Here is a 57671-nt window from a genome sequence, read left to right as displayed (position 1 = left end):
GGTCAGATACCGCCACATTGTCTGGTCACAACCAAAGCCATGACTCAGGATCACCGTTGGTCCGACATCACCGATAATTTTGATATTGTTACGCAAAAATAAATTCATGATGTTCTTCTTATTTTCAAAAGGGTCAGAATATGAATTTAGCAATTTAAACGACGTTGCCCGACTTTTTTAAGACGCGCACTGTTATCAATTTTTTGTAATGACAACGCGTTATGAGAAAAAGGACGTCTATAGCTGAGCGCCGGGCAGCGTATCTGGAACGATATTTTTATAACGGTCAATGCTGCAACAGCAGTGTAAAGCATCCTTTGAAAAATGCGAATAAGATTATCCATTGGTATAGATTCTTCGAGTTTTGACACTGCCAGATATCTAAATAGCGGAGACACTGCTATTACTTAATCAAGCCCGGGTTGAACGTTTGGTTTACCTGAGTAAGGCAGGAGTAACTGTACATGATCGTCCTCAATATCAGGATAAATGCCTCGCTGGAAACCACCTGGCTGGTTTTAACACAGCCAGCCGCTATTCAGCGCTGGGCTACCAATCCTGGCGGCTGGCGGTGCCTATCCTACACCGGGCACTTTATGGAAGGCGGCAACTTCAAACTGTTATTAAAGGGCGAGGCTGGGAACTGGCATGCCAGTATACAAGGTCACGTCGACCAGATAATACCCTACCGTAAAGTTTCTATTGCCATAAACGGCGGCGAACGAATAACCGTAACATTAATGCCGCAGGGCGAGCAGGTAAGTTGTGAGTGCTGTGTAACAGGTGCGATGGATGACAGTGTGTTTAGCAAAAATATTCACCGACTGATACTGACCCGGCTGAAAGATTATATTGAACAACTAGCGCGCCTGGCGGGGTAAATTGTAAGTCTATGAGGCAGGAAGATAGGGCCACACACCCAGGCGTTATTCTAGCCTGAGTGTGGGCGCCACTGGCTCAGTTATCTAAGCCACGGCGCTTCATCAGCGCATCGACCTGCGGTTTCTGACCGCGAAAGTCGATATAATTTTGCATTAAATCTTCGCTGTTGCCTTTAGACAAAATCTCTTTTCTGAACTCATCACCATTGTCCCGCGACAAGCCGCCTTCACTTTGCATATGGGCAAAAGCATCGGCTGCCAGTACTTCGGTCCAAAGGTAGGCGTAATACCCGGCAGAATAACCACCGGCAAAGGTGTGGCTGAAATAGTTCGACTTGTAGCGTGGTGCAACTGGATCGTAGTCAATACCATGCTTTGCCAACGCCTGCTGCTCAAAACGGCCGACATCTGAGACCTGCTGGTCGGCCTTTAACATGTGCCATTCCATATCAATCAGAGCCGCAGCCAAATATTCAGTGGTGTCGTAACCCTGATTAAATTTAACCGCTTTAAGCAGCTTGTTAAGCAAGGCCTCGGGGATAGGCTCTCCAGTTTTATAATGTTTGGCGTAATTGGCCAGTACTTCAGGCTCAATCGCCCAGTCTTCATGAAACTGTGAGGGAAACTCTACAAAATCCCGGGCCGTGGCGGTGCCTGCCAGGCTCGGGTATTTTACATCTGAAAACAAGCCATGGGCGGCGTGACCAAACTCATGGAATAAGGTGGTCACTTCATCAAAGGACAACAAAGTAGGTTCACCGTCGGCGGGTTTCACTATATTTTGCTCGTTAAACACCACGGGTTTGGTGTTATTCATATGGCTTTGGGTGACAAACTCGCTCATCCACGCGCCGCCCGCTTTGCCTTCACGAGCATAGGGGTCGAAGAAGAACAGCCCAATGGCAGAGCCATCCTGATTAAATACCTCAAATGCCCGGGCATCCTCCACGTATAACGGCAGGTCGGTACGCTCTTTGAACGTAATGCCATAGAGTTTTTTCATGGCAAAAAATAAGCCTTTTTCCAGCACATTATTGAGTTCAAAGTATGGCTTTACCTGCGCATCATTCAGGTCGTATTTTTGCTTACGGACTTTTTCGGCATAATACGCCCAGTCCCAGGGCTTAACCGCACCACTGACGCCATCGTCATGCATAACCTGTTCGATATCGGCGGCTTCACGCTTAGCCTTCGCGACGGCCTTAGGCGCTAAATCATCCAGGATTTCAAAAACATTGGCCGGGGTCTGGGCCATTTGATCATCAATTTGATACGACGCCCAGTTTTCAAATCCTAATAGCTTTGCTTTGCGAGCCCGTAGGTTAGTGAGTTTCAAGATAATGGGCGCATTCACATCCATTGCCCGGGTTGCCGACTGGCGCCAGATTTGCTCGCGCAGTCCCCGGTTTTCCAGGCTGGACAAGATTGGCTGACGGGTGGTATTCACCAGACTAATCAGATAACCATCTTCCCCGGCTTTTTCTGCCGCGGACTTAAGGTTAGCTTTTTCGCTGTCGGACAAGCCTGCAAGACGAGCTTCGTCAGTTACAACAATGGTATCGTTTTTAAACGAAGCCAAAATATTTTGGGAAAACTTTGTTTGCAGATTAGTGATTTCTTTATTCAGTTCTCGCATTGTGGCTTTGTCAGCGTCTGACAAATTGGCACCGGCACGAACAAATTTTTTGAAATAAAATTCGGTCAGTCGCTGGTCAATGGTACTGAGTGACTCACGGTTGTCATAAACCTTTTTCACTCGCTCAAATAATTGTTCATCCAGCAATATGTTGTCAAAGTGGCCGGCCAGCCTGGGTGCCATCGCTGCTTCAATACGCTGAACCTCATCATTAGATTTGATGCTGGAAAGATTGAAAAATACCGATTGGACCCGAGTTAGCCGACTTCCGCTTTTTTCAAACGCCAAAATAGTATTCTCAAATGAAGCCGGTGCTGACTGGTCGGCAATTTCTTGAATTTCTTTGGCGTGCTCGTCCATGCCCAGGGCAAACGCTGGTTCATAGTCGCTTATTTTGATTTTATCAAACTGCGGGGTCTGATAAGGCAGCGGGCTTGCGGTTAGTAACGGGTTCGAAGATTTATCCGGCATGGCTTTAACGGTATCGGTGGAAGGCTCAGGTGCAGCCTTAGATAAAGATTCAGATGTTGCCTGATTGCCGGAACAGCCGGCCAGGACCAGCGCGGTGGTTATCGCGGTGGCAATTAATGTTTTTTGCATAGGTATCTCCGAGGTAGTAAAGGCCAGCAGACATTTTTGCGAGCACTGGGTCACAATGTAACCACAATGTAGCAGTGTCACCCCGGCGGCTCAATTGATTAACGCGCTAAGATACTGAAATAAGGCTCAAATACTACCAGTGCCAGGTATCATACGCGCATTGTCTATGCGCGATGAGCAGGTTGAGTGTTTGTTTTTAGCGGTTCGCGAAGTGGGTGAGGGCATCGCCTGAGAGGCGGTATCCCAGCCATTCTGATTTTGCTACGGCGCCCAACGACTCGTAAAAATCAATGGCAGGCTGATTCCAGTCCAGCACACTCCACTCAAAACGGCCACAATTGTTGTCGATGGCATGCCGGGCCAGATATTTCAGAACTTCAGTGCCGGCGCCCTGACCGCGAAAATCGGGGGTAATATACAAATCTTCCAGGTACAAGCCATTTCTGCCTTGCCAGGTCGAGTAATTGTAAAAGTACACAGCAAACCCCACGGGCTTATCGTCTTTCTCACACAAAATACAATGGGAAGTGGCGGTATCTCCGAACAGGGTGCGCTCGATATCTGTCACCGAAGCTTCTACTTCATCAGCGGCCTTTTCGAAGGTAGCCAGTTCGGTAATAAACTTAAGAATTTGCTCACTGTCAGTGAGCCGGGCGGCGCGTATAGAAAATGCAGACACAAAAAATTCCTTATTGCTAAATAATTGACTTTAACACAGGCTAAAAACCGGCCAACGGACCCTGAAGGCCCTTAGCTGATGCTGTTTTACCTTTGTAAATGCTTTTTGATAATGAATAGGTTACGTTAAATTAATAGTTTAGATTTAACAAATCTGTACTTTTAAGGCGCCGACCACAACGGTATAGTAGGTCTTCGCCGTACTGAAGTTGCAAGGGCAGAGAAACTTCAGCGTATTACTCCTGCCGTTGGGTGTATCCTTGAAAATTATACTATGCTTCCTACTGCTATTGGTATGCATAGCCGGGCAGGCTACAACCATATCGCAGTACGATAAAGCCAGACAAGTGGCTATGTCGACGCAGCACGCCGCTTCCGGTGGGTTGCAAGAATTGCCTGAAATACTGACCAGCCAAACCCCTGTGGCGGACTATTACCGGCTTTCTCTACAATTTGCATCAAAAATTGCTGAGGCAGAACCTGTAACCGATGAGCTGCTTGAGGCTCTTACTCCTTATCCCCGGGTACAGTTAGAAGCGCGGTTACTGCAATGGGCTCAGCACACGCCCACCACCTATCCCAAGCGCAACTTGCAGCTGCAACAGTTACTGGAGGTGGCGAAACAGAACAACTGGCCCCGCCTGGAACGCTGGGGGATTCGGTTGCTGGTTGAACGGGCGATGGTCCATGGTGACTATATGACCGCCATCATGAATATTCAGCGCATTGTGGGTTCAGCCAGTGCCATCCAGCCCTCAGCCGGGGTGTTCGATTACCCCTTATCGCGTGCCTACCTGGATATGGCAGACGCATTTTTCTATCTGGGCGACGCCGGCATGTCGCTGGAGTTTTGTCAGTTTTATAAGCAGTTCTTAACCCACGATGCGCACCAGATGGCGCAGGGCATGAAATGTGAAATCCGGGCCTATACCCATAATGGCGCTTATCGCACGGTATGGCCGCTGCTTAGTGAGTTTAATCAGCATATTGCTGGTTTTGGATTAAGTAAGGAGAGAGTCGAAGCGGCGTTGGCAGCCAGTCGGGTCTATTTGCACAAAGGTGATTATCGGTTAGCCGAAGAGTTTGCCAAAGAAGCGAAGTTTTTGGCCCGCCACAATCAACTTGAGTTTGGACCATGGCGTTACCGCTACGCCCAGCTTCGTCTGGAGGCAGCCCTGGGGCGTAAGCAGGTAAGCCTGGCCCGGGAATTCTGGCAACAGATGCTCAATGCGTACGGCGAAACCACAACCGTTACCTCACCGGCCTATGAACATGTGCGTCAGCTTGAGCTGGAAGCAACCTTACTGGGCCTTGAGCAGAACTATCAACAGGCCAATGCGCTCTACCGGCAAATTCATAGCTTAGAGCACGAACAAAAAAAACAGTTTCGTTTGCTGGAACAATTATCGGCTTTTACCAATGAGATCAGCCGTCAGCAATTATCCTTTTTACAACTACAGGCGCAGCTGAATAAATCTCAGTCGCGTAATATGAAGTATCTGGCAATGGCGGCGGTGCTGACTGCCGTAATTTTATTGCTGATGTTGCTCAGAGTGGTGTATCTGAAACGCAGGATTGAGCAAAATGTGGTTTACGATGGCCTGACGGGGCTGGATGCACGCTGGTTTGCCCTGAGCAAAATTCAGCGAAAACTGACCCGAAGAGCCGAACCTGGCTGTGTGGTATTACTGGATATCGACCACTTTAAGGATATAAACCGGCAACTGGGGCCGTGTAAAGCAGATAAAGTATTGATTGAGCTGGCGCGCTTTTTCAAATATGAAGTGGGTACTAACAATATTATTGGCCGCTATGCCGGCGAACAGTTTGTATTTAATTTATCGAACAGCCTGTTAGACGATGCCATCGGATTTGTCGATAAACTGAAGCAGGCGCTAGCTCAGCATCAGTCCAAAGCCGCCGGGCCACTTAGTCTTGCTAATGTCGGGCCCATACGCTTTTGCGCCGCGGTGGTCGAGGCAGACTGCAAAACCAGTATGGATGACATCATGGAGCTATGTGAACAACAGCTCAAAAAGGCGAAGTCCCGCGGTCGCAATCAAACCCGCAGCGCCTCGCTGGTGTGTCGGGCTAAATGCCAGAATGGCTGAAGCTTCCCCTCCCACAAAAAACTGGCTGGTAGCTTTTTTGGTCACTAGTATAAAGTAAGTGCGGTTATCAGCATGGTGGCAAGGTACCTGTTCTGAGTATGGAGTAGGGCGGCCTGTTGCTTGTCAGGGTGTGCCACCCGGAGCCCTTCCTATGAAAATAAGTATTCGGCGAGCAATAACCTTTATCCATGCGGCTAAACGATGGATGTCACTGTGTGTGCTGGCATTTATGATGATCATCGTGGCCGCCTCTATTGTCGAGCTGGGCATCATTCTGTTTATGGATATTTTTGACCCCCCGACGATGTGCTCTTTCTGGATATCAGCGAACTGCTTAATATCTTTGGCTTCATCTTTTTAATTTTGATTGGTTTCGAACTTATGGAAACGGTCGAGATGTATTTCAAAAAGAATGTAATTCATGCAGAAATAGTGTTGTTGGTGGCGGTTATTGCCGTTGCTCGCAAGGTGATATTGTTAGATCTGGAGAAATACGATCCGCTGGCCATTGTGGGGCTGGGCGGCATCATAGTGGCATTAGGTACCTGTTACTATCTGATTAAACGCAGTCATTAGCTAACTGGCCTGTGGTGGGGGAGGTGACAATTGCGCCGACCGGCGCAGGTAAGCCTGGCGTGTAACCGCAAAGCCGGCACCCAGGCCGGCTGTTTGGTTATTGGTATACGCTATCCGCTGATACGTTGGCACTGGTGTTAGGTTTCAGATTGAACCGGCTCAGGGTCGGAATGCCCGGATGATCGACGAAACAAGCGTTTGATGCGTCGACTCAGAAGGCCAAAACCATGACTGATATCCTGCAATACCATATACAGACAGGGCACCAGAATCAGGGTCACCAGGGTGGCATACAAGACTGCAAAGCCAAGCGCAGCCGCCATCGGTACCACAAAGGCCGCCTGTAAGCTGGTTTCAAACAAAATCGGCAAGACCCCGGCAAAGGTAGTGATTGAGGTCAGGGTAATGGCTCTGAAACGCGCCATGCCGGCTTCCACTACCGCTTCTTTAATGCTGTAGCCTTGTGCCCGTCGCTGATTAACATAATCGGTCATCACCAGTGAGTCGTTTATTACCACGCCCGAGGCGGCAATGATGCCGAAAAATGACATCATGGATAAATCCAGCCCCAGTAGAAAATGGCCCCAAATAGCCCCGGTCATACTAAACGGAATGACGGACATAATGATCAGTGGCTGACCGTAGCTTTTGAGTGGCACTGCCAGCAACACATACACCATGATCATCGCGGCGATAAAGAACAGCTGTTGCTCGCTTTGCTGCGCCTGCTGTTCTTCAATAGCACCACCCAGTTCACTAAGCACCGATGGGTAGGCTTTTTGAAGCTCAGGAATGAGATTCTCGTTCACATTCTCAATGACTTCATTTGGCTCCACCGTTTCCTCATCAATAGAGCCCCACACATAGACACTGCGATAACCCCCTTCGCGGCGAATATAGCTGATGCCGGGCTTTTCACTTAGCAGGGCAACATCGCCCAGCATCACTTCCTGCCCGCTGGCGGTAGTAATGACCGAGTATTTGAGATCCGCAAAACTTTCGCGCGTCAGTTTGGGGTAACGCACCATTACCTTAACTTCTTCACCGTTACGGATAACCCGCTGGGCTTCGCCACCATAAAATCCTGCACCTACCTGACTGGCGATATCCGCCAGACTCAGCCCCAGGTCATAGGCTACCGGGCGTAAGGTCAGCTGCACTTCTTTACTGGCCGGATCAATGGTAGAGCTGACATCAAATAACCCGGGCTCCTGCTGTAACATCTCAATAAACTTGCGGCCTGCCGCATTAAGCTTATCAATATCCGCGCCGAACAATAAGAAGCCAAACTCCCCATCACCGCCGCCGCCGTTCACATCATCATAAATCTGCAACGACTTCATACCGGCAATTTCGGGCAGCTTTTCACGCCAGCGGCGGGCCAGTTCAAAGGTATTGAAGGGACGTAACTTTTCGTCCACCAATGGCACCACTACCCGGCCTTCGGTGCGATTACGATTAAACGCCAGCACGTCACGTACAATTCCCTGGCCTGTTTCTTCGGCAATGCTTTTATCTACCTGCCAGATAACCGCTTCAATCTCTTTTAAGGCGTCGATAACCGCGGTATCTGCCACGTTTTCGTTCATTTCTATTTGAATGCCAGGAAAGTCGTGGGGTACTTTTGGATTGGGCACCGTGCGTACATAATTGGCTACAATCAGCCCTACACTGATGCAAAGCACCGCAAAAAACAGGGCAAACACGGTATAGCGCCAGTTAACCGCACGTTCGACAGTGCGCCGATACGGCCCCCTGATAAAGCCGTTGAAATTTTTATTAAAGCGGGCTCGCCAGGTGTTCTCTTTAACCGGTGGGAATTTGGTATGGGCAATATGGGCAGGCAGGATCAGCTTTGACTCAATCAGGCTGAACACCAGACACAGAATCACCACCACGGAAATGTTGTAGAAAAATGCGCCTTCTGGTCCGCTACTGAGCGTGGAAGGCGCAAATACTGCGATGGTGGTTAATACCCCAAAGGTAGCAGGCGTAGCAACACGTTTGGCACCGCGCACCACATTGTCGATACCGCCACCTTTTTGTTCAACTTCGGTGTAGGCGCTTTCGCCGATGACAATGGCATCGTCCACCACAATCCCCAGCACCATAATAAAGGCGAATAGCGAGAGGATATTAATGGTAACGCCAAATAAGGGCATCATCATAATCGCGCCTAAAAAGCAGATGGGCAGACCCAGCATTACCCAGAAAGCCAGCCTGAAGCGCAAAAATAATGTCAGTAACAGCGCCACCAGTAACGCCCCCTGGGCCAGATTCGACAGCATCATATTCAGCCGGGCATTCAGGTAGTAGGTCATATCGACCAGAATTTCCAGAGAAATTCCCGCCGGCAGGGTTTTATTGCGCGCTTCGATATAATTTTTAACCGTTTCTGCGACCGGGACAGTGTCCTGAGTACGGGTGGCTTTCACCGCAATATAAATAGAGTTTTTGCCTGAGTAATTAAAATACCACTCACCTTCGGTAAACCCATCCCGGATGGTGGCCACATCGGATAACAATACCCGGGCGCCCGAATCGCCCATTTTTACCGGGATCTGCCCAAAGTCAGCACCACTGTAATACTGGTTTTCAACCCGTACCGACACCAGGCCGGCATTGGTTCGCAGCTGGCCGGCAGAAATATTGGCTGAGTACGCGCGGATCGCACTGGTAACCTCGTTGATGGTCAGGTTGTACTTGCGCAGCATATCGGGTTTGATTTCAACTGCAATTTCATCATTGGGGTAGGACACCTCTACCAGGGAAACATTCTCAAGCTGCAGCAGTTCATCTTCAATTTCCCGGGCCAGCGGCTTCAATTGCTCTAAAGGCACATCACCTACCAGCGGCAACTCAATGACCTGTTGCTGGAACTCTTCCTGATAAATCGTCACCGGCTCCATACCAGCGGGGAAGGTTGCAATAGAGTCCACCCTGAGCTTGACCTTATCGAGCACCTCGGCCAGTTCGGCCTTTTTATCTATCTCCAGGGTCACCCGGCCATTATTTCGAAATGCCCGCGATACCACTTGTTCAATCTCGGTAACATCCTTGATGGCTTCTTCAATCTTGATCATGATGCTTTCTTCAATTTCCTGCGGCGAAGCGCCGGGATATTGAGCAGCAATACTGATGTAGTTAAATTCGATATTGGGAAACATCTGACGCTGAATAGTGCTGAAACTGGCTAAACCTACCACCAGAATAAAGCCCATCAACAGGTTGGCCGCCACAGAGTTGCGGGCAAACCACGCAATTAACCCACGATGGGTCTCGTAATCAGTTTTCATAATGGTGTCCTGTTACCGGGCGGGGCGCTGGGCGACTAAATCATCGTGATTGGTTTTTTTCAGCACTTTCACAGCCATACCATTTTGCGGGTATTCAGGCGGGGTCATAACAATTTCCGCCCCGTTGTAGCTGCCTGAAATCAAAAAGTCACCGCCTTCCTGGCGTAATACATTGACTTGCTCAGAATAGAGTTTGCCGTCGCTATCCAGCAGCCACATCTGATTATTGGTGATCAGTTCCTGCGGTACCCGGTATACATCATCCAGCGTTTTACCACTGAACGCGACATTCACATAGGTACCAAATTTTACTTTAGGCGAGTTGGTACGCAGCCCGTAGGGATCGTCAATTCGCAGAATCAAATGGGTCATGCGGGTAGCAGTATCAATAATTCCGGCGTCGCGATTAATGGTGGCAGTAAATTCCTGCTGCTGGCCGTCATCAATGGATACCACCGCCGGATGGTCAGAGAGCTGCGCCGGTAAAAACGCCCGGTCAAACCCAGCTATCGGAAAGGTCACTTCAGCGGTTTCGACATTATTGAGGGTGGCCGTCAGTGTGCCAGCGGTGACATAGTCACCCACACCAATTATCCGTGATACGACTAATGCATCATAAGGGGCGTTAATAACACAGTTTTCTAAATCACGCTGAGCAATCTTTAATTGCGCCTGGGCCGACTTCAACGCCGCCTGGGCGCTGAGCAACTGAGGTTTTCGTAAGTACAGGTCGGAAACGCGGCTCGAGGGTAAATTTTTGGCTTGCTGCTCAGCAACTCTGCTTTGAGCCTGTTCCTGAATTAACTGGGCCTTGGCAGAGGCGAGGGCGGCTTCAGCCTGCAACAACGCGGCTTCATAGGTGTCTTTTTCTATCGAGAACAGGGTATCACCGCGTTTGACCAACCCGCCGGCCACAAAGGCTGGGTTCCAGCTGATCACTTCACCGGTGACCTGTGCGGCCAGGCGGGTGGACTCCAGCGGCGTCACTTCACCGTAAGAGGTGATTTGTACCGTGTAGTTTTGCGATGACATGGTATCAACCGTAACCACCGGCCGGGTATCCAGCTTTTCAGTGATGGTTTCATCTGAAGCTGTGGCGATGACGGCCCAGGCACCCAAACCGCCCAGAGCGATAACCGCCAGCGGTGCTACTAGTTTTATCCATTTCATAAGAGGTTGCTTCTTTAGCCAATTTTTTTCTATTTTATACCTCAATGATAAGACAAACTTTGATTAAATGTAACGTAATGTTTTTCTAATGTAAAAATCTCCGCATAGCGACGGCTGGCTTGTTTCAAGTTATTGATTAGGCATGGTTTTACTTTCTGATGAAGCATCATATTGCGAAACATTTGTGGCAATATCTGCGGCCAGCCCGGCCACCAGTTTGCGCATTTGTACCACTGCGTGAGCAAAGCCATCCTGGTTCAGCGGCCGCCGAAAATCAAAGCGCTTCATCCGCGGCTCGGCCTTACCCGGATACAACCAATAATGGCCCTTAAGAACCACTTCGTTATCGGCGGTGGCGATAAAGTCGTCTACATGCAGGGTTACCGAACTTAAGTCCCGGTTCTGATAGACACCTTCAGGCACCACGTCAATTTGTTGTTCCTGCCACAATGAGGCGTTCAATGACTGTGACAAGCCGCTTGCCAGCGGTTCGGCCCATACATGGGTGGCAGAAAAATACACGGTAGCCGGACCGGTTTGCATGGCCAGCCCCCGCTGCTTCAGATAATTCGGCATGGTAATGCGGTTAAAACGAATATAGCTGCTGGCCGACTGGGGTTTAGCCGCTGCCTGGGTAGGCGAATGCAGCAGATAATAATGTAAATCAGCGGCATTGCTGGCACAGCCGGCTAACAGCAATAGACTCAGGCCGGTAACGAACAAACGAAGCCTCATTGGGGATCTCCTTTAGATTGTGCTTGGGGCTGCAAATCCTGTTTGCGATCGCCTGAAAAAATAAAGCTATTGGGGGTCTGGTTTAGCTGTAGCAACAGCGGTTGCAGATTACGCAGGGTGTCCTGCATCGCATCCACCGTATCTTTTATTTCGGCCGGACTCAGTCCGCCCTCAGAATAATTTTTAAGCAGCGCTGACATATCAGTGAGTACCTGATTCAGATTTTTATTGAGCGCCCGGACATCCACATCCTGCAGGGTTTTATCAAATTCGGTGCTGGTTTGCTCAAGAGACACCGCAGCAGACTGCATATCGGTTACCGCTCCGCGAACATCTGCGACCATGTCGTTTAATGGCAAGCGGTTGATTTTATCCAGAATGGCATCGGCTTTCTGGGTTATTTGGGTGAATTCATTAGACGCGGTGGGGATCACCTCCAGCCCATTTACCGTTTCTACCGGTATTGGTGAGCTATTTTGGGCATGGTGTAAATCAACATACAGGCCGCCGGTTAACACATTGCCCATCCGCAACGTGGCACGCAAATCACGCTCAATCCAAGAGCTGACGGTTTGCTTTACTTTTTGCAAGCCCACCAGATTATCCTGCTGGCGAACCTTGCCCGGATAAATATTGATTAATACCGGGATGGGGTGATCTTCATCCAGAATATTGCCTTCCATCTGATTCACTGCGTTAATTTTGATTACCTCACCAATCTCGATACCACGATATTCCACGGGGGCGCCGACAGTTAATCCACGTACGGTTTCATCAATTAACAACAAATATTCGGCGGATAATTTATAGCGGGCATTAGATGCGGCAGTTTCATCTGAATACACCATAAATGTGGCATCCTCTTTAACCAGCTCTCCCGGTAGAATGCCTTTGGGAATGCCGAAAGTAACGCCGTTGGCCAGTAACGTTTCCAGACTGCCGGTTTCCACTTTTACCCCACTGGAACGAAGCTGTAATTTGACCCCGCTAATATTCCAGAAGCGGGTGTTGTGGGTGATAAGCTTATGGTAGGGGCTTTCAATAAAGGCGCTGTAATACACCACCCGTTCAGCGATGTTGAATTCAGCCTCTTCAAATTCGCCTACTTTGAAGCCTTTGTAAATAATCGGATCCCCTGATTTAAACGCAAACCGGTCATCGCTTTTCAAGGTCAAATGCAGGCCCGGCGTTCCAGGCGGCGTGGCGGGGGGACGTTCCAGCGCCACAAAATTGCGTTTTTCTGCGCCTTCTTCATTGCCCGACATCGCAATATAACTGCCTGACAACAACGTATTCAGGCCGCTGACTTCTGAAAAGCTGATGCGCGGGGCAACTACCCAGAACTGAGTGTTTTCAGTTAACAGCCGCTCGGCGCTGGCCTCCATTCTGGCGGTCACCAGCACCCCGTCCAGGTCTGGTTTCAGTTCGATTTTTTTCACCTGACCCACATCAAAATCACGCACTTTGATGGTGGTTTTATTGGCTTCAATACCACTGGCGGTTTTCAGTTCTATGGTGATGAGCGGCCCCTGATTTTGCCATTGGGTATAGACCATCCAGCCACCCACAATCACCACCAGAATCGGGATGATCCAGATTCTGGAAATACGTCGGGTTGACTTTATCTTTGCACTTTCACTCATCAATATTTTTCCTGTCTATCCATATTAGCCTTGAGTCAAAGGTGATAGCTGCCACCATCGTGACAAACACCACCGCACAAAAGGCCAGTGCCGCGGGGCCCGGGTACACCGATATGGTACTGCCCAACTGAATTAAACCTACCAGAATCGCCACCACGAAAACATCTATCATCGACCAGCGGCCGATGGCTTCTGTAAACCGATAAAATTTTACCCGGGTACGCCGACGCCCCGTAAACCGGTGCTGTACCGTAAAGTTAAGCCAGGCCAGGATGGCGATTTTGGCTACCGGCACCACCACGCTGGCCACCAAAATGACGATGGCGACCGGATAGGATCCTGATTGCCACAACGAAATTACGCCGCCAATAATCGTATTCGGCTCGCTGCGACCAAATAATTCGGTGTGCATAATGGGTAAGGTGTTGGCCGGAATGTACAGCAACGCGGCCACCAACAACAATGCCCAGGTGCGTTGCAGACTGACCGAGGCCCGCGCCCGGCTCAGCGTTTTTGGTTTTGGTAAGTGGCCGCGGTACAACCATAAACCCAGGCGGTTTTTATCATAGTTTACCAGCGCCAGGGTTAGGCAGACGGCAAAGCCGATAAACGCATAAAACGACATGCCATAGCTGACCTCCGCCAGAGAGGTAATCTTGATCAGACTGACCAGGGTGCCCACCATAAATACTTCAGCCATGCTCCAGCGAGCCAGTTGGTTGACGGTGGTATACATCGCCCTGGCGCCCCGCCAGCGGCGGTTGCGAATGCAGAATAAGGAGAGGCTGCCGATCCCGAACATGACAATGGCCGGAATCACCAGAATCGCCAGGGCGGTAATTATCGCCAGCGAAAGATAATCTTTGGCAATCAATACATTCAGGGTATCGGTAATATTGATACTGTGTTGCTGGCCATTGCTTTTAAAAATCAGAAAATTGAACGGCAGGCTGAGTAATAAAAAAAATAACCCGGAGGCGGCAAACGCCAGGCAGTGTTCATGGCCGTTTTTGCGAAAGGTTAACAACTCATGTTCACAGTTGGGGCAAAAGGCTTCCTGGCAATGCTCCAGTGCTGGAATGTCGACCGAGGTGTAGCATTGATCGCAGGTAATATTGATTTGTGGTGCGGTTGCGCTCATAGATTATCGCTGTGTGTCAAACATAAGTACGGCCTGCACAAGAGATTGCGCAATATTCGTCAGAACCATGGTTAAAACGCAAAGATGCCAGCTAAGATCATTCTTTGCTTTTTAAAAAGATTATAAAAAGAATAGCTTAGACCACCTCAAATTGACATAAAAAAAGCCGGTTGAGAAACCGGCTTGTAAGATTAAGGGGAGATCAGAACGAGGCGCTGCCCGGGGTTCTTGGGAATGGGATAACATCACGAACATTTTGCATGCCGGTAACATAGGCCACCAGACGCTCAAAGCCCAGTCCAAAACCAGCATGAGGTACGGTGCCATAGCGACGTAAATCGCGATACCAGGCGTAATCCTCTTTATCCAGATTCATCTGCTCAAGACGCTCATCAAATACATCCAGACGTTCTTCACGCTGTGAACCACCGATGATCTCACCAATACCCGGGCCAGTACGTCCATCGCGGCAACGGTCTTGCCATCTTCGTTTAAGCGCATGTAGAAGGCTTTGATGTCTTTAGGGTAATTTTGCATGATGATCGGCGCGCCCACATGCTCTTCAGCCAGATAACGTTCGTGCTCAGACGATAAATCCACGCCCCATTCCACCGGGAACTCAAACGTTTTGCCACTGTTTTGCAAAATGTCGATGGCATCGGTGTAGTCCATCCGCACAAAGTCAGAGTCCACCAGCTTTTGCAGACGATCAACCGCATCTTTGTTAATACGCTGGGCAAAAAAGGCCATGTCATCGGCACGTTCTTCTAGCACGGCTTTGCACACGTATTTAAGCATGTCTTCAGCCAACTGCGCCACATCGGCCAGTTCAGCAAAGGCCAGTTCCGGTTCAATCATCCAGAACTCTGCCAGATGGCGCGAGGTGTTGCTGTTCTCGGCACGAAAGGTAGGGCCAAAGGTGTACACCTTTGACATCGCGGTACAATAGGTTTCAACATTCAGCTGACCCGATACCGTCAGATAGGTTTCTTTACCGAAAAAATCTTCGCTGTAATCAATATCGCCCTGTTCGGTTTTAGGCAGGTTCATCATATCCAGGGTCGATACCCGAAACATTTCTCCGGCCCCTTCAGTATCACTGGCCGTGATCACAGGCGTGCTTATCCAAAAATAGCCTTTTTCGTGGAAAAAGCGATGTACCGCCTGCGACAGACAGTTACGAACCCGGGTCACGGCACCGATAACATTGGTGCGTGGGCGCAGGTGGGCGTATTCGCGCAGATATTCGATGGAGTGACGCTTTGCCGCCATCGGGTAGGTGTCAGGGTTCTCGACCCAGCCAACCACTTCAATCTGTTCAGCTTCCAGCTCCAATGCCTGGCCCTGGCCCTGAGACTCTTTCACCGTCGCGGTAACCGCCAGTGAACAACCGGTAGTCAGGCGCTGGACATCGGTATAATTAGGCAGAGAATTTAACGCGATCACCTGCACAGCATCAAAACAGCTGCCATCGTGCAAAGCAATAAAAGACAAGCCTGCTTTTGAATCGCGGCGTGTTCTTACCCAACCTTTTACGGTTACCGTTTCGCCAACCGCGTACTTGCCACCAAGCACGTCGACAACGGGCGCATGCGTCATTGTATATTCTCCGTCACAGTTTATTGTAGTCGTTTGAGTGAAGTATCTTCGCACACTCTCTAAAAGCATGCATCTTATCGTAAAACAGGGCGGGCGCGATCAGCAGTAAGCTGACACCTCATGGCGAATTTGCCGGATGAAGTTGCACACCTAAGCCGGGGAGGGGCTCGTGAAAAGCTGCCAGACGGTCCGTTTTTTAGACGAATTGTGGATACTCACGTATTAAGACCCGGTAGTATACTTAAACCATACCGGGATGCCAGAGTTCATTGATGCAAACCTCACCGTCACCAAAACATATGGGTCCGAACCGACGCGACCAGCCCCGTCAGGCGGATACCTGGTACAAAGTTGCCATTATGGTCAATCTGACCGCGTGGCTGGTATTATTCGGGGCGTTGTTGATTTTTCATTATGCCCGGCCAGATTTTATTGCCGGTGTACAGCGGTACTGGCAGGTTCCCGGCGATGGTGGGTGGTCAGCCGAGCTGGTCACCTGGTTGTTTATTTTTGTGCAGGTGGGGATAAGTCTGACGTTACTGGCTATCGGCATGCGCTGGCGCCGAAGCCGGCGCCGCCAGGACGAATTTGGAATCAACCTGTTTGTATTGATGGGCCTTGGGCTGATAAGCCTGCTGGCCCTGGTGGTACACTTTGCTTAGATAAAGGCAGAGTTAATCAGATACCAGGTATAACCAATATAACCCAGTACAAAAACGCCCCCTTCAAGCCGGTTGAGTCGGCCCTGCTTCTTGATCCCGATACAAAACAAGAATAATGCTACCGATACCCCTACCATGATCAGGATATCACGATAGAAAAAGCTGCTGTCGATGGCAGTAGGGTGGATGGTGCCCGCCAGGCCTACCACGGCCAGCGTATTAAACATGTTAGAGCCGATAACATTGCCCAGCGCCAGGTCATGCTCATTTTTGCGCACAGCAATCAACGCCGAGGCCAGCTCCGGCAGGGATGTACCAATGGCAATAATGGTCAGGCCGATAATGGTATCGCTGACGCCAAAGTGAGCAGCCACTTCTACCGCGCCCCACACCAGAATGCGGGAACTGGCGATAAGCAGCACCAGGCCAGCCAGCAGCCACACAATGTTCATTTTCACCGGCGAGGATGAGGATTCAATTTGTTCGGAATACTCGCTGGCCAGACTGTCGCCGCTGCCTTTCATGCCCTGCCAAATGCTCCAGCCCACCAGCAATACAAACAGCCCAAGCAAGGTAAAGGCATCGTCTTTAGACAACACCAGATCCATCAGCTGCCAGGCAGCAATAAAGACGATTGCCAGCATCACTGGCAGTTCACGTTTGATAATTTCACTGCGCACCGCGATAGGGCTTACTACCGCGGTTAAGCCCAGCACCAACGCAATATTGGCAATGTTGGAACCAAATGCATTACCCAATGCAATCCCCGAGTTACCCTCCAGGGCCGCAAAAATAGACACAATAATTTCCGGGGCAGAGGTGCCAAAGCCGATAATCAGCATTCCGATAAGCAGCGGAGAAACGCCGAAATGTTTTGCCACGCCTGCTGAGCCATCAACAAACTTCCCAGCACTCCACAACATTACCGGCAGACCGACGAGAATTGCAATTGTGGGTAAAACCATAAAAACTCCTGAAAAAATCAATTCGGCTATAATACGTTAATTCTGTAATCAGGTACGTTTTTCATCAATAAAAGGTATCGTGACGATGAAAATATACTGTACTGATTTTACTATGCAAATGGCGAACGTGCTCTACACTGTGATGCTTTAGTACCAGCGACTCACACATGGTGTGTGAAAGGCGCAGTCTGTCTTGGCAGAATTTTATTTATGCACAAAACGCTCATTGTAGCCGACACCTTCGGTTTATTTGCTGATACGTCATTAGACGTGATCAGCTTTGATGATTACCTGGCTAACTTTCCTAAAAAGAATGAACCTAAGACCCGGGTTATCAATTTATGCGACACCCAAAAATATCTGTCGAAGGGATATTATTGTTCATTATTGGCCCAGGCGCGCAAACACCAGGTGTTGCCCTCGCTAAAAACCATCAACGATTTGTCCTTGTCGGACGCAACCGTCTCTGCCGCCCGGTTATCGTTACCTTCCTGGTTTGTATGGCCGGCTGCAAAAGCCGTACCTGCTGAGATTTATGTACTGTTCGGGCAAGCGAAGGATCAGCAATTTTCCAGGCTGGCCGATTATGCCTACCGCCATTTCCCAACCCCGGTACTGAAAATCAGAATCGTGTTGGCAGCAGCTGACGTGCCTGACACGACACAGGTAACGGTAGGCGTTATGGAGTGTGTAAGTTGTGGCTTTGAAGCACTTCCCGAGTCGCTACATGAGTGGGCGGTGGGGCGGTTGCAGGATTTTACCGAGACTCAGTGGCGTGAACAGACGCAATTGAAAAAAGCGCGCTGGGACATGGCGATATTAACCGACCCTACCGAGCCCAATGCCCCCAGCGATCCTAAAGCGCTGAAGCATTTTGTAAAAGCCGCTGCGAAGGTGGGAATTAACGCGCAAATAGTGACCTCGTTAGGGCCAGATGAAGTGGCTCACTATGATGCCCTGTTTATCCGGCAGACCACTGCCATTGATCATCCTACGTATCGGCTGGCACGTTCGGCCGAACGGGAAGGGTTGGTGGTTATTGATGATACCCAGTCTATTATCCGGTGTTGTAACAAGGTGTTTTTACATGATGCGTTCAACTATCAGCATGTTCCGGCCCCGAAAAGCCGGCTGGTGGCCAGCGCCAGCCCGGCACAATGTAACAGCCTGATTCAGGAGCTGGGCCTGCCGCTGGTGTTAAAGCTGCCCGAAAGTGCTTTTAGTCTGGGTGTGTACAAGGTTGAAGATGCCGCTACGTTGCAGCAAAAGCTGACCGTGATGCTGGAAGCCTCGGCGCTGGTGTTGGTGCAGGAATACATTTATACCGATTTTGACTGGCGTATCGGTATGCTCGGCGGTAAACCGATATATGCCTGCAAATATTTTATGGCCCGGGATCACTGGCAGATCTACCACCACAAAGATGGCGAAGCCGATTCCGGCGACTTTGTCACCATGGCCACCTTTGAGGTGCCAAAAGCCGTTTTACAGGCCGCCACAAAGGCTGCCAAAGTGGTGGGGACCGGCCTGTACGGCGTGGATATTAAGCAAAGAGGCGAGGCGGTGTTTGTGATTGAGGTGAACGATAACCCCAGTATTGATTCGGGCATTGAGGATGCTTATCTGGGCAGTGCCCTGTATGAGCTTATCATGCAGGAATTTGCTGAGCGTCTGGAGCGTCGGGGACGCTGATGAATCAACAGGCTTCAGCTCCGCTCGCCCCCATCACCACCCGAAGCGCCCGGGCGGAAGATGTGGGGGCGCTGACGGCCCTGGAGAAGCTTTGCTTTTCCAGTGACCGTCTTAGTGCGCGCCGTTTTCGGCACTATATTTGTGCGCCACAGGCTGAATTGGTGGTGGCCTGTGCACAAGATAGACCGATAGGTTATGCATTGCTGCTGGTACGTCGTGCCACCTTACTGACACGTTTGTATTCTATCGCCGTGGCACCCGAGGCCAGGGGCACCGGTACGGCCAGCGTATTGATCGGAGAACTTGAAAAGCGGGCGTTAGCACGGGGAAAACCCTTTATGCGACTGGAGGTAGCCCAGAACAATGCCCAGGCCATTGCCCTGTATCAACGTTTAGGTTTTCAGCCTTTCGGGCTGTATCCGAATTATTATGCCGACCACATCGATGCGTTGCGTATGCAGAAAAGGCTACATCGTAAAACTCAGAACGCGGTGCTCGAAGCGTATCCCTGGTATCGTCAGACCACCGAGTTTACCTGCGGGCCGGCGGCGCTGATGATGGCATTGTGCTATCTGCGATCGGACTTTGCCATGGACCAGCGCCAGGAGCTGGCCATTTGGCGACAGGCTACCACTATTTTCATGACCTCCGGCCATGGCGGTTGTCATCCGGTGGGATTGGCGCTGGCCGCCGTGGATTATGGTTTTGACGCAAAGGTCTGGCTCAACGCACAATTACCATTGTTCATAGAGTCGGTACGAAGCAGCAGCAAAAAAGCGATTATTCGTCAGGTGGAAGCCGATTTTGGCTATCATGCTCAACAGTCTGGCATATCCTTAGAACCGGTAAACTGGAGCATTGAGGATTTGACCGAGGCGCTGGCAGCCGGCAGTGCGGTAGTTTGTCTTATCAGTACCTGGCAGTTGGACCAACGTAAGGCACCACATTGGGTGGTAGTGACCGGCATCGATGCGAACTGCGTCTATATCCATGATCCCGATCCGGGCGATGACGAACATTTGCTTGATTTTCAGCATGTGCCGATTGCACGGGACGACTTTTTAAGACTGGCCTGTTATGGCCGCAAAAAACTGCGGGCAGCAATTATTGTGGGTAGGTCGTAAGCGCCCGCGCACCAGCGCGCGGGCGTGGCGGTTATCAGTGATGACGCTGACTGCCGGCAATGCGCTTATCAAATTCTTTTAAAGAACTGACCAGCCGATTGAGATCGCGAGCACTGCCTGAATACACCGAAGGCTTGGTGAATACCCGGCCTTTTACCGCTCTGTCGAAGGGTTTATTGGCATCAAACACTTCGGTTTGCGCCTGCAAATCACTCCACTCATTCATCATCGAAGAAGGAATAGCGTGGCGTTTGGCGATAAGTTTGTCTCTGATTTGCAACGCCTGACCAATCAATAATGTATTCTCGTCTTTCATAATACAACCTGCTTTCTTACGGTAAATTCGTAAACCTTTCGCGTCAGGTCAATGAGTCTGAATGGCTCACAGGCCAGTTAAAGGTTTAGGCTCAGACAAGATACTGCAAAATAAGTACCGTGTTGGTCAGTAGCCACCGCCAAAAGCCCCGATAAGCCTTGGTTAGCCCGTGGTTTGGCGCTCATGCGTTAGCAGTAATTTAACGCCAGGATTGCAAAAAGGTCATACTTATTTTGTAAAACTAACCCGCTTCACCAGGTGAGTGGTTATTATCGACGGCGGGCCGGCGACGGCGCAAACGTCGGGCGCCTCTGACGCACCAGGCAGGGGTATAAAACAAGGCATTAATCAGCAGCGCCAGTACCACGCTATAGAGCACCGCCACAGGTTGAAGCGGAATTGATGGCGAAAAGTTACTGCCTACCTTTTTTAAGGTGTCAAAGCGTTGCGGGGCCAGCATGTACCAGGTTTGTTCAAAAAAATGACCGGTATTGAGCACCGCCAAACCCGCCTGAAGCTCGTTCAGGCGATGTACGGTAGCCGCTTTGTTCTGCGCATCCTGGCGCACCAGGGGGGCGGAATTTTGCTGTAACTGCTCAATCATTTGCTCAACCGAGGCGTAGCCAAACTGGTCTGCCAGCGCCTGGTATTCATTTACCGTGGTCTGCGTCGCCTCCACATAACCGCTCAGATACTGCCGGTAATGGTCTGCCAGAATCGGAATTTGCAGCGCGGCAATTAACACTATTGCGAACAAAAATTTGTCCAGTAGATTGATAAGCCAATGCATACAAACTCCAGATTAACAGGTCGTTTTCAAAGGTGACCCAGGGCGTGGTAAATAGCCTGCGTCAGCTGCGATAGCTGGTCGGGTTTAATGATATACGGAGGCATAATATACACCAGTTTATTAAAGGGGCGAATCCAGACACCGGCCTCCACAAAGTGTTTTTGTAGCCGGGCCACATCCACCGGTTGATGGGTTTCTACCACCCCGATGGCCCCCAAAACCCGTACATCCTTAACGCACGCCAGTGACCGACACTGAGCCAGTTCCTGATGGAGTTGCTGCTCAATAGTAGATACCTGTTGCTGCCAGTGATTTTCCCGGATGAGCGCCAGGCTTTCGCTGGCCACGGCGCACGCCAGCGGGTTGCCCATATAAGTGGGTCCATGCATGAATACACCCGGCTCACCCTGACATACCCCCAATGCCACATCTTCAGTGCATAGCGTGGCAGCCAGGGTCATATAGCCGCCGGTCAGAGCTTTGCCGACACACATGATATCAGGGCTGATGTGGGCATGATCACAGCCAAACAATTTGCCGGTGCGTCCAAAGCCGGTGGCAATTTCATCACAAATCAACAGCACATCGTAGTTGTCGCATAACTGCCGGCAACGCTTTAGATACTCGGGATGATAAATCCGCATCCCCCCGGCGCCCTGAACCACCGGTTCAATAATCAGGGCCGCCATCTCGTGATGATGTTCAGCAAACAATTGTTCTAATGGCAGTATATCGTCTTCGCTAAAGGTTTGGTCAAAGCGGGTTTGCGGCGCGGGGGCAAAAAGCTGTTTGGTCAGCACCTCAGAAAACAGGCTGTGCATGCCATTGACCGGGTCGCACACCGACATGGCCGCAAAGGTATCACCATGGTAACCATTACGCGGCGTCACAATTTTATGTTTGTCCGGGCGTCCCTGGCACGCCCAGTATTGCAATGCCATTTTCAGGGCGACCTCCACAGCTACCGACCCCGAGTCGGCCAGAAACACCCGTTCCATACCCGCCGGCGCCATCTCAAGCAACGGCTTACAAACCTGCACTGCCGGATCGTGGGTCAATCCACCAAACATCACATGGGAAAACTTATCAATCTGCGCATGTGCGGCCTGGTTTAAACGCGGGTGGTTATACCCATGAATGGCCGCCCACCAGCTGGACATCCCATCTACCAGAGCTTTGCCACTGGCCAGATGAATATACACACCATCAGCGCCACTGACTTCATAACAGGGCAGGGGGTTGGTTGCAGAGGTGTAAGGATGCCAGATATGGCGTTTATCAAATTCAGTATTGTTCAAAATGTGGCCACTGGTAAAGGTTTGTAAATGGTCAGAGTTGACAACTTGTGTCGTGCGCATAGACTAAGCCAGCATTTGATTTTAGTAAAGGACAGGCTATGACTGCCGCACCTCAAATTTCTGCTGCTTCAGAAGCAGTGCGTAATAACTGGACCCATCAAGAAGTTCAGGCGCTATTCGATATGCCTTTTAACGATTTATTGTTCAAAGCACACAGTATTCACCGGCAGCATTTTGATCCCAACGAAGTGCAGGTTTCCACTTTGTTATCAATTAAAACCGGAGCCTGTCCGGAAGATTGTAAGTATTGTCCACAAAGCGCACGCTATGATACCGGCCTGGACAAAGAACGTCTGCTTGAAATTGAAAAAGTTATCGAACGAGCCCGGGAAGCCAAAGCCGCCGGTTCTACCCGGTTTTGTATGGGGGCAGCCTGGCGCAATCCCAAAGCACGTGACATGCCGTACGTCACTCAGCTGGTGTCTGAGGTAAAAAAACTGGGGCTGGAAACCTGTATGACCCTGGGTATGTTAAATCGGGAGCAGGCGCTGGCCCTTAAACAGGCTGGACTTGATTACTACAATCATAACCTGGATACCTCGCCGGAATATTATGGTGATGTTATCACCACCCGCACCTATCAGGATCGTCTGGACACCCTTGAAAATGTGCGCGGCGCGGGCATGAATGTTTGCTCGGGGGGATTGTAGGCATGGGCGAAACCGGCAAGGATCGGGCGGGTCTGTTAATGGCATTGGCCAATCTGCCGCAGCAGCCTGAAAGTGTCCCCATTAATATGCTGGTTAAGGTAAAGGGCACCCCGATGGACAGCGTGGATGATCTGGAACCCTTTGAGTTTATCCGTACTATCGCGGTGGCGCGTATTATGATGCCAAAATCTCATGTGCGGCTGTCGGCCGGACGCGAAGATATGAACGAACAGATGCAGTCGCTGTGCTTTTTTGCCGGCGCGAACTCTATCTTTTATGGCTGTAAATTACTGACCACCTCTAACCCGGATACCAATGAAGATGTGCGGTTATTCCGTAAGCTGGGCATTAATACTGAACGTGGCCGCGCGTATTCTGATGAAGCCCATGAACAAACCCTGCAAGAAGAGATAGCCGACAGTCAAACCAGCACGTTGTTTTACGATGCCACTAAAAAAACTGCTGTGGAGGTCTGATGGCGTTTGACTGGATTGCCGAGCTTTTGCAGCAAAAGCAGAACGAGGGCTACCTACGCCACCGAACACCCATTGAGTATGAAAAAGATGGCATTATTTGTGTCGCAGGTCAGCATTATCTGAATTTTGCCAGCAATGATTATCTGGGTATGCGTCAGCATGAAGGCCTGTTGCAGTGCTGGGTCGAGGGACTGGCACAATTTGGCGGCGGCAGTGGTGCTTCGCCGCTGGTGACTGGTTACTCACAAGCCCATCAGGCCCTTGAAACCTATCTGGCCGAACAGCTCAACCGGGAAGCGGTATTGTTGTTTAACTCTGGTTTTGCCGCCAATCAGGCGATCTGCCAGGCCTTGTTTGCAGACGTAGGGCTGTTTTCCCGCTCAGGGCTGTCCTCCGGCTCAGGGCTGTCCTCCGGCTCAGGGCTGTCTTCCCGCTCAGGGCTGTTGCTCGCCGACAAATACATGCATGCCTCGTTTATTGATGGTGCGCTGGGGTGTGGCGCTCAGCTTAAACGCTTCCGGCACAATGATGTAGCGCATCTTACCCGATTTTTCACAGAGCGGGCTGAAGCCGATAATACGCCCGATACCCTGGTGGCCACCGAAAGTATTTTTAGTATGGATGGCGACTGTGCACCTTTGCCCGAACTGGTGGCATTGTGTAAACAGCATCAAAGCTGGTTAATGGTAGATGATGCTCATGGGTTTGGCGTTTTGGGCGAAACAGGCTTAGGCAGCGCCGAACAGTATCAGCTGTCGCAGGCCGAGGTCCCGGTACTGATGGGCACCTTTGGTAAAGCCATCGGCACCGGCGGCGCGTTTGTCGCCGGCTCGCAGGATCTTATCGACTATCTGTTAAACAGTGCTCGTGAATACATCTATTCCACCGCCATGCCCCCGGCTCAGGCCTTGGCCTCTTTATATTCATTACAGCATATCGCCACCAGCGGGCAACGCCAGACACTGCACCATAATATCGCGGTTTTCAGGCAGCAGGCGGCCGGTCAGGGGCTGGCATTAGGGGCTTCTGAAAGTGCGATTCAACCCATAGTGGCCGGCAGTCCGAAAGCGGCGTTACAAATGAGTGAAGGACTAAAGGCCCGGGGGATCTGGGTCCCGGCAATCCGTTATCCTACGGTACCCAAAGGCACGGATCGCTTACGTATTACCCTGAGTGCGCAGCATACACCGCAGGATATCAGCGCTTTGTGTGATGCGCTGGCGCTGGCCCGGGATGAGGCCCGAGGTGATGACTAGCGCCACCGCCACGGTGGCCCGGCAGTTTAGTCGGGCGGCCAGCGGTTATGACGCTCATGCCGCCATTCAGCAGCGCATCGCAGGGCAGGGGATGGCGCTGCTGCCGCTCTGTCCCGGTACGTTACTGGACATTGGTTGTGGTACCGGGGCCAATACCGCCGCGCTGGCTGCAAAAGGCTATACTACCACCGGCCTGGATCTGGCACCGGGCATGGTAAGTTACGCCGCCCGTGAGTATCCGCATATTGTATTTTGTGAAGGCGATGCCCAGGCTTTGCCTTTTGCCAGTAACCATTTTTTGTATGCGTTTTCCTCTATGGCGCTGCAGTGGTGCGAGCGTCCGCTTACCGCCATGAGCGAGCTTGCCCGGGTACTGCAACCTGGTGGTCAGGCGAGTATTACCATTATGGTAAATAACTCATTCACTGGGCTTGACGCGGCCCGGCAAGCCGTAGGCCTGGCTCCGGCCACGAATCCACTGGCCAGTCACAGTCACTGGCAAACCGCCATTGACGCAGCCGGGTTGCTCACGCATACGGCCCGGACGACCCGCTACACGGATACCTTCAGCGATATTCTGTCATTGCTGCGTTCAATAAAGGCGGTAGGAGCGGGCACGCGTCTTGGGCCGGGCAAAGACAAGCATTTATCGCGGTCCTCGCTTACCGCGTTAAGCAAGGCGTATGCGCGCGATACCAGCAATCTGTTACCCCTGACCTATCAGGTTTCTCACTTCTTACTGGAAAAGTAACTATGCAGTCTTTTTTTATCACCGGCACCGACACCGAAGTGGGCAAGACCTATTTTACCGCCCGTTTAATGCATACCCTGGCCAGCGAAGGACACCAGGTGGCCGGTTACAAGCCGGTGGCTGCAGGATGTGAGTTGATAAACAATGAACCGGTTAACGAAGATGCTCAGGCTATCTATAACGCCTGTACGGTCCCGGCTACTCTGCAACAGGTAAATCCGATAGCGCTGATGCCGCCCATTGCGCCGCACATTGCGGCCACAGAAGCCGGTGTGACCCTGAAATTGTCGCAACTGGTGGCGGGGTATCGGCAACTGGCAGCCTATCAGCCAGATGTATTATTGATGGAAGGCGCGGGGGGCTGGCAACTGCCACTGGGAAATAACTTATGGATGCCCGATGTGGTAAAGCACTTGAAGTTACCTGTGATTATTGTGGTGGGAATGCGCCTGGGGTGTCTTAATCATGCATTACTCACCGCCCGGGCAATTACCCAGGCAGGCTTGTCAATACACGGCTGGGTGGCCAATCAGTTAACGCCCCAGCCAATGCTCTATTATGCTGAGAATCTGGCCACCTTACGAGAGGCTATGCCCGCCCCGTTATTGGCCGAGCTGCCTTTTGAGGCGGATGTTACCAGGCCGCTGGCGACCTTACGCGATATACTGAGATAAGTCTGCGGTAGGTTGCACCGCCGTTTTCTCCGCGCCGCAAAACACAAAGCCTTCTTCATCGCCGACCAGGGTCAACCGCCCTTCAGTAAGACGCAGGGCGGTGCCTTCGGCAATCGCGATGACCGGCGTCTGCGGGTTTAAGATGGTAAACTCTGCCAGGCGCTCGTCCCGGGTTTCGCCGTTATGGCCAGGCGGCGCATAATTACTGTAGTGCGGATTCAGCTGACAGTTAATGACCCCCAGCGCATCAAACGAGGCGGGCTCGACGATGGGCATGTCATTGGTGGTTTTGATACTCTGACCGCAGATATTTGAGCCTGCGCTCCAGCCAATGTACGGCGTGCCCCGGGCAATCGCCTGCTGCATTGGTTCCAGTAACTGTTGCTCGTACAGGGTGTGCAAAAGGTTAAACGTATTGCCGCCACCGACAACAATTGCCTGGCCGTTGTCATAAGCGCAGGCCAGCGCTTTGGCCGGATCGGGTTCGCGATGCAGGCCGGTCACGGTGAACTCTGGCAGCGCCGCAGCTACTTTGTCACAGTAGGCATCCCAGCTCATTGAGACGCCCGCAAACGGCACAAATAACAGCTTGCGGGCGTCGCCCAGATGGGCAAAAATAAATGATTTAGCATGTTCCAGATACTCTTCGCTGCCCTGACGTGAGCTGCTAAGCATTAATACTTGGGGTTTCATATGCCGCTTCCCTGAACAAAATAATAAGCCTACCCTATTTACTTCAGATTATATAGCGCCAGAACCCGCCCAGCGCCTTTTATACAAAGCTTTAACGTTAGCCGGGTAATCTTTAACCTGAGGCAGGTCGTAACAATCAACGTAAAACAGGGCAGGGCTCACCCGCCTTCACTGCCCGGTAGGTACAAACCTATCCCGGAAAACTTAAGGAGCAACTATGAAATTTAAAAGCTTACTGGCAGCTTCACTGCTGTTAACAGCCGGCGCGGTTCAGGCAGAGCAATGCGAAGCTACTATCGACAGTACTGATTCTATGCAGTACGGCAAAAAAGAAATGACCGTGCCAAAAAGTTGTGATGAATTTACCGTGACATTAACTCATAGCGGCACTATGGATAAAAATGTCATGGGCCACAACTGGGTGCTGGCGAAGGAAGGTGATGCGCAGGCTATTGCTACAGATGGTATGACAGCGGGCATGGAAAACAACTATCTGAAGCCTGATGATGAACGTGTAATAGCGGCCACCAAAATTATTGGTGGCGGTGAAGAAACCTCAGTCACTTTCTCAGTAGATGAGCTTTCAGGCGCAGACAAATACACCTTTTTCTGCTCATTTCCTGGTCATCTGAGCATGATGCAAGGCACATTGATGGTTAAATAACCGTATTTTTAAAGAGCCTGCCAGCCGGCAGGCTCTCTATTTGGGCTTCTGCCCCATCTGACTATGGCAACTCACCGCCACGCAAGATAAAATCCCCTGCATTACTGCCGGTTCCCGGCAATGTCTTGCCATTGTTGAGCAAGGCACACTTATATTAAAGGTTTATTGGATGTCGCAAGCAAACACAGCGCCCGCGGTTCTTTTTGTCTGTCTGGGTAATATTTGTCGTTCGCCCACCGCGGAGGCGGTGTTTCGGCACAAGGCCCGGGCGGCCGGCCTCAACGTCACCATTGATTCGGCCGGTACTCATGGTTATCACATCGGTAATCCCCCGGACAAACGCTCACAACAGGCCGGGGTGGCAAAAGGTTATGACTTTGCCGGCCTGGCCTGTCGAAAAGTCGCCCCGGAAGATTTTGAAAAATACGACTATATTCTGGCGATGGATAAAAGCAATTTCGGCAATCTTAAAAAGGTCAGTGATGAAAAATACCATCACAAAATTCACTTATTCTTGTCTTTTGCTCAAAGCGACTATGACGAAGTGCCGGATCCCTACTATGGCGGCCGCAAAGGCTTTGAACTGGTATTAGAGCTTATTGAGCAGGCCAGTGATGGCTTAATCAAGCAACTGAAGCAGGCTCAGTGAAACACCGGGGAGCAAGGGTTTTCGCAGCCCTGACAGGGTCTGTGCTGATATTAAGCACAGCGATTTTGCTTACCGACTGGCAGTGGGGCGGGGAGAATGCATTGTTCTGGCATATCTTGTTGCAGTTACAACTGCCGCTGGTGCTCACCGCAATTTTGGTGGGGGCGGTACTGGTGGTCAGCGCCGGCTCCTTACAGGTAGTCCTGCAAAACCCGCTGGCGGATCCGGGGATTATCGGCATTACCAGCGGGGCCAGCCTGGTCGCAGCAGGTTTGCTGATCTTGCAGCCGGTACAGTCGCTGCTCCCTTCCGTATATCTATTGCCGTTGGGGTGTTTTATCGGCGCCCTGTTATCTACCTGGCTGATATACCGCGTTGCCCGGCGTTTACGCGGGGCCGCCATGGCGGTTATTTTAGCGGGTATTGCCATTTCCACGCTGGCCGGGGCAGTGATGGCCTGGCTGTATGTTATCGCTGATGCGCAGGCGCTTCGAAATCTCACCTTCTGGTTAATGGGCAGCCTGTATCAGGCTGACTGGCTGGTGCTGCTGGTGGCGGGGCCGGTGATGCTGCTAAGTGTGCTATATCAGCTTACCCAGGCCCGCCGGTTAAACTGGCTATATGGGGGCGAGACCATGGCGGCATCAGCAGGGGTGTCACCGCCTCAACTTATCCGTCGCACCTTAGTGGCCAGTGCACTGGGTGTGGGGGCAGCGGTATCCGTAGCCGGTTCCATTGCCTTTATCGGCTTACTGGTACCCCACTTTTTGCGTCAGGTGGTAGGTCATGACAACCGCGTGCTATTACCTGCGTGTGCCTTGTGCGGCGCGGCTATTTTACTGGGGGTGGCCACGTTCAGTGAATATCTGCATCTGGTCACGTTGCCGGTGTCTATGATCACAGCAACCCTGGGCGGGCCACTGTTATTGCTGGCTCTGTATCGCGGGCAATGGAAACAGCATGCTTGAGCTGCAGCATGCGCACGTTGCCGGGCGCCTGGAGGATATTAATCTGGTGGTCACCGGCGGTCAGCACTGGCATGTGTTGGGCGAAAATGGCGCGGGCAAGTCCACCTTGCTCCAGGTTATGGCCGGGCTGCTGGAAACCGGATCGGGCAATTGCTGGCTTAATGAGCACAACACCAGCGATTACACTTTGCCGCATTTGGCCCGTTTTCGGGCTTATCATGCCCAGCAACATGTACTGCCTTTTGATATTCCGGCGCAGCAGTTCATCAGCTTTTACGGCCAGCCGCTAAATACCACGACCCTACCCGGCGCCCTGGAACAAGCCTTAGAGGTGGCAGCCTTATTGTCTAAGCCGTTAACCCGTTTATCCGGCGGCGAGTTACAGCGCATCAATCTGACCCGGGCGTTATGGCAGGTCTGGCCCGCTATAGCCGAAGGGCAGGGACTGTTGGTGCTGGATGAACCGCTGCAGGGCCTGGATATTCGTCATCAGCTGACGTTTATGGCGTTGATCCGGCAACTGGTAGTTAACGGCAACACCGTGGTGCTCAGCTCCCACGATCTTAATATTAGTGCTCGTTTTGCCTCTCATGCAGTGCTACTGAAACATGGCCGGATTGTAGAGCGTGGAAATATTGAACAGGTGTGTACCAAAGCAAATCTGGCCCAGGCCTTCGGCCTGGTATTTGACATATCAAATAACCAAAATGCTTTACAAATTCAGCCGCAATGGCCTCCTGAGGCCCGATAAGTGTGGTAAGCTGAGCGGTCTGAGTCGCTGTATTACTGCTACCTGTACCAGATTTATTTTCGCCGGCATTGATGGCTTTTGAAGGTACGGCCGAAGATTTCACCGTTTATCTTTGGCAAATTTTTGTAGACAGTTAAGCGAGAACTCGTTTATCAACAACGATGTGAATTTCAACAGGAGATTTCGTGGAAAACTGGCAACCTGACAGCTGGAGAAGCAAACCCATTTTGCAGCAACCTGAGTATGATGATGCGGCTCAGGTAACCCATGTGGAACAGACCCTTAGTAAATATCCGCCACTGGTGTTTGCCGCCGAAACCCGCGAGCTTCGTCGCCAGTTAGGTGAGGTCAGCATGGGCAAAGGATTTTTGCTTCAGGGTGGTGATTGCGCGGAATCTTTTGACGAGTTTAATGCCCCCAAAATTCGCGATACGTTTAAAGTCATTCTGCAAATGGCAATTGTCATGACGTTCGCCGGCCGCTGTCCGGTTACCAAAGTGGCGCGGATGGCCGGTCAGTATGCCAAACCTCGTTCTTCCAATTTAGAAACCATTGATGGCGTAACGCTGCCCAGCTACCGGGGCGATATTATCAACAGCTTTGAATTTACCGAAGCAGCCCGGCGTCCGGATCCGAACCGCTTGTTAGATGCGTATCATCGTAGTGCTTCAACCCTTAACCTGCTCCGGGCATTTGCTCAAGGCGGGCTGGCTGATTTGCACGAGGTCAACCGCTGGAACATGGCATTTGTGGAAAATAATCCGCTCAAAGACCGCTATCAGGATATCGCCCGTCGAATCCAGGATACCCTGCAGTTTATGGATACCATTGGTATTAATGCCAGTAATACCCCGGCACTTCATGAAACCTCGTTGTTTACCTCTCATGAAGCGCTGCTGCTTAATTATGAGCAGGCGCTGACCCGTATTGATACCCTCACCGGTAAGCCGTATAACTGTTCGGCGCATATGGTCTGGATTGGTGAGCGCACCCGTCAGCTGGACCATGCCCATGTGGAATTTTTCCGGGGTATTCACAATCCTATTGGCGTAAAAGTGGGCCCGGGCATGGATGAAGATGAGCTGATTCGATTGACCGATGTGCTCAATCCCACTAATGACCCAGGCCGCCTGACCTTTATCACGCGTATGGGCGCCGAGAACCTGGAAAAAAATCTGCCGCGTTTACTGCGCCGGGTAAAACAGGAAGGCCGCAATGTGGTGTGGAGCTCTGATCCTATGCATGGCAATACCATTAAGGCCAGCAATGGTTACAAAACCCGGAACTTTGATGCCATTTTAAGTGAAATCCGCCAGTTCTTTGCGGCGCATAAAGCCGAAGGGACCCATGCGGGTGGGGTGCATCTGGAGATGACCGGCCAGCATGTTACCGAGTGTACCGGCGGCGCGTATCAAATCAGTGATGATGATCTCAAACAGGCTTACAAAACCCAGTGCGACCCACGTCTTAACGCCGATCAGGTACTGGAGATGGCCTTTTTAGTGTCGGACCATTTACGCAACAACTAATACGCTACCTCTAAGCCAGTTCGCTGGCGATGTAAGTCGCCAGCACTGCTTCACGTTCTGCCTCGTTCAACACCCCGCTAAAAATGGTCTTACGCCTTAGTGCATTGGTTCGGCTATCGGTGGCCAGCAATAAGTTTTTGAAAGTTTCGGGGTCGTCCCGGGTTTCTAAAATAGCGTGCCACAGCAGGTAGCTGCCATAACGAATAAAGTTAAGCTCGTGCTTACGTTCCAGATTATCCAGCACCTCATCAAATAAGGCCGGATTTTCTAAACATTTGTCGGCCATGGCCTGGTGCAGATGCAGAATCTGGCGATCAACAATGACCTGTTGGTTTTTCTTGGGTCTGGAAAACATAGCGCCTTTGGATGATGGAAAAAATCGCCAGCCACTTTTCAGCGTGACTGGCAGGGGCGTATTTTATCATCAAATGACTCTGTGGCACTAGGATTGGTATTGCTGCCAGGCCTGCATCGAGCCATCAAAAATATCCACATTGTCGATACCCAGATATCTCAGATAGCTGGCGGCCACGGTGGCACGCATACCGCTACCACACATGCAGGTGTAGTGAATATTCTTATTAAAGTCGGCCGCATGTTGTTTTAAGTGACCCAGGTACATATGAGTACCGCCGGCAAAAGGCATGGTTTCCACCTCGGTGTTTTTTCTTACATCCAGCAACACCCACTCCCCCGGGGCGTTATCCAGGCGTTCTTTTACGGTATCGGCGGTCACGGTGGGAAGGTGTGAAGACGCCTTATCGGTCTGGGTAACCGGGAAAGGAATATCAGTGAGGTATCCGGCTATATTTTGATAGCCCATACGCCACAATTGCTGCGCCCCCTCGAAGGCCTGCTCAGGGCCGGTGCAGACCAGGGCAATAGGTTGATCGTACTCCAGCAACCAGCCGGCATACGCACTGAGCAATGCACCCGGAAAATTCAGGCTGCCAGGAACATGATGTTGCTGAAAAGCGGCGACAGGACGAATATCCAATAAATAGCCAGGGCGGTCATTGGGAGTTAACCAGGCTTGTTTCTGCTTGTTAGTGAGCGGCATACACACACTTGGCGGAAGCGGGGTATCCACGCCTTTTGAATTAGCCTCTTCCATCTGCTCAAAATAGGGAGCGATATAATGTTTCTCAGCCACTTTTGTGCAAATAAAGCTGTCTTTGTCGCCTATCTTTAACACGGGGTTGTTTTTACGTTCAACCCCGATGGTGGTGAATTCTCTTTCAGCCATACCGCCACCACATACCGAGCCGGCGCCGTGAGCAGGGTAGACGATAACTTCATCGCCCAACTGCAATAGCCGCTGTAAACTATCGTATAGCTTGCCGGCCATGGTTTCTTTTTCATCAGGATAAAAGTCGGCCCGGCCAACATCATTGACAAACAGGGTGTCGCCGGTAAAAACCCCGATCGCCCCGTCGGTGGTGGCAGTATCGGTTAATGCCAGACATATACTGTCTTTAGTATGGCCCGGCGTGTGTAGCGCCTCGATCTGCAGCTTTCCTACCATCAGCTTACTTCCATCGCCAAGCTCCTGGGCATAGGCAATGGCGGCATCGGCGTTGGGGCCGTGGAAAATGTTCGCGGAGGTTTTATTACTCAGCGCCAGCGCGCCAGAAATAAAGTCTTCGTTTCTGTGCGTTTCAATAATAGTGGTGATTTTGCAATTATTGGCGTTGGCTATGGCGATATAGTGGTCGGTATCAAGCTGGGGGTCGATGACACACGCTTCGCCCTGGCTTCCAAAAATATAAGAAAGGTGAGCTATACCATCAGTTTTAATTGTTTCTAAAAACATCGTAATCTCCTTTTGTCAGGATGACTAAGTTGCTATCAACTTCAAGACGAGCACAGGTACGTTAATAATAGCTTGCGTGAAATTGATGCATCATACACACAGGTTGGTACTGATAAGCGAGCTCAATAGATTACGCTTTCGCCACAGCGACGGATATATGAAAAATAAGAATGTCTGACGCTCCAGGGGCTGGCTTAAGTATAGAAGTGCTTTTAGTTTTTCTTGCTTATGAATGAGCGGTTAAGCAAAGTATTTTTGGGGTGTTTATCGAGGCACTGGCGTTTTTAACACCCCATCTTCAGGCTAAACATGACATGACCTGTATCAATTGGCGATAGCCAAAACCTTTTAAGGGACATTTGCCGGAGCGCCGGGTGGGCGAGATGCTAAGCCCCCTGAAATCTCAGTCCGGCTCAGCAAGAATATGTCGCGAATGAACAATTTGACGAGGACCTTTGTCCGCACTTTAGGCAACTTGTCCGCGCTTTAGGCAATTTATCGACGCTTTAGGCAATAAGTCCGGCAGTGTGGTGGTGCAGCATAGAGGGGCGATATATAAAGGCAGCAGTACATTGCAGGTAGATGGTGTTGCCGATTCGGGGACCGCCTAGTTGGCCGGGCTTCGCGACAGGATGTGCATCAAAACCGAAGACGGCCAGCCTTTTTGTGCATTGCATTACCTGCTTGAAGTCTCTCGGTTTATTAAGATCCTCCGAGTAAACTCAGACTAGTCAGGTTTTAATAACGGCGCGACCACCTGTTCCAGCCCATTTAATTTTATTTCGTACATCAGGGCCAGTTGTTCTCCCAGTTTACCTGCCGGGAAACCCTGTTGCTTAAACCAAACCAGGTAGGGTTCGGGCAGATGGAATAATCTTCTTCCTGCGTATTTGCCAAAGGGCATAACCGCGTTGACCGCGGCGGTAACCTGCGCTGCATCCATTATCTAATCTATAGCCTCTTGAATTTATCTGGTCTTAAAAAATTTAACATGATTACCAGTGACTCCCATCATACGTCTGCACGATGCTTATGGGTAGGCCGGTTATTGCAAGCCATAAATTTCGTATTGCACTGGGGCAATATAAAATCGGGTAATACCAAACTGGGTAGTACGAAAAATACCGGGCCAGGTCGCCCGCGGGGAAAAAGCGATTGCTGCAATCGTTTATTTTTTCAAATGAATTTGGGTACTAATAAGCCTCATACGCGTATTACTAACAAATTCAAAAAGTAAGCTGATGGTTCGAACCGAACAATGCACCACAATATCGGTTCGGCCATGCTTGCTTCACAAAAGGTAGTCATATGACAGCAAGTCATCCTGGGGCAGGTAAATGTCCTGTCATCCACGGTAGCAATACCCGACAAAATGGTCCCGGCACTCAAAATGATTACTGGTTCCCGGACCAGCTGAACCTTCGGATTCTTCATCAGCACGATACCAAACCTAACCCCCACGATGCCGACTTCAACTATAAAGAAGCCTTTGAAAAGCTGGATTTGGACGCATTAAAAGCTGATCTGCACGGCTTAATGACGGATTCACAATCCTGGTGGCCGGCAGATTACGGGCATTACGGGCCATTTATGATTCGAATGGCCTGGCATTCTGCCGGTACCTATCGCGGCGCAGACGGCCGGGGTGGAGCCTGTAATGGTAACCAGCGCTTCGCACCATTATCCAGCTGGCCGGACAATATCAATCTGGACAAAGCCCGGCGTTTGCTGTGGCCAATCAAGAAAAAATATGGCAATGCCATTTCCTGGGCGGATTTGTATGTTCTGACCGGCAATGTGGCGTTGGAGTCCATGGGTCTGCAAACCGTCGGTTTTGGCGGTGGGCGAGAAGATATCTGGACCCCCGAAGAAGATGTCTACTGGGGCTCAGAAAATCAATGGGAAGGTAACCAGCGTTACTCCGGCGACCGAGACCTGGAGCAGCCACTGGCGGCGACACAGATGGGCTTAATTTATGTTAACCCAGAAGGGCCGGATGGTAATCCTGATCCTGTGGCTTCAGCCAAAGATGTGCGTGAAACCTTCGATCGCATGGGAATGAACGACTATGAAACGGTGGCCCTGTGTGCCGGAGGACATACCTTTGGTAAAGGTCATGGTGCCGGCGACCCGTCCCATGTAGGTCCGGCCCCGGAAGAAGCGCCTTTAGAGCAAATGGGCTTTGGCTGGAAAAACAATTATGGCTCCGGGAAAGGGCGAGACACCATCAGCAATGGTATTGAAGGAGCCTGGACACCCACCCCAACACAGTGGGATGGCAAATATTTTGATGTGTTACTAGGCTACGACTGGGAGCTGGCAAAAAGCCCGGCAGGCGCCTACATCTGGCACGCCAAAGGTCTGGATGAAAAAGATCATGCTCCGGATGTAGAAGATGACGCAGAGCGTGTCAAAATTATGATGACCACTGCTGATATTGGTTTTAAAGTTGATCCTGAATACCGCAAAATTTCGGAACATTTTCGTGATAACCCCGAAGAATTTGCGAAGGCGTTTGCCGACACCTGGTACAAGCTAATGCATCGCGATATGGGACCAAAATCGCGTTACTTGGGTAAAGAAGTCGCCGAAGAAGATTTTATCTGGCAAGACCCGCTACCCGAAGCTGACTATGAATTGGTCAGTGATGATGATATTGCCGGTCTGAAATCATCCATATTAGATGCCGGTATCTCAGTTTCTGATCTTGTGTTTACGGCGTGGGCATCGGCGGCAAACTATCGCGGTTCTGATTTCAGAGGCGGTGCAAATGGTGCGCGGATACGTTTGGAGCCTCAGAAAAACTGGGAAGCAAACGAGCCAGGACGCACAGGTGCGGTATTGATATTATTGCAAGAAATTGTTGATAACTTCAATCAGTCGCAAAGCGGCAATGTTCGTGTGTCACTGGCCGATATCATTGTGTTGGCAGGCAACGCGGGTATTGAAAAAGCAGCCAGAGACGGTGGTTACGATTTTACGGTCCCGTTTAGCCCGGGGCGCACTGACGCAACCCAGGAACAAACCGATATCGAAAACTTTGAGCTGCTTGAGCCTGAAGCAGATGGCTTCAGAAATTACATCAAGACTCGCTTTACCTATACCGCAGAAGAGCTGTTGATTGATAAAGCTCAACAGTTGGGGCTGACGGCCCCGCAAATGACGGTGCTGCTTGGCGGGCTGCGGGTTATCAACACCAACTATCAGCAGTCTGATCTGGGTGTATTGACCACCAGGCCGGGCGTATTGAGTAATGATTATTTTGTGAACCTGACTGATATGAGCCTGAAATGGGGCATCATGTCTGATGACTCAGATCATTATGAAGCCCGTGACCGTGAAACCGGCGAGCTCAAATGGCGTACGTCGCGTGTGGACATGGCCATGGGTTCAAATGGACAATTGCGGGCTCTTGCCGAGCTGTATGCTCAGGATGATGCCAAACAAAAGTTTGCCCGGGATTTTGTCAGCGCCTGGGTCAAGGTTATGGACAACGACCGGTTCGATTTACAATAAACAAAATGTATAGAAAAAGGGCTTTGGCCACCGTAATGTTGCCAGTCTGATGCACGTAAGCTTAACGCAGGCGCAATTAAGGTACTTTGTATTTATTGCGCCTGTTTTCCCCCACCGTTTCACCGCAACATTGCTTTTGCGCTTAGCAAATAATTACAACTATCTTCAGTACGCAAAATCTTTAAAAGCAGCTAAACTTTATCAGTGTAGTTCTTGCTCAAAAATTGCTTTTTCGTGCCACTAGCTGGAGACCCCACGTGAAAATAATATTGCTAGGAATGTTGTTGCTGCTCATCGCAGCGTGTAATCAGGGCGTTGAGTCGCCCAAAGGCTTTAGTCTTCCTAAAGGGGATGCGGGGCAGGGTAAACAAGCCTTCTTAAAATATAAGTGCTTATCCTGTCATGTCGCCGATGGCGTGGAAGATGACACAATTGAACGTCAGATGGAGCCTGTGACATTGGGCGGTGATGTTCATGTAGTTAAAACTTATGCCGATCTGGTTACTTCAGTCATAAACCCATCCCATAGGATTGCGACCCGTTATAAACAAAGTGCTTACGTAGATGACCAGCAGCAGTCTAAAATGACTAATTACAACGATATTATGACGGTCAAAGAGCTTACTGACATAGTCGCATTTTTACAGCCAAAATATGAGCTAAAACCCATTAACCGAACCGAGTATCCCAGATACTTCCCATGATATGAATGGCCTCTCGGGCTATTCGCGCATAGGTATATTTTCCCGGCGGCTACGTCATACCAGTCTTTCGGCTTTAACACAGTAGCGCTGCCGGGGGTAATGCTCACCGACAGGGTGAGCATATGTGGAGGGTATGGGACAGGGCATAAGAGGACAGGCCCAGGCCCCGAGCTTGGGTATTTTTGTAATCTTCTGTAACCGCGCCAACGTAGAAGCCTTTTGACTCAACAGTTAGCGGTTTGCCTGTCTGCATATCTGTGGCATGGTAGGTGCACTGCTACTCAACAGGGTGTTAGCTTGCTAGAAGATAGTTTTGGTCGCCGTTTTCATTATTTACGATTGTCTATTACCGAAGCCTGCAATTTTCGGTGTCAGTACTGTTTGCCTGACGGCTACGACGGGCCGCCCAACAGTGCGTTTTTAAATATCAGCGAGATTGAGACTCTGCTGACCGCCTTTTCTCAAATGGGCACCTCTAAAGTTCGTATTACCGGGGAGAGCCCAGTTTACGCCGCGATTTTTCAGATATTATTGCACTGGCGGCCAATACCCCGGGGATTGAGCGGGTGACCACCACGACCCATGGCGCGCGTCTGGCCAGTGATGCTAAACGCTGGGCTCAGGCGGGCTTACAGCAGGTCAATGTCAGTATCGACAGCCTTGATCCTAATCAGTTTGCACTGATCACTGGCCAGAATAAACTCACCCAGATTCTTAAAGGGTTGGACGTGGCCGTGGCAGAGGGCATCAAGGTAAAAGTGAATACCGTGATGTTACAGGGATTTTCTGAAAATCGGCTGGCGCGTTTTTTAGACTGGATAAAAACCACTCCCATCACCCTGCGTTTTATTGAGCTGATGGAAACCGGTGAACATCATAATTTTTTCTCCGATCAGCATATGTCGGGACTGCCACTGCGAGAAAAGCTACTTGCCGAAGGATGGCAACCGCTGGCAAGAAGAAAAGACGCCGGGCCTGCTCAGGAGTTCTGGCACCCGGATTATGCCGGCAATATCGGGTTAATCATGCCCTACAGCAAAGATTTTTGTGAAACTTGTAATCGACTTCGTATAGCCGCTAGTGGTAAATTACATTTGTGTTTATTTAGTGAACAAGGCTTAGACCTGCGGCATTATTTAAGTGCCGGTAATGTAGAAGGCGTGAAGGCCTTTGTAACTGAGTCGTTGGCCAGCAAACACATTTCACATTATTTGCAACAGGGAAGTACCGGCGCTACCCGGCATCTGGCAATGCTGGGCGGATAAACGCCGCTACCATAATAAGAAAAATTGTATTGAGGTGGAGCATGGAATTCGCTGATACCGACCGTTTAAGGTTTGACTATATTACCGCGCACGATGCCGATTTTTTATGGGAACTGGATCAGGACGAAGAGGTTATGCGCTACCTCAATGGTGGCCATAAAAGTACCCGCGCCGAGATAGACTCTGTATTTTTACCCCGACTGGCGGCCTATTCCAATCAGGCGTTAGGCTGGGGGCTGTGGAAAGTCATTGAAAAAGAATCAGATACCGCCATCGGCTGGATCCTGGTTCGTCCCTTTGGTTTTTTTACCTCTCATCCGGATATCGACAATATCGAACTGGGCTGGCGCTTTAAACGAGCCTACTGGGGCAAAGGATATGCCTCTGAAGCTGCCCGGGCCATTCGCGACGGCCTCGCGTTCACTGGCATCAGTAAGTTTTCTGCCATAGCGGCCCCCAAGAATGCCGGCTCAATTGCAGTTATGCGAAAACTGGGCATGTCTTTCAGCCATACTCAGTTTTACGAAGACAATGTTTATAGTGAAGATGTGGTGGTGTATACCCAGGAGGTATAGCGCTGCCTGGCTTTTATCCTTCCCAGACGTACAGCCTCTTAAGATAAAACGATAAAGAGGCTTATTCCAAACTCGGCGCGTATCTTTGGTTTACGCTTACCTCTGTCCAAATCCGGCCCGAAAAAAAACACCTTCAGTTATTCACGACTATGGTCGCAGAGGCCTCAATGTTCTGCGCTTAATATACTTTTTTGTACCGCTCAGGTGGGGGCCATGCCCGATATTAATAGAGCCAAATATAGACGCTAGTTCTGAGTCAAAACTGGCGGGCAAAATCTTTCCAAAGTTAACCCACCCCCCCTAACAGGCGACGGTTAAAAGTTTTGCCGCTTTAACCCCCCAGGCATAAAAGCCCAGCCACTTCAAACCCTCAGTTGTAAAAGCCCAGAGGGGATCGCTCAACCCATCAGTTCGCTCTGGTGAAATGCCATGGGAATTACCAATACTCAGCCTCAAACCGGGATTTCTGTTATTGCCGAGGAGAACCGGCTAGCAAGTCGTTCGGTTTGGCTTGTGGAATCTGGCAGCTGGAACCGGTTACCTCAAAACCCAACCTTTAAACGAAGCCTTACAGAGAGCTGAGCGGCAACGGTTCAAAAAATCTGCCATTAAACGTTTTAGACGGTATTGTCATGACATCGGTTCTTTCACCGTCCCCGATATTTTCACCTTCATCTACGCTAAGTAGGGGCATACATCGTACTGACCCGCTTTGCACCGGTAATAAACCTCGAGGTCGCGTTTTTCGTACCGACTTTATCAGTAACGGTATGCGTCTCTTTTGCTTTGTCATTCTTCCGTGTAAAACGAATGAAAGAGATCGTTTCTGCTCCTAACAGGGGTTTTATGTACACACTTAAACTAACGGCATCAATTTGCCACCGGACAGCGGCCCGGTATAGCCCGCGAGTAGTAATCCAGGCACCACAGAGGGTCAGCCTCACATGAACTATCCAGTAACGCCCGATGGACGATATATGGTGGTGCGCGGACGTTTGTGGCGCGTTAGCAATCCTCATCTTTCTGAGGATAAGCGTGAGTCTTATGTGAAAAGTCTGATGAGCGCTCGCCGTGAGGTTAAGGCCGCTAAGTCTGCTAATGACGATGCCCGTTTAAAAGCCGCCCGGGACTCTGTGCATGCGGCAAAAGTGGCTTTAGGTGAACGCGGACCAGTGTGGTGGGATGATGGCGCTAAAGATTTTAATCGCTACCTTGCGAAAAACACGCCCTACTGTGAATGGTATCAGCAATTAGGTAAGTCGAAGGAATGACGGACGCTGGCCCGTGAAACCTGAAATTTATAGATATTAAAAAATTACGGATAAGCACTACCCAAAGAAGCTGTTTTTTTTTATAAAAAACCTATCACCAAGGTAAATTTTTAATAAATATCATTCTATTAGCGATCTCACGCTGGAATCGACTACCTGTCAGGAAAGTGAACGTTAGTTATGCTGCTTTTTGTGTGCGATCAGCAAAATATCGCGTGTAAATGCTCAGGGGGTTACGTTTCAAGTTCAGCGCCCGATAATACCACCATCGTTTTTTTGCCGCTTTTTCCCAGAACTATTTTTCAAACGAACCCGTAGCTATCTCGACTCATATCGAACATTTACTGGTCTGCTGACAACGATTTTTAGCCTGTACATTACATTTATCGGTCACGCTCGTCACCAGTACTAACTATAAGGTAGCAACATGACAGATGAACAGCACGTGACACCAAGCCTCTCACTTGCCCTAACACCTGTTATTCTGACACTTATTATACTGGGGACACAGATATTCTATTTTGGTGTATTTGAGCCCCATATTCCTCTCGCCATTGGAGTGGCACTGGCTAGCTTAGTGGGTATTTACCTTGGGCTTACGTGGGAAGATATTCGCAAAGGTATTTTCAAGGTTATCCATGTAGCGTTACCGGCAGTAAGCGTACTGATTGTGGTAGGGATGATTATCGGTATATGGATTGCGAGTGGGACAGTGCCAACCATTATCTACTATGGCTTAAAAACATTATCACCTGAAATCTTTCTGCCAGCGGCCATGGTGATATGCGCCGTGGTCGCAGTTTCGCTAGGCACAAGCTGGGGAAGTGTCGGTACGGTCGGCCTGGCACTAATGGGCATCGGTGGCGGGTTTGAGATTCCCATGTACTGGACTGCCGGCGCGGTTGTGTCGGGCGCGTTTTTTGGTGATAAGGTATCGCCACTTTCTGATACCACAAATCTTGCTCCTGCTGTGACCGGAACGGATGTGTTTTCTCACATTAAAAATATGATGGCCACCACCATTCCCGCCATGTTAATTGCGTTTCTGATTTATCTTGGCGCCGGTTTTTTCGTTATTGATACACAAAGTGTGTCCTTCGAAAAAATAGAAGGTATTACCACCGCGTTACAAGACAATTTTTATATTTCTTTATGGGCGTTGCTACCGGCGCTGGTGGTTATGGCACTGGCTCTCAGAAAGCTTCCTCCACTGCCGTCGCTGTTTGTAGGTGTATTGGTAGGGGCGCATTCGCTATGGTTATGCAGGGGCAAAGCCTGCAGGCGGTGTTTGATTATGCCAACAACGGCTACAGCATCCAAACCAATATCAGCGAGATAGACGAATTGCTTAATCGTGGTGGTGTCCAGTCCATGATGTGGACCATATCGTTAGTCCTTATTGCATTGGCGTTTGGAGGCGCACTGGAAGCCACGGGCTGCTTGAAAAGTATTATTAATTCGATAAAGACTACCGCGACCACATTTCCTCGTACGCAGGTGGCCGCAGTAGGAACCGCGTTTTCAACCAACCTGGTGGCAGGCGACCCATACTTGTCAGTGGCGCTACCAGGCAGAATGTTTTCCCCGGTTTATCGCGGCATGGGCTACTCGACACTGAATTTGTCGCGAGGGGTCGAGGAAGGCGGTACCTTAATGTCTCCCCTGATCCCCTGGAATGCCGGAGGGGCGTTCGTGATATCGGCCCTTGGACTGGGCATTTCTGGCGACAATTTAGAAAACTTATTGTATATCCCCCTGGCGTTTGCATGTTGGACCGCGCCAATTATAGGAATACTTTACGCTTACCTTGATTGGTTCTCACCCAAAGCCACCGATGAGGAGCGCGAGCGGTGGGAGGATGAAAACGCTGATATTGCCAAATTTAATGATGCCGGTAAACCGGTCGAAGAAGAAGTTGAAAATATGAGCACCTAACAACAGGTGCAAAAATAAAGACATCCACAGTTGTCGGCTGGTGGTATAGCCAGCCGACAACTGTGGCATTGCGTGGGCAGCATGGGTTTTTCGGGTTTTTAAAGCGTACCAGCTTAAACCCGAACTGACCGTTGCCCTTATTTAGCTGGCTTGGGGCGGATTAGCTTTGAGTTCACTTCTTCTTTATGTAAATTTGCTTTGCTCAGTGATTATGCTCGCCTTCCAGGGCATTACCATGCTGGTCGTAGAAGCCGCTCGCACCAGCTTCAATAAAGCCCTGCGTGACCATTCTTGTAAGAAATGGGTCGGTATGATCATCACCAATGTCAGCAAAATCTGTTGATTGATAATCAACGCGTTTAGCAAAAAATGTGCTTATATCTGCATCAAAGTCAGCATTTGTGAGTGTCCAGATGCGGTGCATATTGTCTTGCTTAATCTCGAAGCGTTCTATCAATTGGTGCTTTACCCGCCACACCAATTTAAAGAAGCTTGTCGCTGTTTTAAGTTCGTATGTGTTTGTTTGATTGCAATTTTTGTCAGTAGAGCCCACGAGCGTCATCTTATCGATAAAAGTGTCGCTGATAAGCTGATAACGGTAAGAAAAATCAGTCTCTCTTTTTCCATGTATAGTTTCACCCGGCTGATATTCGATGGCGCGCTGGTGGTTGTCGAAGTAACGTACGGGTTTTATCAGCTTATTACGAACCAGTGTGTAAACTTCAGTAATCTGGGTGGCCGGGTACTGGTGCGCCACCTTGTTGTCCATACGCCACAGTGACAACGAGCTGCTGCGCACGTTTTCGCCCGTCGCGGTATGCCAGGTGCTGGTTATTGCATAGTCGGCCTTAACCTGTTGACTGTTTACTGTGCACATTTTGTTGCTATCTGCGGCCTGCAAAGTAAAGGTAAGGCTATAAGCCGTGATAAGAAAGAGTAGTTTTTTCATTTTTGCTCCAAAACGAGAGGAGCGGGCGGCTCCCCTCTGAAAGGTACACTGGCCCTGGCGCTTAAGCTAAGACCAAGAATTTATGGTGATAGCACTTATTCCATTGCGTTTTCTGCTTGTGCTGCAAAATCACCGGCAAAGTCCATAACATGGAAGATAATGCTTTGTTCATTCGTGCCACTTACTAAGAATGCCCCGGGGCCTTTAGCATAAATGCCAACATCTTCGCCTGAGTGTGTTTCTGAACCAAGTGGCACCAATGCTTCTTGATGATAGCCAGGGGTCGTGGTGTCTACATCGTTGATATCTTTACGTCCGGGATCTGTTGCAGTCAGGTAAGCCGCATCTGAGTCAGTCTCATCACCTAAGTTTCTATAGCCAAGCCCATTGGTATAACCAAGCGTAGTGTATGGCATGCCGTCGGCTGCCGTCGCTGCTTCGTCAGACCCTACGTTCACGACTTTTCCCAGAATTGGGTTACCGCGTTTCGGGTAGCCGGCAATCGTAAACACGTGGCCATGGTCGGCGGTAACAATGATAAGCGTGTCTTCATCATTAGTTAGCTCATCCGCGGCAGCAACTGCTTCAGAAAATGCGATAGTATCGTGCAAAGCACCATATGCGTTTCCGGCGTGGTGGGCATGGTCAATACGACCCGACTCAACCATCAGAAAGAAACCTTCCTGGTTGTTATCGAGCACCTTAATGGCAGTGCGTGTCATTTCTGCTATTGAAGGTTCACCGGCAATATCGTTGCCGCGGTCGGCTTCATATTGCATATGGGATTCGTTCAATAATGCAAATACACGTTCAGTGGTTTCTGTGGCTAAACCGTTAAAACCTGATTGGTCAAACACGTATACGCCATTGGTGTACAGGTTTTGCCATTCTGCGGTCAGGTCACGGCCATCGGTGCGGTCGCCTTCTGTGCTGCTGGCCGCATCCGGGCTATTAAACGCGGCATCTTTGGGCAGAAAATGACGACGACCGCCGCCCATTATCACTTCGATACCGTCCACATCTGAACCTGCGAACCTGGCCTCAAGATTGGCCTCAAATTTAACCAGCTGATCAGCAATATCGGTGCAGCCGGCTGTTACCGCTGCTTCAGGCATGTCTGAGATATCTTCCCAGTTACGATCGGCTGATTTTGCATAAGTAGCAGCAGGGGTTGCATGGGTGATGCGCGCGGTTGAGATGATGCCCGTAGATTTCCCCGCCATTTCTGCCAGCTCAAGCGCCGTGACAAGATCATTACCCGCTACTGTGTTGCATTCACCGCGCTCAATATCTTCATCAACCCCGATTACACCTACATCGGTTTTGATACCACTCATCATAGCGGTCATTGTGCCTGCTGAGTCAGGGGTTTGTGCATCCACGTTATAGGTTTTTGATAAACCGGAGAATGGGAAAGCATCAAAGCTTAACTGGTTCTCTTCTCCCGCTAAGCCTTTCCTCTGGCCATCCAGAATACGCGCGGCGGTTACTGTTGAAACGCCCATTCCATCGCCAACAAAAAGAATAACGTTTTTCGCTGTACCGCGAAGGTTTGCAACTATGGCGTTAAGCTCTTGTTTAGAATTAGCTGTCGTCACCCGCACGTTTGACGACGCAGCAGAGGGGCCAGATGGGGCATCAAGCCAGGCCCGTTTATTGTCCTGAACTTCTGCCTGCCCAGCCACAAACCATTCGTTGTTTAAGCTGGTCAGAATTTCACTACTACCCACAGCCTCGACACCCCGTTCACACACAAAGCTGGTAGATGTGATTTCCCCGTCGGCCAGCGAGCCATTGCTGTCGCTATCTAAACCAGAGTCTATGCGCACACCGCTGTTTGGACAGTTGACGTCGCCCACAGGTAAGTCGGTCTGTACAGTAAGGCTGTTTAAACCATTATTACCGTCTGCGCCCGCCGCGCCATCAACACCAGCGGTGCCATCAGCGCCGTCCTGGCCATCATCGCCTTCTAAAGAACAGGCCGATAACCCGGCAATGGCTAATGCAATTATGCTTAACTTAAATACATTCATTTGCTTATCTCCACTTATTCGTTAACAAGGTCAAGGGCTTGATTAATTAAGTGGAAAACAACGCTTTGTTCTACCACGCCTTGTGCAAGTTGGCTGCCGGGCCCTGTGGCATGCAGGGCAATGTCCTCCCCTGAGTGGGTTTCAGAGCCTAACGGAATGAGTGCTTCCTGGTGAAACCCCGGACGTGTTGTGTCGATATTGGTTAAATCAACACGGCCAGCGGCGTTATCCAACGCATAAGTGGCATCTGAGTCGGTCTCGTCGCCTAAATTGCGAAAACCCAGGCCATTGGTGTAGCCCAATGTGGTGTATGGCCTACCGTCTGCTGCAGTGGCGGGCTCCTCTGAGCCTACGTTGACAACTTTCCCCAGAATTGGATTACCACGTTTAGGATAACCGGCAATGGTAAATACGTGGCCATGGTCGGCAGTTACAAGAATGAGCGTTTCTTCTGGGTCGGTATTTTCAACCGCAGTCATAACCGCTTGTTCAAAGGCAAGGGTATCCGTGAGGGCGCCAGCGGCGTTGCCGGCATGGTGAGCATGGTCTATTCGACCCGATTCAACCATTAAGAAGAAGCCTTCATCGTTGTTATCAAGCACATTAATGGCCGCGCGTGTCATTGTTGCTACGGACGGCTCTCCGGCAATATCGTTACCGCGGTCGGCTTCATATTGCATATGCGACTCATTAAACAGGGCGAAGATGCGCTCTGTTGACTCGGTTTCAATAGCATCAAAGCCAGCCTGGTCGAATACGTACACGCCGTTTTCATACTGGTCCTGCCATTCAGCAATAAGGTTACGTGCATCGGTACGATCGCCTTCTACCTCGCTTTGTGCATCCGGGCTGTTAAACGCTGCGTCTTTCGGCAGGAAATGTCGACGACCACCGCCCATGGCGACTTCAATACCGTCAATGTCTACGCCTGTGTAACGGCCCTCGACATAAGACTCGAAGTTGACCAGCTGATCGGCAATATCCACACAGCCGGCGGCTATGGCGGCTTCAGGCATATCTGAATCATCTTCCCAGTTACGGTCAGCCGATTTTGCATAGGTTGCGGCGGGCGTAGCATGAGTGATACGTGCGGTAGAAATAATCCCGGTAGCAAGGCCTTTAATTTCAGCCAGTTCAAGGGCAGTAATAACCTCATTTCCCGCCACGGTAGAACAATCGCCGCGTTCAATGTCTTCATCAACACCAATAACGCCTACATCGGTTTTAAGGCCTGACATCATCGCTGTCATGGTGCCGGCTGAATCGGGTGTTTGTGCATCGACATTGTATGTTTTAACAAGCGCGGTGTAGGGAAAAGATTCGAAGCTTAAATAGCCTTCTTCACCGGGATTGCCGGCTAATTGCCCTTTGTGGATACGAGCAGAGGTCAGGGTAGAAATACCCATACCGTCACCCACAAACAGGATGACGTTCTTAGCTTTGAATTTATTATTCGTGGTCAGTTTCTTAGTCAATTTTGCTTGTGCGTCGGTGTACCATGCGCTGTTTGTTTGATGCTCTGGCAATACTGCAGCTTGTAGCCCGGCCGAGACCGCCATTGCTACTGCTGTGCATGCTATTTTCCAGTTACGATTCATGATTGTTACCTAAACATTTTATTAAAATCGGTTGTGGGTGGGCGTCCTTAAGAGCAAGTAGCTGTTTTCCTTTGGGCTTTTACTCAAACGCACGCTGGAGATTAGGCAGGGTAAGTGACAGATATTTGACAGATTTGTTGCTACATTGTCATATTTCAGAAGAAAAACTGAGCACTCAAACAGGTAATGTGAAATTTGTGTTTGCTTATCAGTGTTTTAATGTTCTTGTCAGCAAAAAATAATTAACCAAAATTTCTTGTCCTGTGGTGGGCTGACCAGTTGGTAAGTGGCAAATAAATATACAACAATTATAAAGGTACGAAAGAAGGGGGCCGTCTGAGGCTTATAACTGCTCGTGAAAGAAACAAACCTGTTGCCAATGCGACGTTGAAATCAACTATTGAAAGGTATTTTATGATAATACTGTTTTGTGCATACATTGATAGTGAAGCGAAGAGCGAACAAGAGATGCCCGGCTATCTCAATAATTTGAATCGATTTTAATTGCTAGCAGACATTCAGAAACTGATTTGAAGCGGCTTTTCAATGTCGCTAGCTTTAAAGTTTTGTTTAGACAAATGCGTGGATAAACTCTATCTTCATCACTATGCAAGAATATCAAAGCTGGCATAACCAAACATCTGATGAAGCGCTATGTGCTCTCGAGTCGACACTTGAAGGTTTAAGTGCAGATGAAGTAATGTTGCGTTTACAAACCTTCGGACCAAACAAACTTCCCGGACCTGCTCAGCGAAGTCAACTACTGCGCTTCTTATCCCATTTCAACAATATCCTGATATACGTCCTTATTGGTGCGGCTAGTATTACAGCGCTACTCGGTCACATGGTCGATACCTTTGTTATTGTTGCTGTAGTAATTATAAACGCAATCATCGGCTATTATCAGGAAGGTAAGGCTGAAAAAGCGATGCAAGCGATTCGTCAGATGCTCGCGTTGCTTGCTTCGGTGAAACGCGATGGTAAACATCAAGTCATAGCGGGAGAGGAGCTGGTGCCCGGTGATATTGTGTACCTGGAAGCTGGTGACAAGTTACCCGCTGATTTACGGCTTTTAAAATCCCATAGTTTACGAATTCAAGAGTCCATACTGACAGGAGAGTCGGTAGCTGTTGAAAAACAGACCACAGCTGTGCCGATGGATGCGCCGCTTGGCGATCGGTTTTGTATCGGATTCAGTGGCACTACGGTCACTAGTGGGCAAGGTATGGGCGTCGTTATCGCGACGGGAGCAAAAACTGAAATCGGTCGAATCGGTGGGTTACTCTACGCAGTTCAAACGCTGGAAACACCTTTAGTATCGCAATTGGGGGTTTTTGCACGGTGGCTTACTTTGTTCATCCTCGCCATTTCAGTACTCATGCTTCTTTTCGGTTATTTCGTTTTACATCACGATTTTACCAGTCTGTTTATGGCTGTTGTTGGCATCGCCGTAGCCGCCATTCCCGAAGGGTTACCTGCGGTGTTAACCATCACGCTAGCAGTAGGCGTCAAACTGATGGCACAAAGGAGTGCGATTGTTCGGCGACTTCCCGCAATTGAAACCCTGGGCTCAGTCTCGGTTATCTGCACCGACAAAACAGGGACTCTCACCCGCAATGAAATGACGGTGGATACCATAGTAACAAGTAGTGAGCACTTTACGGTTAAGGGAGTGGGTTATGCTCCATGCGGCGATATTGAAATAGAGGATTCTGTTATCAACGGACAGGATTATCCCTCATTAAAAGAATTAGGTAGGGCAGCTGCACTTTGCAATGATGCGGAACTGATTAGAAAAAACGAACTATGGTCCGGCGACGGCGATCCAATGGAAATAGCCTTACTTGCTCTTGCTTCAAAAATCGGAATTGATAGAAACAAGATTAGAAATCAATGGACACGTACTGATATTGTCCCGTTTGATAGTAAACACAAATATATGGCGACGCTTGAACATCATCAAGGACAGCGTGCGCTTATATACCTCAAGGGGGCGCCAGAGACGATACTGTCTATGTGCCTTAAACAACGAGCTTGTGGTGATGAAGTCGAACGGCTGAATACTAAGTATTGGGAAGAAAAAGCGAATACCATTGCTTCCAGAGGCCGGCGCGTTCTCGCTTTCGCGATAAAAACCGTGGAATTTCAACATACAGTACTTAACCATGAGGATATGCAAGACTCGTTGATATTTCTGGGCTTAACAGGTCTGATCGATCCTCCGCGCGAGGAGGCAAGGAAGTCTATTGAAAAATGCCATCGTGCAAGTATCGATGTGAAAATGATCACAGGTGATCATGCTATTACTGCCTCTGCTATTGGAAAACAACTGGGATTTCGAAACAGTGATAGAGTATTAACCGGTCAGGAATTAGATAATATAGAGGATGCGCAACTGAAGTCTATTGTCGGCGAAACCGGCATCTTTGCCCGGACTAATCCAGAACAAAAGTTACGCCTGGTCATGGCATTACAGGCGAATAATATGACCGTGGCCATGACCGGAGATGGCGTTAATGATGCGCCTGCACTTAAACGGGCTGATGTCGGAGTTGCAATGGGTAAAACGGGCAGCGAAGCGGCCAAAGAAGCATCTGATATCGTATTGGTGGATGATAACTTTGCTACAATCGTCGCAGCTGTAAGAGAAGGTCGTACCGTTTATGACAATATTAAAAAAGTAATCAGCTGGACACTACCGACCAATGCGGGCGAGGCATTGACTATCGTCCTGGCCTTGTTGCTGGGCTTGAATCTGCCGATTACCCCTATCCAAATCTTATGGATTAACATGATAACAGCGGTGACGCTGGGAATCGCGCTAGCCTTTGAGCCAACAGAAGAAAATACCATGCAAAGACCGCCTAGATTACACGATGAATCTTTGCTAGCAGGTGGGCTTTTGTGGCATATCTTACTTGTCGCTGGCCTTTTTCTTGTTGGCGTATTTAGTATGTATGAATACGCCATCTTTAGGGGGTATTCAGAAGCTTTGGCACGAACCATCGCCATGAACACATTAGTTGTGTTGGAAATATTTCATCTGTTTTTTATACGAAATATGTATGGGACCTCGTTAACTCGCAAGGCCGTGCTTGGCACCCGCGTCGTCTGGGCCGCAGTTATTGTGGTTACTTTAGGGCAGTTTGCGATTACTTATTTGCCATGGCTTCAAACTGTTTTTGAAACTCAGGCAATTAATTTATTTGATGGCGTCTTGATTATAACGGTCGGTGTAATTATGTTTTTTATCATAGAGATAGAAAAACAAATTCGACTTAGAGTATGGAATAATTCGTTTTAAAAAACTCAATCCTGCTATCACTCAATAACGCTGAATCGGCGCTGAGCTCTTAGACAGCAGGCTGCTCAGACTAATGATTAAAAAAAGGGCCGGAAGGCCCTTTTTATGTGGCCAAGCTTTGCACGGTACTATGTCGACTTTAATACTTTTGCGATTAAAGGCTGTTCAGTTAACGGCTCGCTACCAATATTTGAATCACTTTATCATCATCCTCATTCTCAACCCTTGCAGTAATGTCTCTGATGGAAGTTATTGGAGTCAGTCGTTTGGACGAGTGACTATATCTGTTTAGATACTGGTAGGTGTCTGACGCATCGTACTTACTAGCGAAGTTGGCTACATAATCTCCATTGCACTTCAATGAATTGGCCACAATTTTCATACGAAAGTGTTCGGTTCTGGACATTGAACTAGCTATAGGCAACCGCTTTACGCTTTTCCGCAAGGCTAACTTCTCGTCAGTTACCGCGGCGATGCATATTTGGGTTTCCACAGATGCATCGCCGGCAATAAACTCATATCGTTCGGCAAAGGCTGAACTAGAATAGCGCAGCAAAGGACAGTCACAAAAGCGTAGTAAAGAAAACGTAGTCGTAGTAAAAGTCGTAGTGAAGGACAGTCACACACTGTATCTGCTACAAGTTGCTTTGCTTTATGATGAAGTTCTTCGGTTTATTTGATGTATTGCATTAATAGTTTTGCCAGGGGCCAGTTTATCTGCCGCTTTTTTGCAAAAAAGTCTATCAGATTATAAATTTGAGGCGAGAAAACGTCTCGCTCAGTGTCGAGAGGCGCGATGATGTGATGGGCAGGGCAGTCAAAGATTTAGCGCGGTTATGCTGAATTGCAATTTACATTTCTCTTGCGCTGCGCCAGTAGTTTTTCAAGGCTGACGGTGGTTTTAAATTTAATTTCAATTCCAGCCACCAGTTCATTCCAGTCAGTCTGTTCCATACCCACGCGGGAAAGGATAGGGGAGGCAGGATCATCAATTTTACCTCGCTTTTTAGGCTGACAGTGACGTCCGGTTGACTCGACCAGGGCGAAATAATCTTGAAACCGAAAAGGTAAACCATCGGCCATCGTGTCTTTGGGGTTTTCAGTAAAGGGGAGTAGGTGGCGGGGCTGTTGGTGAGCCTTAGCAGCCTCAATGCGTTGTTGAATACTAGTGTGTGCAGAGTCCTCAGGTGTCTCTGCTAAACAGGCGCGTATCGGGTTCAGATCTACATAGGCCATACAGGCTGCTAAAGCTGCCTCATCCAATAATGCCTGAGACTTAAATCGCCCTTCCCAGAAGTGTCCGGTACAACCATCTTCTTTATTTGCTTTCCGGGCAATATACTCATTAAGTAACCGCATAAACCAACTGATATCACACAGTCGATGACGATAGACCTCCGCGAGGTTTTTAACGGTTGCAATTTCCACCTCAGAAAGTGCTTTGCTCTCAGCCGGGTTGATATAACGTTGGGCTAATAGCATACCTTTGTAAAGCTTATGCCAGCGGCTGATGATTTCTTTGATAGATAAAGAATCGGCTTTTTGTTTATTGATGCGCAACACCACATGGGTATGGTTGCTCATAACTGCATAGGCACAGACGTCCACGCAAAACACCTCAGCCAGCAGCAACAATCGCTCTTCAACCCACTGGCGGCGATGTTCGTAACACCTGGCCGATTGCTTATCTTTTCCGCACAAAAATGCTCTGCGCACACAGCGAGATACACAGTGATAGTAAGGGGTATCTGACAGATTGATAAGATACTTACGTGGTCTGGGCATGAAGTTAAACAAAATGTGGCCGGGTGTTTCAATTGTGCAGGAGTTAGCTCAGAGTCCAACTGTACCAAAGGAGTGTAAGTGACTGTCCGAGTTTAGTCGTTGGATCAAAGTATTGCACAGGAGTTGCGGAGTGCTTTTCAACAAGACTGCAAGCGCAGCCATGAGCTCACTTTTGATAGATGGCAGCACAGAAAATAGTACCAGCGGGGAGCTGACTGGGCTGCGTATCAGCTTCGCGGGCAGTTATATCTGCCCGCTCAACCGCAGTTAAAATAAAGAGTAGAGAATAACTGTGACCTCTTCTTTTTTCACAACAACGAATGGCTCTGGCGCTAGTTGAGCGCCTGATTCAAAATGCCGAGCCTTTCGGGCAACCTTGCACGCTGAGCTTTAGTGACTGTCCATGTTTAGCCGTTGTCCATGTTTAGCCGACACCACTCTTTGTGCACAAAGCTACACCGAGCTTCCTGCTCGATAAATTTGCACAATTAAAAGTGTGAGGAGACTTGATGTGATCCAGATGGCGGCGTGGAAAGCGTATATAAAGGGCGGCGTGGAATCGAATTCCTTCTGGTTTTCCCGTCATGATTGTGCTACTTCTTAGAAGGCTGATCTACTTAGTTGTAGTCTGACTCTGAAGGCATGGAAAGGCCCACTGCTCTGCTTTGAATTAATTTTGTCCAGGAAAGGTCGCATTGTTAGTTTATGTTTTTGAAAAGCCTTCGTTCTGAAATTTCCTTCCATACAATAGCCTCTATTGCCATAGTTAGTGGCTTGATTATTGGCCTGTCCATTTATGTCTACGAAAAACTGTACATCGAATTTGTGGCTACAGAAGTTAATGCTACAGCTGAAAATATGGCCGTTGATCTACTCGGCGTAATGGGTGAGCCCGCGGGAAGCTTTAATCAGGCACAGGTCCTGCTCAGGCTAGAGGAGTATGAGTATGTGCAAAGTGCTGGAATATACCGAAATGACGGTGTTTTATTAAATTCTTACATTGGCTCTGCGAATCAGAAAGCGGACCAGCACTCTTTAACAGCTACTGTTGAAACAGCAGAAGTATCGCTCCTTAGCGATGACTCAATAGTTGAAAATTTACCCGAGGGGCTGCACCACATACATTCTAAAGTGGTTGTCATCAAAAGTATTGGCGAAACCAGTTTCCCAATGGGTAAACTGGTGCTTGCTTTTAATCTGGAAGATGCAATAAAAGAAAGCAGACTTCGCTACATTACTTTAGTTACGCCCTCGGTTGTGGTGCTCATCCTTGTGTTTCTGCTGCTTACCACACGTTTGCATCGGCGTTCACTCAAACCTCTGGAAAACCTGATTAAGACAATGGACAGTGTAGTCGATGAAAAAAGCTATGATGTAAAGGTCCCCGAAACAAGTAAGGTTGAAACTGCCGCTCTGTCTCGGGCGTTCAACAATATGATGACCAACATCAAGCTACAGTCGGAACTGAATAATCAAAAAACTGCGCTTCTTGAGCAACAACAGTCAGAAATGGAGAAGTTGGCCAATTTTGATGTGCTAACCGGCCTCCCTAACCGGCAACATTTAATGCGAAAATTAGCTGCACTACTTGCCAGAGCTCAAATGACAAACAGTGAAGTGGCCTTAATGTTTATTGATGTAGACGGTTTTAAAGATATAAACGATTCTTTTGGACACGATACAGGTGATAAATTACTGCTTCGGATTAGCTCGCTCCTGAATCAGAGTCTACCTGACAACGCTACTTTAGGGCGCTTAGGGGGCGATGAATTTCTCGTTTTAATCGATAACGTGTCATCTCGGGATGAAATTGAGAACATAGCATCTAAATTGCTTAAAGCCGCAGATAATACTCACAATATTAACCGTATACGCCTGGGTTCAACGATTAGCATGGGTATTGCGCTTGCCAGCAATTGCAATTATGAACTTTCGACCCTCATTACCAATGCCGATGTTGCTATGTATCGGGCAAAGCAGGAGGGTAGGGCGCGCTACGAGTGGTTCAGCCTGAGTATGTATGAAGCAACCCACCGGAAAGTCCAGGTATCGACTCGTATATCACATGGTTTAGCCCACGGCGATTTTTATCTTGCTTATCAGGCTAAAGTAGGACCTAAAGAAAATATAATCGGATTCGAAGTTCTGCTTCGCTGGTACGATGAGGTGTTGGGTCATGTATCACCGGGGGAGTTTATTCCCATTGCAGAACAAACCGATAAAATTTCACAAATTACTTTATGGGTGGTAAAGCGCGCTTGTGAAGAACTGCCATTACTTATTAAAGAGTTTGGCGAAAATATCAGTATCTCATTAAACCTGAGTCCCCAGGATGTTAACAGCTCTGAGGTTACAGACTTTATCCTTGGGGGGTTAGCTTCCAATGATATCCCCGCCAAACATATTGAGTTTGAGATAACCGAAACCGCCTATATGAACAACTTTGGCTACGCCAATAGCTTCTTTGAAGCACTGAAGATCTCCGGTTGTCATTTATCTCTTGATGACTTTGGTACGGGGTATTCCTCGCTTAGCTATTTAACCGAATTTAATATAGATACCCTTAAGATAGATAAACAATTTGTTAGTCAGATTGGGCAATCAGAGCGTTCTGAACAGATTACCGTAGCTATTATACAGATGGCCAAGAGCCTCAACCTATTGGTGTGCGCGGAAGGCGTTGAAACTAAAGCACAAGCTGAATTCCTGATAGAAAAAGGCTGTGAAATACTTCAGGGGTTTCTGTATAGCAGACCCACGCCATTAAAAGAACTACTCGCCCGCCGTGCTGATAAATTTGTCATCTAGTACGATATTTGTTTAACGAGTTTTATAGACCACCTGCAAGTGAGCAGGTAGTGAAGTGTTCTCTGGCAGGTAACCAATGGTTCCAGCGGTACCAGAGAGATAATCGAGCATGTCTTCTACCGTTCTTACTTCTTTAGGCGGAGTCAGCCTGCCACTGAACTTCATCTGTGCCCAATATGCCTGAATTCTGGATTCGGGTAGCCCTATGATCAGAGTATTGAAGATAGCTCTGCTTTTAGCCCCGGGAGCGATGGTCACAGGTGACAGTGTGGCGTTGAAGGGAGATGAGCCACTCATAAACAGCTCCCTTATATCGGTCCGTTTCAGGGTGAAGTCGTGTTCTTCAGTATTAGCTACAACAATTACGCGTTCTGCGCCCGACGCGATGTTACATATAAAAAATAGTAGTAGACTCGCAAGTAGACGACGCATCAAAATACCCATTCCAGAGCCACCTGATATAACGTTGCCCTCCGGTCAAACATTTCTTTGCCGGGTTGCAATTCCAGATAAGAGGTTTGCCCGTCTTTATTATTTAAAAAAGAGACTTCCCCCTTTAACGCCATATGGTGTTTAAAGTCCCATCGGGCGCCAACCGTAAAGGAATGAAAATCTCCCGGCTGGAAGAAATCATTTACCTGGTCTATGGAGTTATGAAGCGCATCCAATTGTGGGGAAATGCCAGTAGGAATGGTGTTATCAATTATATTTATAGACTGAGACGACACTGCATAGGTGGCATGTAAAAGAACGTTGTCAATGTAATAACCACCAGAAACATAGTAGCTTTTGATGTCTGCAAAGATTTCAGTGTCGGAGGATACCTTCATCCACTCTCCACTAATGTAGCCGTTAATTGAGTCATAACTCGCCCCAAACAGATACGCACTGGCTTTATCATCAATATCGAGACTTTCAGCAATGTCATCAAAACCCGCTGCATTAAGCGCTTGTAATAATGGCTCTAATTCTTCGATTTCAGCAGAAACATTACTGCCATTAGTCGAAGACGCTCTAAGTTGAAAGCCCTTATAATTAAGCTCTATCACGCCGCCAAACATGCCATCTACATCAACATCGACATTCTGCCCGCCGGTGTGTAAGTCGCCATCGTATTGCCCGTAATACGCTTCAAAATCAAAGTTTATGCCGTTAAAACCCGTGCGATATCGCGCATTTACGCCTTCATATTGAGAAAACAGGTAGCTACTATAAAGCTGTTGCGGGGCCATAACCCACGGGTAAGAAAAACCGACATCGATGACATCTGAGTATTTTAGAAACGGGGTACGCAGACGACCTGCATTGAACTGGAGAGCCTTGGTAGGCATATAGGTTAGATATAACCATTCTATCCCTGATTCTCTATCCTCGTCGCTGTGGAGCAATAATTGCGCAGAAACTGAAAGGCTTGTATTTAACCTGTAGTCCGCTTGCAACGCGACAAGCGACTTCTCTGAAAAGCTAATTGAATTATCATAGCCTTCATAGCTAACGGAAGATGCATCTAAATAGCCACCCACCACTCTGGCAAAGCCGGATAACTCCAGATCATCGTTCCCGGCATAGCTATTGCTGCATACCAGAAGCAATAACGAGCCTATCACGGCGCTTCTTTTTTTACGATTAGTCACGTTTGTTGCCCTGGTTAACTTATCTTGTTTAGACATATACCTGTGCATATTTTTATTAAGCCGCCAAAACAAGAACATTGTTCGATACCTATACTGTCAGGGTGTAAGTATCAATCTCTGCTAAACTTTTCTGTACCTCATATTGCCATGAGCAGCCTATTAAATTTCCTTTTGGTACCCTGTTTTAGAAGGTTTTTAACGCACACTTTATAAGGCGATGATTTCAATCATTGAAATTCATTAAAAAGGCGCTTCCATCATCATGTTTATATTGCGGCAGCTGCCGCTTGCACAACCTATGAACCAGACATACAGAGGGTGCCCTGATGCGTAAAAACCAAACAACTAGCAAGGATATGAAAGCTTAGCAGATATATCCAAATAAAATTTAATACGGAGGTATATCAGCCAAAATGTTAAGGCGTTGAGAAGTTGAGAAAGTTTTTA

44 protein-coding genes and 4 pseudogenes (1 of these 48 cut by a window edge) are annotated in these 57671 nt (G+C 49.2%); 24 read left to right on the top strand and 24 right to left on the bottom strand.

Annotation, left to right across the window (positions count from 1 at the left end; all coding sequences use genetic code 11):
* On the bottom strand, positions 1–108 hold the start of the coding sequence (locus IT774_RS11245) for an alpha/beta fold hydrolase (protein WP_195809863.1). It extends 723 nt beyond the left edge of the window; the window shows 108 of its 831 coding nt (coding positions 1–108); it begins with the start codon at positions 106–108; its stop codon lies beyond the left edge, outside the window.
* Between the two features lie 356 nt (positions 109–464).
* Here IT774_RS11245 and IT774_RS11240 point away from each other — a divergent pair, with 356 nt between their 5' ends.
* Positions 465–881: an SRPBCC family protein gene (locus tag IT774_RS11240; RefSeq protein WP_195809862.1), complete on the top strand. Its 417-nt coding sequence runs from the start codon at positions 465–467 to the stop codon at positions 879–881.
* 76 nt (positions 882–957) lie between these two features.
* Here IT774_RS11240 and IT774_RS11235 read toward each other — a convergent pair whose 3' ends face one another.
* Together IT774_RS11235 and IT774_RS11230 are read right to left on the bottom strand one after the other, a co-directional pair.
* On the bottom strand, positions 958–3117 hold the full coding sequence (locus IT774_RS11235; protein WP_195809861.1) for a M3 family metallopeptidase: 2160 nt from the start codon (positions 3115–3117) through the stop codon (positions 958–960).
* 196 nt (positions 3118–3313) lie between these two features.
* Complete coding sequence (locus IT774_RS11230; RefSeq protein ID WP_195809860.1) at positions 3314–3796, bottom strand: GNAT family N-acetyltransferase; 483 nt, start codon at positions 3794–3796, stop codon at positions 3314–3316.
* 352 nt (positions 3797–4148) lie between these two features.
* Between IT774_RS11230 and IT774_RS11225 the strand changes: the two genes are divergently transcribed.
* The 3 genes from IT774_RS11225 to IT774_RS11215 all read left to right on the top strand — a co-directional run bounded on the left by IT774_RS11225 (position 4149) and on the right by IT774_RS11215 (position 6482).
* Positions 4149–5906, top strand: a complete 1758-nt coding sequence (locus tag IT774_RS11225) for a GGDEF domain-containing protein (protein ID WP_195809859.1) — start codon at positions 4149–4151, stop codon at positions 5904–5906.
* A gap of 151 nt (positions 5907–6057) precedes the next feature.
* Entirely contained in the window at positions 6058–6267 is a 210-nt protein-coding gene (locus IT774_RS11220; protein WP_195809858.1) for a hypothetical protein, read from the top strand.
* A complete protein-coding gene (locus IT774_RS11215) occupies positions 6213–6482 on the top strand; it encodes a phosphate-starvation-inducible PsiE family protein (protein ID WP_232364964.1) in 270 nt (89 codons plus the stop codon). Before IT774_RS11220 ends, IT774_RS11215 begins: the two co-directional genes overlap by 55 nt.
* Positions 6483–6619: 137 nt before the next feature.
* Here the strand turns inward: IT774_RS11215 and IT774_RS11210 are convergent, their stop codons facing one another.
* The 6 genes and pseudogenes from IT774_RS11210 to asnS form a co-directional block, all read right to left on the bottom strand.
* Positions 6620–9778 (bottom strand): efflux RND transporter permease subunit, encoded by a 3159-nt coding sequence (locus IT774_RS11210; protein ID WP_195809856.1) that lies wholly within the window; start codon positions 9776–9778, stop codon positions 6620–6622.
* A gap of 12 nt (positions 9779–9790) precedes the next feature.
* The gene (locus IT774_RS11205) at positions 9791–10948 is read right to left on the bottom strand and encodes an efflux RND transporter periplasmic adaptor subunit (RefSeq protein ID WP_195809855.1); all 1158 of its coding nucleotides are present in this window, start codon (positions 10946–10948) and stop codon (positions 9791–9793) included.
* Between the two features lie 129 nt (positions 10949–11077).
* Positions 11078–11683 (bottom strand): PqiC family protein, encoded by a 606-nt coding sequence (locus IT774_RS11200; RefSeq protein ID WP_195809854.1) that lies wholly within the window; start codon positions 11681–11683, stop codon positions 11078–11080.
* Entirely contained in the window at positions 11680–13326 is a 1647-nt protein-coding gene (gene pqiB / locus IT774_RS11195; RefSeq protein ID WP_195809853.1) for an intermembrane transport protein PqiB, read from the bottom strand. The genes IT774_RS11200 and pqiB overlap by 4 nt, the downstream gene beginning before the upstream one ends.
* On the bottom strand, positions 13319–14467 hold the full coding sequence (locus IT774_RS11190) for a paraquat-inducible protein A (protein WP_195809852.1): 1149 nt from the start codon (positions 14465–14467) through the stop codon (positions 13319–13321). Before IT774_RS11190 ends, pqiB begins: the two co-directional genes overlap by 8 nt.
* A 202-nt stretch (positions 14468–14669) precedes the next feature.
* Positions 14670–16066, bottom strand: a pseudogene (gene asnS, locus IT774_RS11185) (asparagine--tRNA ligase).
* A 272-nt stretch (positions 16067–16338) separates the two neighbouring features.
* Between asnS and IT774_RS11180 the strand changes: the two are divergent.
* Positions 16339–16728: a hypothetical protein gene (locus IT774_RS11180; RefSeq protein WP_195809851.1), complete on the top strand. Its 390-nt coding sequence runs from the start codon at positions 16339–16341 to the stop codon at positions 16726–16728.
* Here the strand turns inward: IT774_RS11180 and IT774_RS11175 are convergent.
* Positions 16725–17693, bottom strand: coding sequence for a calcium/sodium antiporter (locus IT774_RS11175; RefSeq protein WP_195809850.1), 969 nt, complete (start codon positions 17691–17693; stop codon positions 16725–16727). The genes IT774_RS11180 and IT774_RS11175 overlap by 4 nt on opposite strands.
* A 210-nt stretch (positions 17694–17903) precedes the next feature.
* On the opposite strand from IT774_RS11175, the gene IT774_RS11170 reads away from it, so the two are divergent.
* Positions 17904–19385 (top strand): RimK family protein, encoded by a 1482-nt coding sequence (locus IT774_RS11170; RefSeq protein ID WP_195809849.1) that lies wholly within the window; start codon positions 17904–17906, stop codon positions 19383–19385.
* A complete protein-coding gene (locus IT774_RS11165; protein ID WP_195809848.1) occupies positions 19385–20509 on the top strand; it encodes a GNAT family N-acetyltransferase/peptidase C39 family protein in 1125 nt (374 codons plus the stop codon). The genes IT774_RS11170 and IT774_RS11165 overlap by 1 nt, the downstream gene beginning before the upstream one ends.
* A 34-nt stretch (positions 20510–20543) precedes the next feature.
* Here IT774_RS11165 and IT774_RS11160 read toward each other — a convergent pair whose 3' ends face one another.
* From IT774_RS11160 to bioA, 3 genes are all read right to left on the bottom strand, one after another.
* Positions 20544–20825, bottom strand: coding sequence for a hypothetical protein (locus tag IT774_RS11160; protein WP_195809847.1), 282 nt, complete (start codon positions 20823–20825; stop codon positions 20544–20546).
* Positions 20826–21066: 241 nt separating this feature from the next.
* Positions 21067–21615 (bottom strand): DUF2937 family protein, encoded by a 549-nt coding sequence (locus IT774_RS11155; protein ID WP_195809846.1) that lies wholly within the window; start codon positions 21613–21615, stop codon positions 21067–21069.
* 26 nt (positions 21616–21641) lie between these two features.
* Complete coding sequence (bioA, locus tag IT774_RS11150) at positions 21642–22913, bottom strand: adenosylmethionine--8-amino-7-oxononanoate transaminase (protein WP_408641216.1); 1272 nt, start codon at positions 22911–22913, stop codon at positions 21642–21644.
* A gap of 98 nt (positions 22914–23011) precedes the next feature.
* Here bioA and bioB point away from each other — a divergent pair.
* The 4 genes and pseudogenes from bioB to bioD all read left to right on the top strand — a co-directional run bounded on the left by bioB (position 23012) and on the right by bioD (position 26780).
* Positions 23012–24099, top strand: a pseudogene (gene bioB / locus IT774_RS11145) (biotin synthase BioB).
* Entirely contained in the window at positions 24099–25355 is a 1257-nt protein-coding gene (locus tag IT774_RS11140; protein WP_195809844.1) for an aminotransferase class I/II-fold pyridoxal phosphate-dependent enzyme, read from the top strand. The pseudogene bioB and the gene IT774_RS11140 overlap by 1 nt, the downstream one beginning before the upstream one ends.
* Entirely contained in the window at positions 25348–26106 is a 759-nt protein-coding gene (locus IT774_RS11135; RefSeq protein ID WP_195809843.1) for a methyltransferase domain-containing protein, read from the top strand. Before IT774_RS11140 ends, IT774_RS11135 begins: the two co-directional genes overlap by 8 nt.
* 2 nt (positions 26107–26108) lie before the next feature.
* Positions 26109–26780 carry a dethiobiotin synthase gene (gene bioD, locus IT774_RS11130; protein WP_195809842.1) on the top strand — a complete coding sequence of 224 codons (672 nt, stop codon included), beginning with the start codon at positions 26109–26111 and terminating at the stop codon, positions 26778–26780.
* On the opposite strand, the gene pepE is transcribed toward bioD, so the two are convergent.
* Positions 26760–27473, bottom strand: a complete 714-nt coding sequence (gene pepE, locus IT774_RS11125; protein ID WP_195809841.1) for a dipeptidase PepE — start codon at positions 27471–27473, stop codon at positions 26760–26762. The genes bioD and pepE overlap by 21 nt on opposite strands.
* Before the next feature lie 217 nt (positions 27474–27690).
* Here pepE and azu point away from each other — a divergent pair, with 217 nt between their 5' ends.
* The 5 genes from azu (at position 27691) to IT774_RS11100 (ending at position 32034) form a co-directional block, all read left to right on the top strand.
* Positions 27691–28137, top strand: coding sequence for an azurin (gene azu / locus IT774_RS11120; RefSeq protein ID WP_195809840.1), 447 nt, complete (start codon positions 27691–27693; stop codon positions 28135–28137).
* A gap of 169 nt (positions 28138–28306) precedes the next feature.
* Positions 28307–28786: a low molecular weight protein-tyrosine-phosphatase gene (locus tag IT774_RS11115; RefSeq protein WP_195809839.1), complete on the top strand. Its 480-nt coding sequence runs from the start codon at positions 28307–28309 to the stop codon at positions 28784–28786.
* A gap of 62 nt (positions 28787–28848) precedes the next feature.
* Entirely contained in the window at positions 28849–29754 is a 906-nt protein-coding gene (locus IT774_RS11110; RefSeq protein ID WP_232365204.1) for a FecCD family ABC transporter permease, read from the top strand.
* Positions 29747–30505, top strand: coding sequence for an ATP-binding cassette domain-containing protein (locus IT774_RS11105; RefSeq protein WP_195809837.1), 759 nt, complete (start codon positions 29747–29749; stop codon positions 30503–30505). Before IT774_RS11110 ends, IT774_RS11105 begins: the two co-directional genes overlap by 8 nt.
* Before the next feature lie 185 nt (positions 30506–30690).
* Positions 30691–32034, top strand: coding sequence for a class II 3-deoxy-7-phosphoheptulonate synthase (locus IT774_RS11100; protein WP_195809836.1), 1344 nt, complete (start codon positions 30691–30693; stop codon positions 32032–32034).
* Between the two features lie 10 nt (positions 32035–32044).
* Here the strand turns inward: IT774_RS11100 and IT774_RS11095 are convergent, their stop codons facing one another.
* The 3 genes from IT774_RS11095 to IT774_RS11085 all read right to left on the bottom strand — a co-directional run bounded on the left by IT774_RS11095 (position 32045) and on the right by IT774_RS11085 (position 34790).
* Positions 32045–32389, bottom strand: a complete 345-nt coding sequence (locus IT774_RS11095; RefSeq protein ID WP_195809835.1) for a hypothetical protein — start codon at positions 32387–32389, stop codon at positions 32045–32047.
* Positions 32390–32476: 87 nt separating this feature from the next.
* On the bottom strand, positions 32477–33847 hold the full coding sequence (locus IT774_RS11090) for an MBL fold metallo-hydrolase (protein WP_195809834.1): 1371 nt from the start codon (positions 33845–33847) through the stop codon (positions 32477–32479).
* A gap of 727 nt (positions 33848–34574) precedes the next feature.
* Complete coding sequence (locus IT774_RS11085) at positions 34575–34790, bottom strand: DUF3820 family protein (RefSeq protein ID WP_195809833.1); 216 nt, start codon at positions 34788–34790, stop codon at positions 34575–34577.
* A gap of 365 nt (positions 34791–35155) precedes the next feature.
* Between IT774_RS11085 and katG the strand changes: the two genes are divergently transcribed.
* The 6 genes and pseudogenes from katG to nhaC all read left to right on the top strand — a co-directional run bounded on the left by katG (position 35156) and on the right by nhaC (position 43113).
* Complete coding sequence (gene katG, locus IT774_RS11080) at positions 35156–37363, top strand: catalase/peroxidase HPI (protein WP_195809832.1); 2208 nt, start codon at positions 35156–35158, stop codon at positions 37361–37363.
* Positions 37364–37620: 257 nt separating this feature from the next.
* Positions 37621–38067 carry a c-type cytochrome gene (locus IT774_RS11075; protein ID WP_195809831.1) on the top strand — a complete coding sequence of 149 codons (447 nt, stop codon included), beginning with the start codon at positions 37621–37623 and terminating at the stop codon, positions 38065–38067.
* A 297-nt stretch (positions 38068–38364) separates the two neighbouring features.
* A pseudogene (gene moaA, locus IT774_RS11070) lies at positions 38365–39332 on the top strand (GTP 3',8-cyclase MoaA).
* 41 nt (positions 39333–39373) lie between these two features.
* Positions 39374–39907, top strand: a complete 534-nt coding sequence (locus IT774_RS11065) for a GNAT family N-acetyltransferase (protein ID WP_195809830.1) — start codon at positions 39374–39376, stop codon at positions 39905–39907.
* A gap of 944 nt (positions 39908–40851) precedes the next feature.
* A complete protein-coding gene (locus tag IT774_RS11060) occupies positions 40852–41178 on the top strand; it encodes a hypothetical protein (RefSeq protein ID WP_195809829.1) in 327 nt (108 codons plus the stop codon).
* 427 nt (positions 41179–41605) lie between these two features.
* Positions 41606–43113: pseudogene (gene nhaC / locus IT774_RS11055) on the top strand (Na+/H+ antiporter NhaC).
* 202 nt (positions 43114–43315) lie between these two features.
* Here the strand turns inward: nhaC and IT774_RS11050 are convergent.
* The 3 genes from IT774_RS11050 to IT774_RS11040 form a co-directional block, all read right to left on the bottom strand.
* A complete protein-coding gene (locus IT774_RS11050) occupies positions 43316–43912 on the bottom strand; it encodes a hypothetical protein (protein ID WP_232364963.1) in 597 nt (198 codons plus the stop codon).
* Between the two features lie 245 nt (positions 43913–44157).
* On the bottom strand, positions 44158–46095 hold the full coding sequence (locus IT774_RS11045; RefSeq protein ID WP_195809828.1) for an alkaline phosphatase: 1938 nt from the start codon (positions 46093–46095) through the stop codon (positions 44158–44160).
* Between the two features lie 14 nt (positions 46096–46109).
* Positions 46110–47693 (bottom strand): alkaline phosphatase, encoded by a 1584-nt coding sequence (locus IT774_RS11040; RefSeq protein WP_195809827.1) that lies wholly within the window; start codon positions 47691–47693, stop codon positions 46110–46112.
* Positions 47694–48300: 607 nt separating this feature from the next.
* Here IT774_RS11040 and IT774_RS11035 point away from each other — a divergent pair.
* Entirely contained in the window at positions 48301–50997 is a 2697-nt protein-coding gene (locus tag IT774_RS11035) for a cation-translocating P-type ATPase (RefSeq protein ID WP_195809826.1), read from the top strand.
* Positions 50998–51166: 169 nt separating this feature from the next.
* Here the strand turns inward: IT774_RS11035 and IT774_RS18055 are convergent, their stop codons facing one another.
* Both IT774_RS18055 and IT774_RS11025 read right to left on the bottom strand, forming a co-directional pair.
* A complete protein-coding gene (locus IT774_RS18055; RefSeq protein ID WP_408641215.1) occupies positions 51167–51490 on the bottom strand; it encodes a DUF3718 domain-containing protein in 324 nt (107 codons plus the stop codon).
* A gap of 341 nt (positions 51491–51831) precedes the next feature.
* Entirely contained in the window at positions 51832–52782 is a 951-nt protein-coding gene (locus IT774_RS11025; protein WP_195812275.1) for a transposase, read from the bottom strand.
* Positions 52783–53487: 705 nt separating this feature from the next.
* On the opposite strand from IT774_RS11025, the gene IT774_RS11020 reads away from it, so the two are divergent.
* Positions 53488–55590 (top strand): bifunctional diguanylate cyclase/phosphodiesterase, encoded by a 2103-nt coding sequence (locus IT774_RS11020; protein ID WP_232364962.1) that lies wholly within the window; start codon positions 53488–53490, stop codon positions 55588–55590.
* A gap of 12 nt (positions 55591–55602) precedes the next feature.
* On the opposite strand, the gene IT774_RS11015 is transcribed toward IT774_RS11020, so the two are convergent.
* Together IT774_RS11015 and IT774_RS11010 are read right to left on the bottom strand one after the other, a co-directional pair.
* Positions 55603–56034, bottom strand: coding sequence for a hypothetical protein (locus IT774_RS11015; RefSeq protein WP_232364961.1), 432 nt, complete (start codon positions 56032–56034; stop codon positions 55603–55605).
* Positions 56022–57260, bottom strand: coding sequence for a hypothetical protein (locus IT774_RS11010; RefSeq protein ID WP_232364960.1), 1239 nt, complete (start codon positions 57258–57260; stop codon positions 56022–56024). Before IT774_RS11010 ends, IT774_RS11015 begins: the two co-directional genes overlap by 13 nt.
* Between the last annotated feature and the right edge of the window lie 411 nt (positions 57261–57671).

The organism is Salinimonas marina (assembly GCF_015644725.1).
In the GTDB taxonomy this organism is placed as follows: domain Bacteria; phylum Pseudomonadota; class Gammaproteobacteria; order Enterobacterales; family Alteromonadaceae; genus Alteromonas.
This window is presented reverse-complemented; position numbering and strand designations above follow the sequence as displayed.

Bases quoted from the DNA above. Each gene is read 5' to 3' on its own strand.
- IT774_RS11240 (WP_195809862.1), top strand. From the start codon at position 465: ATGATCGTCCTCAATATCAGGATAAATGCCTCGCTGGAAACCACCTGG.
- IT774_RS11235 (WP_195809861.1), bottom strand. From the start codon at position 3,117: ATGCAAAAAACATTAATTGCCACCGCGATAACCACCGCGCTGGTCCTG.
- IT774_RS11225 (WP_195809859.1), top strand. From the start codon at position 4,149: ATGTCGACGCAGCACGCCGCTTCCGGTGGGTTGCAAGAATTGCCTGAA.
- IT774_RS11220 (WP_195809858.1), top strand. From the start codon at position 6,058: ATGAAAATAAGTATTCGGCGAGCAATAACCTTTATCCATGCGGCTAAA.
- IT774_RS11210 (WP_195809856.1), bottom strand. From the start codon at position 9,778: ATGAAAACTGATTACGAGACCCATCGTGGGTTAATTGCGTGGTTTGCC.
- IT774_RS11205 (WP_195809855.1), bottom strand. From the start codon at position 10,948: ATGAAATGGATAAAACTAGTAGCACCGCTGGCGGTTATCGCTCTGGGC.
- IT774_RS11200 (WP_195809854.1), bottom strand. From the start codon at position 11,683: ATGAGGCTTCGTTTGTTCGTTACCGGCCTGAGTCTATTGCTGTTAGCC.
- pqiB (WP_195809853.1), bottom strand. From the start codon at position 13,326: ATGAGTGAAAGTGCAAAGATAAAGTCAACCCGACGTATTTCCAGAATC.
- IT774_RS11190 (WP_195809852.1), bottom strand. From the start codon at position 14,467: ATGAGCGCAACCGCACCACAAATCAATATTACCTGCGATCAATGCTAC.
- IT774_RS11180 (WP_195809851.1), top strand. From the start codon at position 16,339: ATGCAAACCTCACCGTCACCAAAACATATGGGTCCGAACCGACGCGAC.
- IT774_RS11175 (WP_195809850.1), bottom strand. From the start codon at position 17,693: ATGGTTTTACCCACAATTGCAATTCTCGTCGGTCTGCCGGTAATGTTG.
- IT774_RS11170 (WP_195809849.1), top strand. From the start codon at position 17,904: ATGCACAAAACGCTCATTGTAGCCGACACCTTCGGTTTATTTGCTGAT.
- IT774_RS11165 (WP_195809848.1), top strand. From the start codon at position 19,385: ATGAATCAACAGGCTTCAGCTCCGCTCGCCCCCATCACCACCCGAAGC.
- IT774_RS11160 (WP_195809847.1), bottom strand. From the start codon at position 20,825: ATGAAAGACGAGAATACATTATTGATTGGTCAGGCGTTGCAAATCAGA.
- IT774_RS11155 (WP_195809846.1), bottom strand. From the start codon at position 21,615: ATGCATTGGCTTATCAATCTACTGGACAAATTTTTGTTCGCAATAGTG.
- IT774_RS11140 (WP_195809844.1), top strand. From the start codon at position 24,099: ATGGCGTTTGACTGGATTGCCGAGCTTTTGCAGCAAAAGCAGAACGAG.
- IT774_RS11135 (WP_195809843.1), top strand. From the start codon at position 25,348: ATGACTAGCGCCACCGCCACGGTGGCCCGGCAGTTTAGTCGGGCGGCC.
- bioD (WP_195809842.1), top strand. From the start codon at position 26,109: ATGCAGTCTTTTTTTATCACCGGCACCGACACCGAAGTGGGCAAGACC.
- pepE (WP_195809841.1), bottom strand. From the start codon at position 27,473: ATGAAACCCCAAGTATTAATGCTTAGCAGCTCACGTCAGGGCAGCGAA.
- azu (WP_195809840.1), top strand. From the start codon at position 27,691: ATGAAATTTAAAAGCTTACTGGCAGCTTCACTGCTGTTAACAGCCGGC.
- IT774_RS11115 (WP_195809839.1), top strand. From the start codon at position 28,307: ATGTCGCAAGCAAACACAGCGCCCGCGGTTCTTTTTGTCTGTCTGGGT.
- IT774_RS11105 (WP_195809837.1), top strand. From the start codon at position 29,747: ATGCTTGAGCTGCAGCATGCGCACGTTGCCGGGCGCCTGGAGGATATT.
- IT774_RS11095 (WP_195809835.1), bottom strand. From the start codon at position 32,389: ATGTTTTCCAGACCCAAGAAAAACCAACAGGTCATTGTTGATCGCCAG.
- IT774_RS11090 (WP_195809834.1), bottom strand. From the start codon at position 33,847: ATGTTTTTAGAAACAATTAAAACTGATGGTATAGCTCACCTTTCTTAT.
- IT774_RS11085 (WP_195809833.1), bottom strand. From the start codon at position 34,790: ATGGATGCAGCGCAGGTTACCGCCGCGGTCAACGCGGTTATGCCCTTT.
- katG (WP_195809832.1), top strand. From the start codon at position 35,156: ATGACAGCAAGTCATCCTGGGGCAGGTAAATGTCCTGTCATCCACGGT.
- IT774_RS11065 (WP_195809830.1), top strand. From the start codon at position 39,374: ATGGAATTCGCTGATACCGACCGTTTAAGGTTTGACTATATTACCGCG.
- IT774_RS11060 (WP_195809829.1), top strand. From the start codon at position 40,852: ATGAACTATCCAGTAACGCCCGATGGACGATATATGGTGGTGCGCGGA.
- IT774_RS11045 (WP_195809828.1), bottom strand. From the start codon at position 46,095: ATGAATGTATTTAAGTTAAGCATAATTGCATTAGCCATTGCCGGGTTA.
- IT774_RS11040 (WP_195809827.1), bottom strand. From the start codon at position 47,693: ATGAATCGTAACTGGAAAATAGCATGCACAGCAGTAGCAATGGCGGTC.
- IT774_RS11035 (WP_195809826.1), top strand. From the start codon at position 48,301: ATGCAAGAATATCAAAGCTGGCATAACCAAACATCTGATGAAGCGCTA.
- IT774_RS11025 (WP_195812275.1), bottom strand. From the start codon at position 52,782: ATGCCCAGACCACGTAAGTATCTTATCAATCTGTCAGATACCCCTTAC.
- IT774_RS11020 (WP_232364962.1), top strand. From the start codon at position 53,488: ATGTTTTTGAAAAGCCTTCGTTCTGAAATTTCCTTCCATACAATAGCC.
- IT774_RS11015 (WP_232364961.1), bottom strand. From the start codon at position 56,034: ATGGGTATTTTGATGCGTCGTCTACTTGCGAGTCTACTACTATTTTTT.
- IT774_RS11010 (WP_232364960.1), bottom strand. From the start codon at position 57,260: ATGTCTAAACAAGATAAGTTAACCAGGGCAACAAACGTGACTAATCGT.